The organism is Hymenobacter negativus (assembly GCF_016056375.1).
In the GTDB taxonomy this organism is placed as follows: domain Bacteria; phylum Bacteroidota; class Bacteroidia; order Cytophagales; family Hymenobacteraceae; genus Hymenobacter; species Hymenobacter negativus_A.
Map to the genome: position 1 here is coordinate 1 of NZ_JAEDAE010000005.1, position 57,671 is coordinate 57,671.

At 61.0% G+C, this 57,671-nt stretch carries 42 protein-coding genes (1 of these 42 running past the window's edge); 22 read left to right on the forward strand and 20 right to left on the reverse strand.

Annotation, left to right across the window (positions count from 1 at the left end; translation table 11 throughout):
- From I7X13_RS21755 to I7X13_RS12350, 4 genes are all read left to right on the forward strand, one after another.
- Positions 1-3,870 (forward strand): T9SS type B sorting domain-containing protein (locus I7X13_RS21755; protein ID WP_198075722.1); only part of this gene is annotated, 3,870 nt, incomplete at its 5' end.
- Positions 3,871-4,062: 192 nt separating this feature from the next.
- Entirely contained in the window at positions 4,063-5,490 is a 1,428-nt protein-coding gene (rlmD, locus tag I7X13_RS12340) for a 23S rRNA (uracil(1939)-C(5))-methyltransferase RlmD (protein ID WP_198075723.1), read from the forward strand.
- A gap of 9 nt (positions 5,491-5,499) precedes the next feature.
- On the forward strand, positions 5,500-6,027 hold the full coding sequence (locus tag I7X13_RS12345; RefSeq protein WP_198075724.1) for a hypothetical protein: 528 nt from the start codon (positions 5,500-5,502) through the stop codon (positions 6,025-6,027).
- Positions 6,028-6,031: 4 nt separating this feature from the next.
- Entirely contained in the window at positions 6,032-6,406 is a 375-nt protein-coding gene (locus I7X13_RS12350) for a hypothetical protein (RefSeq protein WP_198067283.1), read from the forward strand.
- Positions 6,407-6,484: 78 nt separating this feature from the next.
- Here the strand turns inward: I7X13_RS12350 and I7X13_RS12355 are convergent, their stop codons facing one another.
- The 4 genes from I7X13_RS12355 to I7X13_RS12370 form a co-directional block, all read right to left on the reverse strand.
- Positions 6,485-6,940 carry a YybH family protein gene (locus I7X13_RS12355; protein ID WP_198075725.1) on the reverse strand — a complete coding sequence of 152 codons (456 nt, stop codon included), beginning with the start codon at positions 6,938-6,940 and terminating at the stop codon, positions 6,485-6,487.
- 122 nt (positions 6,941-7,062) lie between these two features.
- Positions 7,063-7,587: a hypothetical protein gene (locus I7X13_RS12360; RefSeq protein ID WP_198066346.1), complete on the reverse strand. Its 525-nt coding sequence runs from the start codon at positions 7,585-7,587 to the stop codon at positions 7,063-7,065.
- Between the two features lie 141 nt (positions 7,588-7,728).
- A complete protein-coding gene (thiL, locus tag I7X13_RS12365; RefSeq protein WP_198075726.1) occupies positions 7,729-8,757 on the reverse strand; it encodes a thiamine-phosphate kinase in 1,029 nt (342 codons plus the stop codon).
- Positions 8,758-8,911: 154 nt separating this feature from the next.
- Positions 8,912-10,066 carry a T9SS type A sorting domain-containing protein gene (locus I7X13_RS12370; RefSeq protein WP_198075727.1) on the reverse strand — a complete coding sequence of 385 codons (1,155 nt, stop codon included), beginning with the start codon at positions 10,064-10,066 and terminating at the stop codon, positions 8,912-8,914.
- Between the two features lie 285 nt (positions 10,067-10,351).
- On the opposite strand from I7X13_RS12370, the gene I7X13_RS12375 reads away from it, so the two are divergent.
- A complete protein-coding gene (locus I7X13_RS12375; RefSeq protein ID WP_198066349.1) occupies positions 10,352-10,972 on the forward strand; it encodes a hypothetical protein in 621 nt (206 codons plus the stop codon).
- Positions 10,973-11,076: 104 nt separating this feature from the next.
- Positions 11,077-11,244 (forward strand): hypothetical protein, encoded by a 168-nt coding sequence (locus I7X13_RS12380; RefSeq protein ID WP_198075728.1) that lies wholly within the window; start codon positions 11,077-11,079, stop codon positions 11,242-11,244.
- Positions 11,245-11,322: 78 nt separating this feature from the next.
- On the opposite strand, the gene I7X13_RS12385 is transcribed toward I7X13_RS12380, so the two are convergent.
- Positions 11,323-13,065 carry a M3 family oligoendopeptidase gene (locus tag I7X13_RS12385; RefSeq protein ID WP_233454777.1) on the reverse strand — a complete coding sequence of 581 codons (1,743 nt, stop codon included), beginning with the start codon at positions 13,063-13,065 and terminating at the stop codon, positions 11,323-11,325.
- A 143-nt stretch (positions 13,066-13,208) separates the two neighbouring features.
- On the reverse strand, positions 13,209-14,309 hold the full coding sequence (locus I7X13_RS12390; RefSeq protein WP_198066351.1) for a ferredoxin--NADP reductase: 1,101 nt from the start codon (positions 14,307-14,309) through the stop codon (positions 13,209-13,211).
- A 197-nt stretch (positions 14,310-14,506) separates the two neighbouring features.
- Between I7X13_RS12390 and I7X13_RS12395 the strand changes: the two genes are divergently transcribed.
- Positions 14,507-15,193 carry a peptidoglycan DD-metalloendopeptidase family protein gene (locus I7X13_RS12395; protein ID WP_198075729.1) on the forward strand — a complete coding sequence of 229 codons (687 nt, stop codon included), beginning with the start codon at positions 14,507-14,509 and terminating at the stop codon, positions 15,191-15,193.
- A gap of 184 nt (positions 15,194-15,377) precedes the next feature.
- Here the strand turns inward: I7X13_RS12395 and I7X13_RS12400 are convergent, their stop codons facing one another.
- Positions 15,378-16,601, reverse strand: a complete 1,224-nt coding sequence (locus I7X13_RS12400) for an ABC transporter permease (protein ID WP_198075730.1) — start codon at positions 16,599-16,601, stop codon at positions 15,378-15,380.
- 109 nt (positions 16,602-16,710) lie between these two features.
- Here I7X13_RS12400 and I7X13_RS12405 point away from each other — a divergent pair, with 109 nt between their 5' ends.
- From I7X13_RS12405 to I7X13_RS12415, 3 genes are all read left to right on the forward strand, one after another.
- On the forward strand, positions 16,711-17,934 hold the full coding sequence (locus tag I7X13_RS12405) for an exo-beta-N-acetylmuramidase NamZ family protein (protein ID WP_198075731.1): 1,224 nt from the start codon (positions 16,711-16,713) through the stop codon (positions 17,932-17,934).
- A gap of 108 nt (positions 17,935-18,042) precedes the next feature.
- Positions 18,043-18,978 (forward strand): methionyl-tRNA formyltransferase, encoded by a 936-nt coding sequence (gene fmt, locus I7X13_RS12410; protein ID WP_198075732.1) that lies wholly within the window; start codon positions 18,043-18,045, stop codon positions 18,976-18,978.
- A 184-nt stretch (positions 18,979-19,162) separates the two neighbouring features.
- Positions 19,163-19,651 carry a dihydrofolate reductase gene (locus I7X13_RS12415; protein WP_198075733.1) on the forward strand — a complete coding sequence of 163 codons (489 nt, stop codon included), beginning with the start codon at positions 19,163-19,165 and terminating at the stop codon, positions 19,649-19,651.
- A 173-nt stretch (positions 19,652-19,824) separates the two neighbouring features.
- Here the strand turns inward: I7X13_RS12415 and porU2 are convergent, their stop codons facing one another.
- Positions 19,825-25,017: a putative type IX secretion system sortase PorU2 gene (porU2, locus tag I7X13_RS12420; RefSeq protein ID WP_198075734.1), complete on the reverse strand. Its 5,193-nt coding sequence runs from the start codon at positions 25,015-25,017 to the stop codon at positions 19,825-19,827.
- Positions 25,018-25,111: 94 nt separating this feature from the next.
- On the reverse strand, positions 25,112-26,227 hold the full coding sequence (locus I7X13_RS12425; protein WP_198066358.1) for a putative type IX sorting system protein PorV2: 1,116 nt from the start codon (positions 26,225-26,227) through the stop codon (positions 25,112-25,114).
- 388 nt (positions 26,228-26,615) lie between these two features.
- Between I7X13_RS12425 and I7X13_RS12430 the strand changes: the two genes are divergently transcribed.
- Positions 26,616-26,963 carry a PadR family transcriptional regulator gene (locus I7X13_RS12430; protein WP_198066359.1) on the forward strand — a complete coding sequence of 116 codons (348 nt, stop codon included), beginning with the start codon at positions 26,616-26,618 and terminating at the stop codon, positions 26,961-26,963.
- Between the two features lie 61 nt (positions 26,964-27,024).
- Positions 27,025-29,694: a PspC domain-containing protein gene (locus I7X13_RS12435; RefSeq protein WP_198075735.1), complete on the forward strand. Its 2,670-nt coding sequence runs from the start codon at positions 27,025-27,027 to the stop codon at positions 29,692-29,694.
- 97 nt (positions 29,695-29,791) lie between these two features.
- Here the strand turns inward: I7X13_RS12435 and I7X13_RS12440 are convergent, their stop codons facing one another.
- From I7X13_RS12440 to mce, 3 genes are all read right to left on the reverse strand, one after another.
- Positions 29,792-31,231, reverse strand: a complete 1,440-nt coding sequence (locus I7X13_RS12440) for a CCA tRNA nucleotidyltransferase (protein ID WP_198075736.1) — start codon at positions 31,229-31,231, stop codon at positions 29,792-29,794.
- Between the two features lie 40 nt (positions 31,232-31,271).
- On the reverse strand, positions 31,272-31,844 hold the full coding sequence (locus I7X13_RS12445; RefSeq protein ID WP_198066362.1) for an L-threonylcarbamoyladenylate synthase: 573 nt from the start codon (positions 31,842-31,844) through the stop codon (positions 31,272-31,274).
- 87 nt (positions 31,845-31,931) lie between these two features.
- Positions 31,932-32,336, reverse strand: coding sequence for a methylmalonyl-CoA epimerase (mce, locus tag I7X13_RS12450; protein WP_198075737.1), 405 nt, complete (start codon positions 32,334-32,336; stop codon positions 31,932-31,934).
- A gap of 210 nt (positions 32,337-32,546) precedes the next feature.
- Here mce and I7X13_RS12455 point away from each other — a divergent pair, with 210 nt between their 5' ends.
- The 4 genes from I7X13_RS12455 (at position 32,547) to I7X13_RS12470 (ending at position 35,217) form a co-directional block, all read left to right on the forward strand.
- On the forward strand, positions 32,547-33,761 hold the full coding sequence (locus tag I7X13_RS12455) for an IscS subfamily cysteine desulfurase (RefSeq protein ID WP_317191571.1): 1,215 nt from the start codon (positions 32,547-32,549) through the stop codon (positions 33,759-33,761).
- A gap of 104 nt (positions 33,762-33,865) precedes the next feature.
- Positions 33,866-34,276, forward strand: coding sequence for a Fe-S cluster assembly scaffold IscU (gene iscU, locus I7X13_RS12460; protein ID WP_190923982.1), 411 nt, complete (start codon positions 33,866-33,868; stop codon positions 34,274-34,276).
- A 98-nt stretch (positions 34,277-34,374) separates the two neighbouring features.
- On the forward strand, positions 34,375-34,767 hold the full coding sequence (locus I7X13_RS12465; protein WP_198066364.1) for a hypothetical protein: 393 nt from the start codon (positions 34,375-34,377) through the stop codon (positions 34,765-34,767).
- Between the two features lie 123 nt (positions 34,768-34,890).
- The gene (locus I7X13_RS12470; RefSeq protein ID WP_198066365.1) at positions 34,891-35,217 is read left to right on the forward strand and encodes a HesB/IscA family protein; all 327 of its coding nucleotides are present in this window, start codon (positions 34,891-34,893) and stop codon (positions 35,215-35,217) included.
- A 201-nt stretch (positions 35,218-35,418) separates the two neighbouring features.
- Here I7X13_RS12470 and I7X13_RS12475 read toward each other — a convergent pair whose 3' ends face one another.
- From I7X13_RS12475 to I7X13_RS12490, 4 genes are all read right to left on the reverse strand, one after another.
- Entirely contained in the window at positions 35,419-40,062 is a 4,644-nt protein-coding gene (locus I7X13_RS12475; RefSeq protein WP_198075738.1) for a T9SS type A sorting domain-containing protein, read from the reverse strand.
- Between the two features lie 1,501 nt (positions 40,063-41,563).
- Positions 41,564-42,826: a glycosyltransferase family 4 protein gene (locus I7X13_RS12480; protein WP_198075739.1), complete on the reverse strand. Its 1,263-nt coding sequence runs from the start codon at positions 42,824-42,826 to the stop codon at positions 41,564-41,566.
- 136 nt (positions 42,827-42,962) lie between these two features.
- On the reverse strand, positions 42,963-43,700 hold the full coding sequence (locus I7X13_RS12485) for a LytR/AlgR family response regulator transcription factor (protein WP_198066369.1): 738 nt from the start codon (positions 43,698-43,700) through the stop codon (positions 42,963-42,965).
- Between the two features lie 63 nt (positions 43,701-43,763).
- Positions 43,764-44,867, reverse strand: a complete 1,104-nt coding sequence (locus I7X13_RS12490) for a sensor histidine kinase (protein WP_198066370.1) — start codon at positions 44,865-44,867, stop codon at positions 43,764-43,766.
- Between the two features lie 367 nt (positions 44,868-45,234).
- On the opposite strand from I7X13_RS12490, the gene pulA reads away from it, so the two are divergent.
- The 5 genes from pulA (at position 45,235) to I7X13_RS12515 (ending at position 52,587) form a co-directional block, all read left to right on the forward strand.
- On the forward strand, positions 45,235-47,226 hold the full coding sequence (pulA, locus tag I7X13_RS12495; protein ID WP_198075740.1) for a type I pullulanase: 1,992 nt from the start codon (positions 45,235-45,237) through the stop codon (positions 47,224-47,226).
- 327 nt (positions 47,227-47,553) lie between these two features.
- Positions 47,554-48,543, forward strand: a complete 990-nt coding sequence (locus I7X13_RS12500) for a hypothetical protein (protein ID WP_198075741.1) — start codon at positions 47,554-47,556, stop codon at positions 48,541-48,543.
- Between the two features lie 264 nt (positions 48,544-48,807).
- A complete protein-coding gene (locus I7X13_RS12505; RefSeq protein ID WP_198075742.1) occupies positions 48,808-50,586 on the forward strand; it encodes an OmpA family protein in 1,779 nt (592 codons plus the stop codon).
- 196 nt (positions 50,587-50,782) lie between these two features.
- Complete coding sequence (locus I7X13_RS12510) at positions 50,783-51,559, forward strand: ABC transporter permease (protein WP_198066374.1); 777 nt, start codon at positions 50,783-50,785, stop codon at positions 51,557-51,559.
- Between the two features lie 197 nt (positions 51,560-51,756).
- Positions 51,757-52,587: an ATP-binding cassette domain-containing protein gene (locus I7X13_RS12515; RefSeq protein WP_198075743.1), complete on the forward strand. Its 831-nt coding sequence runs from the start codon at positions 51,757-51,759 to the stop codon at positions 52,585-52,587.
- Here the strand turns inward: I7X13_RS12515 and I7X13_RS12520 are convergent.
- Both I7X13_RS12520 and I7X13_RS12525 read right to left on the reverse strand, forming a co-directional pair.
- The gene (locus I7X13_RS12520; protein WP_198075744.1) at positions 52,584-52,994 is read right to left on the reverse strand and encodes a hypothetical protein; all 411 of its coding nucleotides are present in this window, start codon (positions 52,992-52,994) and stop codon (positions 52,584-52,586) included. The two genes, I7X13_RS12515 and I7X13_RS12520, sit on opposite strands and share 4 nt — an antisense overlap.
- Before the next feature lie 74 nt (positions 52,995-53,068).
- The gene (locus I7X13_RS12525) at positions 53,069-53,365 is read right to left on the reverse strand and encodes a hypothetical protein (protein ID WP_198075745.1); all 297 of its coding nucleotides are present in this window, start codon (positions 53,363-53,365) and stop codon (positions 53,069-53,071) included.
- An 82-nt stretch (positions 53,366-53,447) separates the two neighbouring features.
- Here I7X13_RS12525 and I7X13_RS12530 point away from each other — a divergent pair, with 82 nt between their 5' ends.
- Complete coding sequence (locus I7X13_RS12530; RefSeq protein WP_198075746.1) at positions 53,448-54,806, forward strand: sigma-54-dependent transcriptional regulator; 1,359 nt, start codon at positions 53,448-53,450, stop codon at positions 54,804-54,806.
- A 74-nt stretch (positions 54,807-54,880) separates the two neighbouring features.
- Here I7X13_RS12530 and I7X13_RS12535 read toward each other — a convergent pair whose 3' ends face one another.
- Together I7X13_RS12535 and I7X13_RS12540 are read right to left on the reverse strand one after the other, a co-directional pair.
- Positions 54,881-56,209 (reverse strand): hypothetical protein, encoded by a 1,329-nt coding sequence (locus tag I7X13_RS12535; protein ID WP_198075747.1) that lies wholly within the window; start codon positions 56,207-56,209, stop codon positions 54,881-54,883.
- Positions 56,210-56,364: 155 nt separating this feature from the next.
- Positions 56,365-57,671, reverse strand: the final stretch of a protein-coding gene (locus tag I7X13_RS12540) for a PAS domain S-box protein (RefSeq protein WP_198075748.1). It continues 2,233 nt past the right edge of the window; only the last 1,307 of its 3,540 coding nucleotides appear in the window; its start codon lies off the right edge, out of view — the gene reads right to left on this strand; the stop codon is at positions 56,365-56,367.

Sequence of the window (57,671 nt, forward strand, 5' to 3'; positions counted from 1 at the left end):
CTGAGCAGCGCCAGCGTGGCCCAGCCCACCGTGACGCTGCCCAACACCACCGGCGCCCCCATCACCCAGACCTACACCGTGACGGCGACTAGCGCCGCTGGCTGTACCGCGACGTCGACGGTTATTGTGACCATCAACCCCGCGGCCGTGGCCACGCCCGGCCCGGCCATCAGCTTCTGCTCGGGCACGGTATCGGCCCCGCTGGGCGGCACCGCTACGCCCGTAGCAGGCACCACGTATAGCTGGACGCCTACCACCGGCCTCAGCAACCCGAACATCCTCAACCCCACGGTGACTGGCACCAATACCACCGGCGCGCCCATCACCACCACTTACACGCTGACCACCACCACGGCTCAGGGCTGCGTGGCCACCGCTACCGTGGCCGTGACTATCAACCCGGCCGCCGTGGCCGATGCCGGCCCGGCCCGTAGCACCTGCTCCAACGTGCCCGTGGCCATTGGCAACGGCACCGCGGTAGCCGGCACCACCTACGCCTGGAGCCCGGCCACCGGCCTCAACAGCACCTCGGTGCTGAACCCGACCGTGACCCTGCCTAACCTCGGCACCACCAACATCACCCAGACCTACACCCTGACCGCTACTACTGCCAACGGCTGCGTAAGCACCGGCACGGTCGTGGTGACCATCTTCCCGGCCGCGGTGGCGCAGGCTGGTCCGGCCGTGGCCTTCTGCTCGGGCGAAACCCGGACGCTGGGCGTGGGCACCGCCGTAACCGGCACCACCTATGCCTGGAGCCCAGCCACCGGCCTGAGCGACCCCACTGCGCTGAACCCGACCGTGACGCTGACCAACACGACCGGCGCCCCCATCACCACCACCTACACGCTGACCGCCACTACCGGCAACGGCTGCTCGGCCACCAGCACCGTGGCCGTGACCGTGAACCCGGCCGCCGTGGCGCAGGCCGGGCCGGCCAAGGCTACCTGCTCGAATGTGGGCGTAGTTATCGGAACCGGCACGGCCGTGGCCGGCACCACTTACGCCTGGACGCCCACCACCGGCCTGAGCAGCGCCACCGCCCTCACCCCCACCCTGACGCTGCCCAACCTGACAGCCGCGCCCATCGTGGTGACTTACACGCTGACCGCCACCACGGCCCAGGGCTGCACCGCCACCAGCACCGTAGCCGTGACCATTAACCCGGCCGCCGTGGCCGATGCCGGCCCGGCCCGTAGCACCTGCTCCAACGTGCCCGTGGCCATTGGCAACGGCACCGCCGTGGCCGGCACCACCTACGCCTGGAGCCCGGCCACCGGCCTCAGCAGCACCTCGGTGCTGAACCCGACCGTGACCCTGCCTAACCTGACCGGCGCGCCCATCACCCAGACCTATACGCTGACGGCCACCACCGCCAACGGCTGTACTGCTACCAATACGGTGGTGGTAACCATCAACCCGGCCGCAGTGGCCGTGGCGGGTGCCAACCAAGCCGTGTGCTCGGGCTCGACCATTACGCTGGGCGCGGCCCCGGTAACGGGTTACACCTACGCCTGGAGCCCGGCCACCGGCCTGAGCAGCACCACCGTGGCTAACCCCACCTTTACGCTGACCAACACCACGAACACGCCGAACCCCATCGTCTTCACGCTGACGGCCACCACCGCCAATGGCTGCGTAGCCACCAGCACCGTGACCGTAACCGTGAACCCTGCTGCCGTGGCCGATGCCGGCCCCGACGCCGCCGTGTGCGACCTCAAGAACATCACCTTGGGCACTCCGGCCCGCGCCGGCTACACCTATAGCTGGGCTCCGGCCACGGGCTTAAGCAGCGCCACCGCCGCGCAGCCCGTGTTCACCGCCTCCAACACTACGGCCGCGCCCATCACCCGCACCTACACCGTGACGGCTACCACCGCCAACGGCTGCGTGAGCACCGATGCCGTGGTCATCACCATCAACCCGCGCCCGGCGGCAGCGGCCATTGTGGGGCCGGCTTCGGTGTGCCCCACGGTTACGGGGGTTGCCTACTCGGTGCCCACGGGCACGGGCACGGCTTTCCCGCCCGGCACGCCCTTCACCTGGCAGATTAACGGCGGCACCATTGCCAGCGGCCAGGGTACTCCGGCCATTACCGTAGATTGGGGCGTGGCCAGCACCGGCGGCTACCTCAAGGTTTTCAGCCTGAACGCGCAGGGCTGCTCGTCCGACACCACCACCCTGCCCATCATCATCAACCAGCGCCTGCAAACCGTGCGACCCACCGGCCCCGGCGATGTGCTGGCCGTGGCCCCGCTGCCGCGCTCGGTGTGCCAGGCCGATGGCCCTTACCGCTACGCGACCGGCGCTTACGCCAACGGCTCCAGCTACGCCTGGACCATCATCGGCGGCACGCAGGTGAGCACCTTCCAGAATACGGTGACCGTGAACTGGGCCCCCGTGGCGGTGCCCACCATTGGCAAAATTGTGGTAACGGAAACCAGCAATCCCGCCAGCGGCGTGCGCTGCCTGGGCACTTCGGATACCATGCGAGTGCTCATCAACCCCTCGCCGCGCACCACGCTGGCCATCACCGCCCCGGTGCGCGTGTGCCAGACCAACGGCCCCGTGACTTTTGGCCTGCCCGGCGGCTTCACCGGTTCGTCCTACGTGTTCCAGCTGAATGGCGCCACCCTGGCCGGTACCGGCAACACCCGCGTGTTGAGCCCCCTGCCCGCTCCCGGCACCTACACCCTCACGGTGCAGGAAACCACCTCGGCCGGCTGCACCGGCCCGCTCTACACCACGCCTTTCACGGTGGCTCCTACGCCAACGGCCCCTACCATCTCGGGCTCGGGCTTCGTGTGTAACGTAGCTACGCCGCAGCAATACGCCATAGCCAACCCCACTACCGGGGCCAGCTACCAGTGGACCGTGGTGGGCGGCACCATCACGACGGGCGGCACCGGCAGCCAGATTACGGTGCGCTTCAATGCCACCGGCCCCTACACCGTGAGTGCCGCCGAAATCAGCGCGGCCCCCGCTTCGTGCGCCGGCCCGGCCACTACGCGCACCATCCTCTTCGATAGCCCCACGGTGGTGCTAACCAACGCCTCGGTAGATGCTACCAGCAACAACCGCGTCATCATCAGCCTGAGCGTACCCAACAGCGGCAACACCCCCAACCCGGTGCAAGTGCTGCGCCGTGTGGCGGGCTCTGGCATCTTCGCAGCGGTGGGCACGGTAGCGGCTACGGCCACCACCTTCACCGACAACAGCGCGGTGGATGCCAACGCCAACTCCTACGAGTACCAGCTCAGCCTCACCAACGGCTGCGGCACGGCCAACACCACCGGCGTGGCCCAGACCATCCGTCTGCAAGCCACCACTACCACCACCGCCGGCGGCCGCGACCAGGGCAGCACGGCTCTCACTTGGAACGCCTTCGTGGGCTTCCCGGTGAAGGAGTACCGCATCTACCGCCGCTCCGATGCCGGTGCCCCGGTGCTCATTGCCACGGTGAACGCAGGCACGCTGCAATACACCGCCTCCAACAACGACCCGAACGCCACTGCTACCGGCGTGGGCTTCAGCCAGAATTTCCGGGTAGTGGCTGCCAGCACCGATGCCACCCCGCTGCTCTCGAACTCGAACGAAACCAGCGTGAGCTTCGCCAACGCCGTGAAGACCTATAACGTCATCACCCCGAACCGCGACGGCCTCAACGATGTGCTCGTCATCGACAACATCTCGCTCTACCCCGGCAACACCTTCACCGTCTTCAACCGCTGGGGCCGCGAGGTGTACAAAACCACTAACTACCAGAACAACTGGGGTGGCGACGACAGTACGCCCGCCGGCAACTACTTCTACATCCTGACCCTGCCCAACGGCACCAGCGTGAAGAACTGGTTCGAGATAATCAAGTAGACCACTTGCTGTACTGAGAAAAGGCCTTCCGGTTTCGGGAGGCCTTTTTTGTTAGGTGAGTGGTGTGACACCACTCCAGGGCGGTGCGGAACCGGTCCAGGGTGGTGGGACCGGTGCGGAACCACTTGGGATGCATAGCAGAGGCCCCGCTGCCCGCGTACCTTTGCCAACTATTACCGCTTCGCTCCCATTATGTCCCGCAAAATCCAGAAAGCCTCTAAAAACTTACCCGCCGACGCCCTTCACAACATCCTGATTCAGGACATGGTGGCCGAAGGCAAATGCATGGTGCGCCTCGACAACCTGGTCATCTTCGTGTCGCAGGTGGCACCCGGCGATGTGGTGGACCTGCGCATCACCCGCGCCAAAAAGAACTTTCTGGAGGCCGTACCCACGCACTTTCACAAATACTCCGAGTTGCGCACCACGCCGTTTTGCCAGCACTTTGGCGTGTGCGGCGGCTGTAAGTGGCAGCACCTGGGCTACGACACCCAGCTGCGCTTCAAGCAGCAGCAGGTGGTCGACCAGCTCACCCGTATTGGCAAAGTGGCCCTGCCCGAGATTCCGTTCATCCTCTCCTCGCCCGAGCGCACCTACTACCGCAACAAGCTGGAGTACACCTTCTCGGACAACGGCTGGCTCACCACCGAGCAAATCAACGACAACACCCAGACTTTCGACCGCAACGTACTGGGCTTCCACACCCCCGCCCGTTTCGATAAGATTATCGACGTGCAGCACTGCCACCTCCAGGCCGAGCCCAGCAACGAAATCCGCCTCTTCGTGCGCGACTACGGCCGCGAGCACGGCCTCGAATTCGGCAATATGGTGCGCCAGACCGGCAACCTGCGCAACCTCATTATCCGCACGGCTCAGAGCACCGGCGAAATCATGGTGATTCTGCAGTGCTACCGCCCCCATGAGTCCATCGAGCCCCTGCTCGATGCCCTGCTAGCCAAGTTTCCCGGCATCACCTCGCTCAACTACGTGCTCAACAACAAGGGCAACGAAACCTTTCACGACCTCGACGTGGTGTGCTACCACGGCAAGCCCTACATCGAGGAAGAGATGGAAGGCCTGCGCTTCCGCATCGGCCCCAAGTCCTTCTACCAAACCAACTCCGAAGGCGCCCACCAGCTCTACAAAGTGGCCCGCGAGTTCGCCGACCTCAAAGGCGATGAGCTGGTGTACGACCTCTACACCGGGGCCGGCACCATCGCCAGCTTCGTGGCCCACCAGGCCCGCAAAGTCATCGGCGTCGAGTACGTGGAGCAAGCCGTGGCCGACGCCCACGTCAACGCCGAAATAAACAACATCACCAACACCGAGTTCTACGCCGGCGACATGAAGGACATCCTCACGGCCGACTTCACCGCCCACCACGGCCGCCCGGACGTCCTCATCACCGACCCGCCCCGCGCCGGCATGCACCCCGACGTGGTGGCCCGCCTCCTAGAGCTACGCGCCCCCCGCATCGTCTACATCAGCTGCAACCCCGCCACCCAGGCCCGCGACCTGGAGCTGCTGGATGCTGCCTATAAAGTCACCCGCGTGCAGCCGGTGGATATGTTCCCGCACACCCACCACGTGGAGAACGTGGTGGCGCTGGAGCTGAAGTAGAATTTACAAATGACCAAGCAGGAAGTTAACGCAGCAATTCATCTGGGCAAGTTACCTGCCACGCATGAATGGTATGGAGGGTTTCTCGTACTATTTTACTGCCTATGCTTTTCTGTAATTGGTATAGTATTCATTTTCGACAAACCATTAAATCCTTTTGCTCCCGCTGGCTTATTGTTGTGGGTCAGTTTATCACTTTATACACTGTATTGTTTGCTAACTGAACGAAAATTGACGGCTGTCAAAACGTATTTAAGTGCAGGTGATAATCAGCAATTAATAATCAGTGTATTCAATGCGTTGAACTGGCAAGTTTCATTACCATTTCAGCATAGTATCATTGCTACGAGGGGTTCTAATTGGTTTGGAATCCCAGTGTATGCCACCGCCTTGCTAGAGGAAGGTATAGTTTACTTGAACCTAATGAATGGTGGTGGGAACATCAAGGGTCGAATTCCTTTTTCATTTGGCCAAAACGAACAGAAGCTTCGTCTGCTCATTGATGAAATAAATAAAAGCAGGCAATTAGCTAAATAAAACAATGGACTACTTCAACGACCCCGAACTCAACGGCAAATACCTCGGCACCATCACTAAGGATTTCGTGAAGGTGTGCGATACGCTGGCCGAAGCCTCGTCCCAGATTCGCAAGGGCGACTTCAGCCAATACCCCATTTTCGTCTTTGCCAAGCAGGAAGTGCCCCTCGGCGGCCTCCTCGTCAACGCCGACGAACTGAACCTGGACTGGCACGTCTTCGCCAGCTACCTAGAGCTGTTCGTGCAGCAAGGCATCGTCAGCGCCGACGGCGTCGAGGCGTTTCAATCGACCTATAAAGACCCGGACGAGTTCTGCTGCCTCTTCGTGCTCGATGAGGAGTTCACAAATTTCGTATTTGTGCCGTATCCGGAGGATTAAAGCCGATTCGGTTTAAAAACAAACAGCGCCCCGACTTTGAGTCGGGGCGCTGTTTGTTGTATGGGGCAAGGTTGTGCCCTAATTCCGGCGCTGCACCGGCAAATCTTCCAGCTGCGCGTAGCTCAGCTTCCAGGTATTATCGGTGGCTTTTTTCCAGAGGAAAATATAATTACCCTCACCGAAGCCGGCGGGCTGGCCGGGGCCGGCCGGCTGCACATCCACCGAAAACGTGCCGGCCTCGTAAGCCGTGTTGGCATCGGTGCCCGAACTGCTCACGCTGGTTTTGAGGTTGCTGATGGTGGCAATGGTGGCGCTCACCCACTTCTGGCCCACTTCGTCTTTGCCCTTCCAGTGGGCGTTGCCTTGCACAAAGGCCACGTCGTCGGCCATCATGCCGGTAATTTTACCCGAATCGCGGCTATTCCAGGCGTTGATAAAGTCCTGGTCCAGGGTCTGAACATTGACGGCCTCACCGGCTTTCGAACACGAGGAAAGCGTCACGGCCACAAGTAAACTGCAAAAAAGGGATTTCATAAATCCAGAAGGTTGGTGAAAGAAAAGGTGGCGGGCAGCTTTCCCGCCGCTGCAAAACCGGCTAAAACAACCAAACCCCAGGCCAACGGCCCGGGGTTTGGTGTACGCACTCTTACGGGCAATTACCAGCTTTTGCGACGAATCTGCTCCGTCGAATACGGCTTCGAGGCGTCGCCGTACGAATCGTTGGGCAGGTAGGCCCCGTTCGTCAACTCAGGCTGCGCCCCCTGCATAGCGGCGGCCGAGGCCGTGAAGCTATTAGCCGGCACCAGCGCGGTTTGGGTGGTGCGGGTGGTCGTCACGGTCTGGCGGTTGCGGGCCAGGGCCAGTTCGCGGCGGTAATTGGCTTCGCGGGCGGCTACGGCCGCACGCTCAGCAGCGGCAGCGGCGCGCTGTTTGCGCTTGTTGTCAATGTGCTTGCCCACACCGTAGCCAATGGCACCACCGGCCACGCCGCCTACTACGCCACCTACCACGCGGTTACGCTTGTTGATGAGGGCACCAGCCGCGGCACCGCCCAGGCCGCCGATGGCGGTACCTTTAGCCTGCGGGCTCCAGCTTTTAAGGATTTGGGCCTGGGCCGAACGAGTGCCGAAAGACGTGCTCAACAGCACCAGCAAAGCGAAAAGATAAGGAAGCTTTTTCATGGCTTAAAGATTTATGGAGACAAGAAATCCGCCCGGATAATGGGTAGGAAGACAATTAGCGTGCCATTCCCGCCGCCGGCCGAATTCCCCCTCCCTAACGGCAGCGCTTACAGAAGGTTGGAATCCTATATAGAATTCGGGCTAAAAGCTCGTCCAGCCCTGCGCCTGCAGCGGCACGGCCTGGCCGGCTTTGGTCACCAGATTCGCCCCGTCGGCCTTGTCCGTGAGGTGGCCGATGATGGTGATATCGGGGTGATTTTTAATCTTTTCGTGGTCCGCTACCGGCACCGTAAACAGCAGCTCGTAGTCCTCGCCGCCGTTGAGGGCACAGGTGAGCGGGTCGAGGCTGAACTCGGCCGCCGCTTCCAGCGTGGGGTTGGCCATGGGAATGAATTCCGTGAAAACCCGGGCGCCCGTGCCGCTGGCCGCGCACAGGTGCAGCACCTCCGAGGCCAGTCCGTCCGACACGTCAATCATGCTGGTGGGCCGGATGCCGCGCTCGCGCAGCTCGTGCACAATGTCGAGCCGGGCTTCGGGACGCAACTGGCGCTGCACCACATACTCGTAATTAGCCAGCTCGGGCTGGGTTTCGGGGTCGGCCAGGTAGGCTTGTTTTTCGCGCTCCAGCACCTGCAGGCCCAGAAAAGCACCGCCCAGGTCACCGGTCACGCAGAGCAAATCAGTGGGCTGGCCGCCGCTGCGGCGCACAGCCTTGCCGGCCGGCACTTCGCCCAGCACCGTAATGGCCAGCGTGAGGCCGCCGCGGCTGGCGGTGGTGTCACCGCCCACTAGGTCCACGTTGTAGGCCTCGCAGGCCAGGCGCATGCCGGCATACAGTTCCTCAATGGCCTCCACGGTGAAGCGCGGGCCGGCCGACAGCGCCACCACCAGCTGCTTGGGCAGGGAATTCATGGCGGCTACGTCCGACACGTTCACGGCCACCGCCTTGTAGCCCAGGTGCCGCAGCGGGCAAAACGAGAGGTCGAAGTGAATGCCCTCGACCAACAAGTCGGTGGTCATCACGGTATCGGTGCCGGCCGTGGGCCGGATGATGGCCGCATCATCGCCAATGCCGAGCACGGTGCCGGGCTGGCGCGCGGTGATGTTGGCCTGCAAGCGGCGGATAAGGGCAAATTCGCCAATGGCGGAGAGGGGCGTGAGTTCGGACATGGTTAGTCAGAGTAGTCAATAGTTGGTAATCAGTGGCAGCCACCCGCCAATTCAATCAGTACCATTGGCACTGCCCGGCGGGATGGCAAAAGTACGCCCATAAAAAAAGGAGGGAATTGCTTCCCTCCTTTTTCGATTTCAGACAATGAGCTGCTTATTCAACGGTCAGCTCTTTGTAGATTTTGGTCTGGCCGTCGGCGCTCCAAATCTGCACGAAGTACAGGCCGGGCTTCAGGGACGAGATGTTGAGCTGGAGCTTTTCCTGGCCCTGGCCTTTGGCTTCGGCGCTGATGCGCTGGCCCAGGTTGTTCAGGACGGTAACGCTGCCCACTTTGGCATCTTTGATTTCAACCGTAGCCGTGCCGTGGGCCGGGTTCGGATACACGCTGATGTTGCTGTCGAACTTGCCCAGCGTGCTCAGCACGGCCTGGTAGGTACCGTACGGGCCGGTGTAGTCGTTGTGGTTGCCCAGCTGGTCGTAGAGCTGGCCAGCGGGGTTCGAAGCTCCACCGGGCCCGTTGAAGGCTGTGGAGTACATGTACCACTCGTCGGCAATGTTGTAGCCACCGGCGGCACGCACGGGCGGGCACGAGCCGGGCACGTTCTGCTTGGGCGGGTTAACCGTGATGCCGCGCGATACCGAAGCGCGACGGATAATCGTCTGGTTAGCCGAGGCTACGTAAACCGCGTTGGTGCCGGTACCATCCAGGGGGTTGGTGCCGCTCCAATTGCCGCCGGCCGCGCACGACTGCAATACGGGGCCTTCGCCAATCACGCCGATAAGGTCCACAATCACGCCGTTGCCCACACCGGCCGTGCCGCTGGGGTAGCGCACCAGGGCCATGGCGTCGTCGCCGCTGAAGTAGATAGGGCCACCGCCCACAATTACCGAGTTATTGGCGGCAGGAGCCAGCGCGTAATCGGCGCAGAACTGGTTGGCCGAGTTCACAATGGCCGGCAAGGTGGCTTGTCCGCAGGCAATGACGAAGGTCGTGCGCGGGTTCATGCTGTTCGTGCCTACGGCCACGTGGGCAGCATTGCTACGGAACACCTTCTCTTCCTGGAAGATGGGGGTGTTGCCGTTGGAGTAGCGCCGTACCGAGTACGGGTTCAGGTTGACGGTATTATTGGTCGGGTTGAAAATCTCCAGGGCGCGCTCGTTACCGGTCGAGTTGGTGGTGCCGCCGTAAGGCTGGCCCGATTGGTGGGCTCCTTCGGCGTATTCCGAGAAAAACAGCTCCGTGCCTTGGGCATGGGCGGCTCCGGCCAGCAGCAGCGCTGCCGAGAGCATCAAGTAGTTCTTTTTCATATTTTTTGGAACGTGTATTGTCAGTGCAAAGGCAAAGATACGCGCTTTTTGTGGCTAGGTTCATTACGATTATAAGTACTCTTAAAAGCCTTTTTCTCTAGATAAGCTTCCGGAACAGGCCAAGAGGCGCTGCCGGATATACCGGACAGCCTTATTCGGGCGTTGTAGCCCACATTGTAGTGCCGAGCAGGGGCCGCCCCTGCCCGGCCAGTTCGCACATTTTTTTTCGCCGGGCCCCGTAGCTTTGCTATGCCGGGGCTTTCTTCTTCGGCTACTTCTCAATCTATGCGCCCTATTTTTTCTTCTCCGGTCAAAACTGCTGTGCTCTCGTTGCTGATTTTCGCGGGTTGCGCAGCGTCCTGCAAGCGCGACGGTTCCAGGACGGCCGCCTCCGACCCGGCTTCGGCCGCAGCAGCCAAAGCGCAGTTCGACGTGCTGCGCGATTCTGTCGACATCAAGTGGCGCAACATGACGGAGAGCGACGACCAGAAAATTGGCATCACCCGCCTGCTGCTGCGCGAGCTTAAGGGCCAGCCCGGCATCGATGCCACCCAGCTACAGGGCCTGGACCGCGCCAACACCCGCCTCAAAACCCGCCGCTACACCCAGCAAACCATGGCCAGCTCGGACCTGATTGACCAGTACGACGCCGCCCAGGACTCGCTGCTGAAAGCCGTGTACCCCGTGGCCGCGCCCAACGGCAACGCCCCCACCGAAAATGCCCGCGATTTCGTGGAAGGCATCCAGCAGCTCGATGCCAGCGTGGTGGCTTTTCGGGTGCAATACGACCGTGCCGTGCACCAGTACAACGACTACCTCAAGCTGCACCGCGCCGAGCTGGAATCGCTCGGCGGCAAGTACGCCACGCTCCAGCCGCTGTCGTTTTTCACGATTGGGGATAAGTAGGCGAGTGCTCGATAGCCCCTGTGGGGTATATATCGATGTTGAGCAGCATTTGCTTATATTTAAGCCTCAGCTAATCAATATCATTCACCAAACGCCCCACGCATATGCACACCGCTACTTTTTTCCGTCGGCTGTTGCCGGCTATGCTCCTCACCAGCCTCGCGCTGGCCTCGTGTGAGTGTCGCAAAGACCATGACCCGCGCCCCAATAAAGGCAAATGCGGGTCGACGGCTCCCTCTACCACCACGCCGCCTCCCGGCGGCAATTCGTAAGCACCGCTTGTGGCTCTGCAACAGAAAAGGCCGGCAAATTTGCCGGCCTTTTCTGCATTTAAACGGAATAATGACTACTTACAGCGCGGCCATTTCCTCGCGCACGAAATCGGCCAGGGTGCGCAGGTACTCGGTGCTGAAATCGAAGCGAATGCCCGCGGCGGCATAAATCTGGCCGATGGGCGCGGTGTAGCCCAGCGCCAGAGCACGCTTGTAAGCGGCCAGGCCTTCGGTAGGGTTCTGGCGGAAATTGCGCCACACGGCAATGGCCCCGAGCTGCGCCATGGCGTACTCGATGTAGTAGAACGGCACTTCGTAGAGGTGCAGCTGCTTCTGCCAGAGGTAGGGCTTAAAGGTTTCCAGGCCGTTCCAGTCCACGGTGCGCTGGTTGAATTCATCGAAAATCTCGACCCAACGGCTGTGGCGCTCCTCCTGGGTGTGCGTGGGGTGCTCGTACACCCAGTGCTGAAACTTGTCGATGGTGGCCACCCACGGGAAGGTTTCGAGCACGCTTTCGAGGTGGGTTTTCTTGGCCCGGCGCAGGTCTTCGGGGTTGGGCAAGAAGACATGCCACTGGTCCATACTCATCAGCTCCATGCTCATGGAAGCCAACTCGGCCACTTCGGACGGTGGGTGCTTGTCGGCGCCCAGCGGCAGGCCGCGCGTGAGAAAGCTGTGCACGGCGTGGCCGCCTTCGTGCAGCATGGTTACCACGTCGCGCAGGCTGCTCGTGGCGTTCATGAAGATGAAGGGCACGCCGGTTTCGTCCAGTGGGTAGTTGTAGCCGCCGGGGGCTTTGCCCTTGCGGCTTTCCAGGTCGAGGTGGCCCATCTGTCGCATGGTGCGCAGGCAGTTGCCGAGGTAGCTGTCGAGGGTTTCGAAGACGGTGATGGTCTTTTCCAGCAGCTCTTCGCCGGTGCCGAAGGGGCGCAGCGGGGGCTGGCCACTGGGGTCCACGTCGAGGTCCCAAGGGCGCAGGGCGGGCAGGTTCAGGTCCTGGCGGCGCTCCAAGTCGAAGTCGTCAATCAACGGCACCACCGTTTCGCGGATGGCGGCGTGGAAGTTGAAGCAGTCCTGCGGCGTGTAGTCGAACCGACCTAGGGCGGCAAACATATAGTCGCGAAAATTGGCAAAGCCCGCGTTCAGTGCTACCTGGTGGCGCAGGGCCACCAGCTCGGTGAAGAGCTGGTCAAGCGGCTCGGCATCTTGCAGGCGGCGGGCCTGAATGGCGCGCCAGGCGGTTTCGCGCACGGTCCGGTCAGGGTTTTTGAGGCGGTCGGCAGCCTGAGGCAGGGTGAGGTCCTGGCCGTCGAGGGTCACGTTCATGGCCCCCACCGTGGCGGCGTACTGCTGCTGCTTGGTGCTGATGTCGGTTTTCAGCGGAATGTTCTCGGCCCGGTAGATTTCCGAGGCGCGGCGCACCGAGCGCAGGAACACGCCGTAACGCTTTTCATCCAGCCCGGCCAGGTGCGGCGAGGCCAGCATCTTTTCGTTGAGGGCGTGGTCGTGGGGAGCTACCTGCGGCTCCACTTCGTTCACAAAATACTGGAAAGCCTCGGAGCGCGCCGGGTCCTGCGTGTCACAGGTCATGTGAATGTAGCGCCATGCGAGGTCCTCGCTCAGCACCGATTCCAGTTCGGAGCGGTCGAGCAGCCAGCGTTCCAGCTCGGCGGGCGTGTTTATCAGCCGGGCCTGCAATTCCTGAAAAAAGGGCTCAATCGCGGCCCAATCGGTCACCAGAAAATCCTCGGGCAAATAGTGGCGGGGTGGCCGGCTGGTATCGGTGGCCGACTCGGCAGTAGGTTCAGCTAGAAGCATCATAGTACAAGTATAATCGAACGTAACCCGCAATGGCGGAAGTCGCCTCTCCTTACGAGCGCAAAGCCGGGGCAGACTATTTTTTAATTCTAATAAGCGCCTGTCATCCTGAGCACTGCGGAGGACAACAGGCGCAAAACCCATCCCTACCCTATTTCAATCACCACATCTTCCGTCATCGGGTGGCCGACGCAGGTGAGTACATAGCCTTGTTTCAGCTCCGAATCAGAAAGGCCTTCGCGCTCGTCGAGGTGGACTTTGCCGCTCAGGCACTTACCGCGGCAGGCGGTGCACAGGCCAGCCTGGCAGGAATACGGCAGGTCGATGTCCTGGTCGAGGGCGGTTTCGAGAATGGTTTTGCCGGCGGGTACTTCAATGAGGTATTCGCTGCCTTCGTACTGGATGGTGACGGTGCGGGTATCCTTTATTTTATCGTCGGGACTGGCCGATACGTCGCCGTGGCCGCTGGGCTGGGCGGCGGCCAGCTCGGCATTGTCGGCGCTGGCCACAAAGCTTTCGCGGCGAATGCGGGCCTCGGGCACGTTCAGCAGGCTGAGGGCGGCCTGGGCTTCGGCCATCAGGCCCTCGGGACCGCACATAAAATACTCGGCCTGCTCGGCCGGGAACTGGTGGCGCTGCTCCAGAATTCGCAGCAGCATGGTGCGGTTGAGGCGGCCGGTGTGACGGTGCGGGGCCATGGGCTGCAGGGGCTGACTATACACGTGCTCCACCTGCAGGTGGCCGTTGGAACGGGCTTCGAGGTCGGCAAGCTGCTGCTGAAAAATCACGGATTCCTCGTTGCGGTTGCCGTAAATCAGCAGCACGTAGCTCTGGGGCTCAGCCGCCACCACGGCCTTCAGCATGGCCATGAGCGGCGTGATGCCCGAGCCGGCCCCGATGAGCACCAGCGAGCGGGCCGCTTTGGGGCTGGGGCTCAGGGTGAAGTTGCCCAGCGGCTCCATCACTTCCATTTCCTGACCTACCCGCACCGTATCGAGCAAATAATTACTCACCAGGCCGCCTGGCACGCGCTTCACCGTCACGGACAGGCGCGGGGCCTCGGCCGGCGTGCTGCTGAGCGAGTAGGCGCGGCGCTCCTTTTTGCCGCCCGGCCCGCAGGGCACGATGAGCGTCAGAAACTGCCCGGGGCGGGCGGAGATGGGCGCGCGGTCCGGCCGCTCGAGGTGAATGGTGATGGAATCGGCGGTTTCCTGGGTGATGGCAACGACGGTGAGGGTATGGTACATTGAGCGGGGTATGCGGATGGGGGAACGAGGGGCCGGGACGGCGCGCTTGTTCGCGGTAAAGGCAGTAACGAAAAAGCGGGCCGAATGATGAAAAATATTCCCACCGGCCCGCTGGCAAAGGTAACTTGCCAGCCACATTACGGGGTTGCGGCCGGGCCGTTTTCCTTTGTCAACTCACGCTTTTACTTCTTTCGCGCTTGCTCTCCACCCTGCTCCAACGCCACCAGGCCAGCTTCGGCCCCGTGCTGCCCGTCGACCTCAACGGCCCTGCCGTCACCCGCCTCGACTTCACGGTCAACACCCCCCAGGTAGCCAGCGCCGACCTGCGCGACACCGCCGCCTTTGATGATTTAGTTAACAAGATGCTGGCCGAAAAAAACGCCAGCATTGGCATCGGCGGCTACCTCGAAAACCGGGTCATCTACCGCCGCAGCGCCCACTTTGGCCCCGGCGCGGTCGAGGAGCCACGCTCCCTGCACCTGGGCGTGGACGTGTGGCTGCCAGCCGGCACGCCGGTGCTGGCTCCGCTGCCCGCCGTGGTGCACAGCCTGGCCGACAACGACAATTTCGGCGACTACGGCCCCACCGTGGTGTTGCAGCACGAGCTGGAAGGCACGGTCTTCTACAGCCTCTACGGCCACCTCAGCCGCCAAGAGTGGCGGGCGCTGCGCGTGGGCCAGGTGCTAGAAAAGGGCGAGGCGTTTGCCACCGTCGGCCCATTTCCGGAGAATGGCGACTGGCCGGCCCACCTGCACTTTCAGCTCATGGCCGATATGCAGGGCCGGGTAGGAGACTTCCCCGGCGTGGCCCGACCCAGCGAGCGAGAAACGTGGGCAGCGCTGTGCCCCAACCCGAATCTGGTGCTGCGCAGCCGGTATATCTGAACCACGGATTCCTCCGGATTTTTCGGATTGCACGGATTTGTGAACGGCACAGGTTTAAAGCAACTAGCTAGGAAATGCACTAAAAAAGCCATCCCATTGGATGGCCTTTTTTAGTGCAGACGTTGAATAATCGTCCACAAAATCCGTGCAATCCGAAAAATCCGGAGGAATCCGTGGTTCAGACTTAGTCGAACTTGATGGCCACCACCGGCTTGATGCGCGCAATCAGGTACGTGGGGATGAGCACGGCCAGCAGCGAGGCGGCGAAGGTGGCCACGTTCAGCAACAGCAGCATTTGGGGGTCCCAGGAAATCGGGACGCGGTCCATGTAGTAATTCTCGGGGTCGAGGGGAATGACTTTGAAATAATACTGGATAGCGCAAAAGCCTACGGCCACGATGTTGCCGATGAGCATGCCGCGCAGCGTGAGCGAAAGTCCCCGGAAAAAGAACATCCGCCGAATCTGGTTATCCGTCGCGCCCAACGCTTTGAGGATGCCAATCATATTGGTGCGCTCCAGAATCATGATGAAGATGGTGGCCACCATATTGAACGTAGCCACGAAAATGATTAGGAGCAGGAAGATGATGACGTTGCGGTTGAGCAGCTGCAGCCAATCGAACAGCTGGGCGTACTGCTCTGTGATTTTGTCGATTTTAAGGTCGTAGGGCAGCCGCTCGTAGAATTTGTCGGCAGTTTTGTCGAGGGTTTTGAAGTCCTTGAGTACCACTTCCATGCCGCCCACCAGCGAGTCGGGCCAGGCTGGCGAGTTCAGCTCCCGAATCTGGCGGATGTCGCCGATAACGTACACCTCATCAAACTCATCGAGGCCCGTGGAATAGATGCCGGAAACCCGAAACTGCCGGATGCGCGGCGGATTCTGGATGAAGTAGAACAATGCCTTCTCGCCCACAGCGAGGCGCAGTTTATCAGCCACTTTGCGCGAAATCAGCACGTCGTCGCTGGCCGAGGAATCGGGAAAGCTGATGAACTTGCCGGCCACCAGGTTCTGGCGCATGGGCGAGGGGCCACCGGTTTCGGCAATGCCTTTTAGCACCACGCCCAGCACCTCGTCCTTGGTTTTGATGATGGCCGTTTTGACGGCGTAGGGCTGCGTGGACTTTACCTCGGGAAACTCCTTGAGCTCCTGCACCAGCTTGGGGCCGGCGATGGGGGCTACTTCGAGCGAGTTGTTGGTGTCGTAGCGCGAAATCTGGAGGTGGGCGCCAAAGGAGAAAATTTTATTCTGAATCTCGTTGCGAAACCCTTGCAGGATGGCAAACGACACCACCATCACCGCCAATCCCATGGCAATGCTGATGATGGCTATTTTTGTGACCGACGAGGTGAAGGAGCCGGAATCGGCTCCCCCGTCAATCTTCTGCGAAATGTAGCGGGAGACATTCATTGTTCGGCCGTAAAGCTACGTTTTGAACCGCTACCGGCCACGCTCCCGGCCTTTGGGTGCGGCCAGGCGTGGCGCCGGGTGCTTTTTTCCGCCTTTTTTCTCACTGTCTATGGTTGGGTTGTTCGCTAAAATCGCCTTTTCAACGCTGCTGGCCGTGCCGGCTTGCGGCAGCTCCCGCCCGGCGGCCCCGGCCGCGCCACATACGTTGGCCACCCCGCCCCGCGTTGCCGCCCTCACCGTGGGGGCCGAGCGGCTCGATAAATACCTTCCCCAACTCAAGGGCAAGCGCGTGGGCCTGGTCATTAACCAGACTTCGCGCGTGGGCCGGGCCTACCTCGTGGACACGCTGCGGGCGAAGGGTGTGAATGTGACGGCCATTTTCGCGCCCGAGCACGGTTTCCGGGGCGAGGAGGCCGACGGCGCCACCATCACCGACGGCCGCGATGCCCGCAGCGGCGTACCCGTGCGCTCGGTGTACGGCAAAACCAAGAAGCCCACCCCCGAAATGCTGGCCGACGTGGACGTGCTCATTTTCGACATTCAGGATGTGGGGGCGCGCTTTTATACCTTCATTAGCACGCTGCACTACGTGATGGAGGCCGCGGCCGAGCAGGACAAAACGGTCATCGTCCTCGACCGCCCCAACCCCAACGGTGACCTCGTGGACGGCCCCATCCTGGAGCCGGCCCACAAATCCTTCGTCGGCCTCGACCCGCTGCCCATTGCCCACGGCCTCACGGTGGGCGAACTGGCTCAGATGATTAACGGCGAAAAGTGGCTGGCCGGGGGTAAGAAATGCGCCCTCACGGTGGTGCCGCTAGCAGCCGGCTACACCCACGCTACGGCCTACGCCCTGCCCATTGCGCCCTCGCCCAACCTGCCCACCGCCCACGCCGTGGCCCTCTACCCCAGTATCTGCCTGTTTGAGGGCACCAATGTGAGCGTGGGGCGTGGCACCAGCACGCCGTTTGAGGTCATTGGCAGTCCCGCGCAGCCGGCCACGCGGCCTTACACCTTCACCCCCGCGCCCAATGCCGGCTCGCCCAGCCCGCCGATGAAGGGCCAGGCCTGCCACGGCCTCAACCTGGCCGGTGTGCCCACCCGCGCCGCCTCGGGTGGCCTGGTGCTGAGCTACCTGCTCGATTTTTATCAGCAAAGCACCGATAAGGCGCACTTCTTCGGGAAATATTTTGAAGAGTTGTCGGGCACAAATACACTGCGCGAACAGATTATCGCGGGCAAGACGGAGGCCGAAATCCGCGCCTCCTGGGCTCCTGGTCTGACCAGGTTCAAAGCCCTGCGCAAGAAATACCTGCTCTACCCGGAGCGGTAGAAGCTTCCGGACTGCTTTTACTGCAGCGCGGACTTTGCAATCTGCGTCCCCATGCCATTCAGGGACGCAGATTACAGCGCTACGGCCGTTCGGCGTTTTCTTTGTCCCATGAATACTCCCCTGCGCCTGGTTTTCATGGGCACTCCCGATTTTGCCGTGCCCACCCTCGAAAGCCTACTGGCTTGGCCCGGCGGGCAGGTGGTGGCCGTTGTCACGGCTCCGGACCGGCCGGCAGGGCGCGGGCGGCAGCTTCAGGCCTCAGCCGTGAAGCAGGCCGCCGAAGCCCACGGCCTGCCCGTGCTACAGCCCACCAACCTGAAATCGCCCGAATTTCAGGCCGAGCTCAAAAGCTACGCCGCCGATTTGCAAGTGGTGGTGGCCTTCCGCATGCTGCCCGAGGCCGTGTGGAACATGCCCCGGCTGGGTTCCATCAACATCCACGGCTCGCTGCTGCCGCAGTATCGCGGCGCGGCCCCCATCAACTGGGCCCTGATGCATGGCGACACGGAAACCGGCGTCACCTCCTTTTTCCTGCGCCACGAGATTGACACCGGCGACCTCATTTTCCAAGACAAAATTGCCATCGCCCCGGAAGACGATTTCGGTAGCGTGTACGACAAATTGAAACTGGTGGGCGCGGCCCTCGCCCGCCGCTCGGTGGAGGCCATTGCGGCCGGCACTGCCCCCAGCACCCCCCAGGAGCAGCGGGCCGACCTGCGCCCCGCCCCCAAGCTCCAGAAGGAAACCGGCCGCCTCGATTTTGCCCGCCCCGCCGCCGAGCTGGTGAACTGGGTGCGCGGCCTCTCTCCCATTCCCACCGCCTTTGCCGCCTTGCCCGATGGGCGCATCATCAAGATTTTCCGCGCCGCCGCCCTGCCTTTTGAGGGCGAAGCTGCTTCGGCCGGCACCTGGGCTTCAGATGGCAAGAAGTACTTGCGGGTGGCCGCCGCCGATGCCTGGCTCGATTTGCTGGATGTGCAGCTCGAAGGCAAAAAGCGAATGCCGGTGCAGGAGCTGCTGCGCGGGTTCCGGCTGCCGGCCTAGCAGTGCATCATGCCAGGCAAGCGTCGCCCGTCATCCTGAGCTTGCGAAGGACCTTATCTTGTCCGCTTTGTTGTAATTGCTGCAAACTGTTTGCACGTAATAAGGTCCTTCGCAAGCTCAGGATGACAGACGTTAGAAATCTGCATTACCAAACAATTACACGATTCTCTCTAATCCAAACCCAATGGTTTCCTTCGTCGTGGCCGTAGCCGAAAACAATGCCATCGGCAAAGATGGCGAGCTGCCCTGGGGCCACCTGCCCGATGACCTGCAGCATTTCAAGCGTCTCACCCTGGGCCACCCCGTGGTGATGGGACGCCGCACCTACGACAGCCTCGGTCGGGCCTTACCTAAGCGCCCCAACATCGTAATTACGCGTCAGCCCGGCTGGGCCGCTCCCGGCTGCGAAACCGCCGCCTCGGTGCCCGCCGCTCTGGCCCGCGCCCGCGAGCTCGACGAGGAAGTATGTGTAATCGGGGGCGGCGAAATCTACCGCGAAGCCCTGCCCGCCGCCGATGTCATTTACCTCACCGAAGTGCACCATTCTTTTGAGGGCGATGCCTTCTTCCCTACCCTCAGCCCCAGCGAGTGGCGCGAAGAAACCCGCGAGCGCCACGAAGCCGACGAGCGCCACGCCTACGCTTTCAGCTTCGTAACACTGCGGCGACGGTAGCGGGCTCTGTCATTGCGAGGCGCAGCCGAAGCAATCCGCCCTCTCAAAACTAGACACGCTCTTTTATCAGAAAGCCCCGACACTGCATAGTGCCGGGGCTTTTCACATCTCAGGGCTTGTCACATTGTACAGGACGGATTGCTTCGGTTGCGCCTCGCAATGACAGGCGAAGACTAGCGCATGAGCACCAGCTTGCCCCAGTCGTTTTTGAAGGCCTTGTCGCCGCCTGTGGCGCGGTGGCCGAACTGGGCACCGGGGTCATCGAGGGCCACGCGATAGAGGTAGGTGCCGTTGGCGAGGCGGTCGCCGTAGGTGTCGGTGCCGTCCCAGGCAAAATCGGTGATGTTGTTGCCGATGTGCAACGGGCCGAGCTCGTTCATGAAAATCTCGCGCACCACCTTGCCGGTGAGGGTCACAATCTGGATTTTCATGTTGCGGGGCAGTTCCTGGCCCGTGAGGGTGAACACAAAGCGGGCCTTGCTCACCACCGGGTTCGGGTACGGGTACACATTGGAGATTTGCGAGGCGTTCACCACTTCAAATTTCACCTGGAAGTTTTGGGCACCGGCGCTGGAGTTGCTGGGGTCGCGGCCCTGCACTTCCAGCGTGTACATACCATCCGGGAGCGGGCCGGTTTTGCCGGGCTCGTAGACCAGCTTGGCCACGCTGCCGTTGGTCTGGTCTACACTGAAATGGAAGTTGTTGCTGTTCACGTCCATCACGGTCGGCACGGTCTGGCCGGGGCGTTGCAGCAGCACGGTGAAGAACGAAGCGTCGGTGATGTGGCGGAATTTGTCCTCGTCGTTGAGCTGGATATTGATGACGGGCATGGCCGATACCAGCTCGCCGTTGAGGATGTGCCGGCCATCAAAAGCCACGTCAAGGGTCGGGGGCACGTTGCGGTCAATTACCGTGAATTGGGGCAGCGACAGCTCGTTGTTGGCGTAGTTCTGCTCGCGCTGCAGGCGGGGGTTCACCACCACTTCCACCACGAAAGTGCCGAACTTACCAATCATGCTGAATTTGACCGGGATGGTCAGTGTATTGCCCGGCAGCAGCACCGTGTTGGTGCTTACATCGGCCGTGGCCACAATCGCTTGGCCCCCTGTGGTCGAGCGCAGGTTTACCCGGGTTATCAGGGGAGCCGCAAAAGGTGCATCTGAAATATTTTGAAATTTCACCGGGAAGGTGATGTAAGCGGAGTCGGCGGCCTGACGCGCAAATTTGGCCGGGTCGTAATCCGCAGTAGTGGCTAGGTCGCGCCGCACCACGCCTTCGGGCACGCCCTGCGAGGTCACGAGCCATTGTTCCAGCTGCGGCGGAATGCGCGTCACGTTGTCAGACAAGGCCAGCTCCAAGCGCAGGTACGGGTAGGTTTTGGCCGAAACTACCGACGTCAGCGGCTCCACCGCACGCGTCACATTGGGCAGCACCACCGTTTCGTGGCCCAGCGAGTCGATGCCCACCACACTCAGCGTGTGCTGGCCATTGGGCGTGAGGGTGCGAATGGTGCTGTACAAATTGGTCCACTGTTTGGATGGGCCAATGCGCGTCGAGACAATGCGGCCGGAAGGATTGGACTGCTGCAAAGTGTCGCGCAGCACGATGGTCTGGATATTTTTGGCGATGGTGCTGCTGGCATCCGGTCCGGTCTCGTGCATGAGGCGGCCGGTGGTAGCCGTGAGTTTCTGGCCCAGCAGCGCCAGTGGCTCGCCATCGGCCAGTTGGGTGATAAGGCGGGAGCCCAATAGGGCCTGCAGGCGGGTTTTGAGGGCCGTGGGCAGCAGTGAGTAGCGCAGACGGTTGGCCGATACCACGGCCACGTAGGAGCCGGCCGGAATAGCTGTCAGGAAGTCGTTCAGCTGTTGTTGCCGGGTGGCGCTATAGTTCAGGTTATCGAGGGTGTCAACCGCAGTAGCCGTACTGGCTGGGTCGGTCACTGAGAAGTAATAAAAATTATCCGGAGCCTGCCCGCATTGCTGGTAGCTGGCCGGCATGGCCACCGGCAGCAGCGAAGCTCCGCTGTACACGGCAATCAGCAGGTTGGGCGAGCGCACCCCACACCCGCTTACGGAGGGCTGCCCCGCTGCTGTGCGAATGTAAATACCTGCCCCACTCAACGCGGCAAAGTTGGCCGGGCTGCGGGGTGGGCCGCCCCCGCGCGTGCGCAGCACCAGCGGCACCCGCGTGGCAGCAAATTCCCAGCGGCCGGTGGGAGCATTCACTTCCACGCCGGTGCGCGTATCCTGCTTGAACTGCGTGTAATGGCTCTGCGACCAGCCGCCGGGGCTGCCCGGAATCACCCGCAGCGAAGAGGTGGTCCAATCGCCACTTTCGCCAGCAGCCGGGGTATGGAAACGCGCGCGCCAGTACCACACCAGGCTGTCGCGCTGGCCCAGGCTGGCCGGCAGCGTGGGCGTCCACTCCGCCAGCAGGCCGGCCGTGATGGTGGTGCGCTGCACGGCCCCGTTAAAGGTTGCCACGGTGTCAATCTCAAAATCGTAGTCGCGCTGCGTGCCAATCAGGTTGTTTGATTGCACCACCAGCCGGGGTCGGTTCGAGCCGACAATTGCAAATTCGGTGGGGTTCAGCACCGAAACGCCCCCGCTCAAAAAGGTATAGTCGATTTGGGCAGAGTTGTTGGTTTCGCTCACCTCCGTAATTCGGTTGTTCGGGTCCAGCATGACCACAAACGTGCTGCTGCCGCTTGCGCCTACGCTGTTGCGCATGGGCAAGGTGTAGGTAGTATCAGGGCCCCACGCGGCGCGCACGGTGAAGGAGTACACCGAGTCGGCCCGGGTAGGCGTCGGAGGGAACTTCCGCGTCACCCGAATTTCTAAGGGCTCGGTGGGAATTTTGCCTGGATTAGATACGCCCACGTTTAGCACAAAGTCACGCGAGTCGGCACGCACTGTAGTCTGGCCAGCGGCGGGTACGATGGAAAGTTTAGCAGAACTGGCAATGAAATCGGGCAGCGGCGGCGCGTACAGGCTCAGAGTGGGGTCGCCCTGCCAGCCGGTGCACAGCAGTTGCTCCATTTCGTAGTCTTGCGTGAAGGTGCTTTGCAGGCGGCGCACCACCTCGTCGTGTACCACCGTGATGGGCCTGCCATACCAGGCCGGGTCGTTGAACAATAGCTTGTAAAGCGTATCCTGGGCAATACTCAAAGGAGTCGCATAGCTAAAACCTGATTCCGCCAGCGAGCCCAGCGCGCCCTTTCGGTCGGCAAACAGCCAGTCTTCCACCACAGTAGCGGCCCTGGTAAAAGTGGAGTTAGCTGAGCAGCCACTCAAAAACAGAAACGGATACTTCCGATAATTTGCAAACGCCGGCATGTTAGAAGGCATGCCGAAGTTGAAGGTGAAGGCGGTGGGCGCCGCGTGGCCGAAATAGGAAATCAGCGAAAGCCCGGCATTGAGTTGGGCCGAAATATCGACGTTGACCGGCAGCGGCGTATTCCGAACCTCCGTTTCGACGTGTCCCCCAAACAACGGACGCTCGACACGGGCCTTCGCGGCATCCATATACGACTTGTATTCAATGGCTTCGTTAGCATCCTTGGCCCCAACCAGGTGCAACACGTTTTTGCGCCAGGGCTGGGTACCCAGCGGCTCCAGATTCTGCAGGTCCTGGTCGATTACCTTGTTCAGGTAATTCACTACTTGCTGAGGGGTGGTGACGGTGAGGCGGCCGGTGTGCAGCCGGGCCACGAAGTTGTTGTTGGCATAGTCCGCCGTCAGTAGATTGTCCGACACGGAGCGGGAACTGGTGGGCACCAGGTCGAGACCCAATTCTCCGTTGCGGGCAAAATAAGCCCCTCCCACCGGCTCGCTGGGCACAATTCCCTTGCCCAACAGCAGCAGGTAGCGGTTGGTGGCGTTGGGTGTAGCCGCTGCCAGCCACCGCGTGAAGTGGCGCAGCGCCAGCCACGACTTTTCGCCGTAAAAAAACTGGTCGTACAGCTGCTGCGAGGTTACCATCAGCGTGTCGTAGTGGCCCCCGGCCGTTGAGGCCCGGTAGTTGGCGTAGGCGCGGGCCGCGTTGGGCACGGTGCCTACAGCCCCCATCAGTTGCGGATGCGTGATGATGGTGAACGTAGGCACTGCCGGATTGATGGTCCGGAACCGTACCCGGCGAGCCGGCAACGGCTTGGGCAGCGTGGCTTCATCAGCCAGCATGAGGCGGTGCGTGGCTGCCGCCGTAGCCCCCGGAAACACAAAGCGCTTCAGCCCAGCAGTGGCGCCGGACGTTGCCACCACCCGCTGCACATTGTACAAATCGTTGATATCGAAGCCAGCCACCGTAGCGGGCACGTTCGCCAGCTCGTAGGTAGCGGGGCCGCTTAGCAGCGAGTCGTTCTGAAAAAGAAGCCGGTTGCGGCTAGCCAACCAAGTTGGGGCCTGCGGGGCAATGGTGCGCAGATAGTGCGACACAAAATAATCATCCGCTGCTACCGGAGCCACGCTTTTCAGCTTAATCACGACCGTGCCGGTACTGCTGATGTCGGAGGCTTGCAGCGCAAATGTTTGTCGGGCCCGCACCAGTCCCACATAGTTCATTACCCCCAGCACCCGCTCGGTTCCACCAGGCGGTATCACTATCACCTGCGTATGATGAGCGATACCCGTACCGCCGGCCCGCTGAGAAAAGTCCTGCCCACCAAACAAGAGCACCTCTACCCGAGGCAACGGCCCGGCACTCGCTGGATTAACAGAAACGGAATCAAGGGTGTACGTCAATTCCTTGTTCGCATTATTGCTGCCATTCATGTAGAAGCCCTCGCCAGCCTGCATCCAGGGCAGATACGTATTCAACGTCTCCGGATAGTCGACGAAGCCCTCAATACGGAGGGTGAGCCGCTCGCGCAGGGTGTGCGGGTGTACAGTGCCGCCGGCCGCCGCCGGCTCCTGCATGTGGCGGCCAGCAGTGCCAGCGCGCCAGGTGAGGAAATAGCTGGCCGTATCGGTGTAAAGGCTAAAGTATTGATGCGGTTGGTCGGCGGCATTTTTGTAGAGCTCCGCATCGAGCCGGCCGTCGTTGTGCACGGCGTAAAACTCGATAAATGAGGTGGCATCCAGCGTGGTGCGGCTGCCGCCCACGTAGGTGGCAATTTCCCGGCCGCGCCGCCAGATTTGGAGTTCGTTGGGCACTACACCGGTAATGCCGGCCTGGGTCAGGTACTGATAATCAATTTTATATAGTCCATCGCGCACTATTTTCATTTTATAGTACGTCTGGCCGGGCACAATCCATTCGTTGCCTACCGGCCCGGACTGGGCGTGGGCGGCGGCACTGGTCAGCCACAACCCCAGCCACATTAGCAGCACTGCCCATCGCTGCTTCGATTGTGTGTAATATTTATTCATCCTATTTCAAATTTCATTTATCCACTACTAATCAATCATCTACGCAGCTTGCGGCCAATCTGTCTGCCAGCTCCACCGAGAGTACCCTGCGCTGCTATTTGAAGCCGTAACCCAGCGATACAATCAGCGAGTTGGTCTGCGACGCACTGCCCAGCTTCTCCACCGCCAGGCGCGACAGGGCCAGGTCGATGCGCAGACTGCTCACCGCCACGCCGGCCCCGAGGCTGTACTGGCCCTTCCACTGCATGGATTTATCCACCACGCTGCTGATTTTCTGAAAGTTGCCGACTCCGCCCCGCAGGAATACCAGGTTTTTGTAGCCCAGCTCCACGCCCAGGCGCGGGTCCACGCTCACGGCTTTGCTGGATACCAGGGTGTTGCGCTGGCCGTCAGTGGTTGCCTCCAGGTCGACGGCGACGAGGGCAGCGAACTGCTTCGGCAAATCGAAGCGGCGGCCCACGCCCAGCACGAAGCGCGGCAGCGTGATTTCGGTGCTGTTTTTCGGAATGGAATCCGACTTAATTGCGGTGTTGCTGTTCAGTCCCTTCACGTACTCGGCCGAGTTGATGTTCCAGGAATTGAACGTGGTGGTGATGTCGCGGGCCATCAGAGCCACGTTCCAGCCCTTGCGGTTGTACTGCACGCCGGCATCGATGCCGAAGCCGTAGCCGTGGGCAAACTTGCCGATGTTGCGGTAGATGATTTTGCCGCTGCCGCCCACGCTCAGGCCTTCCACGCCCAGCTTGCGGGCGTAGGAGAGCAACAGTGCGTAATCGGCCACCGAGAAGTATTCAATCTTGCTGTAGTCGACGTAGCCATACTCGTTCACCAGGGCACGGGTATCGGCAATATTATCAACACCCAGACGCAACACACTTACGCCCAGCGCACTTTTATCATCCAGCGGCATGGAGAAGGCGGCGTAATCGTTTTTCACCACGCCCGAGAACAACTCGGAGTGCATCAGCACGCCGTCGTATTTGTGGGTTTGGTTGGTGAGACCGGCGGGGTTCCAGTAGCCGGCAGTGGCATCGTTGGCCAGGCTCACCTGCACCTTGCCCATGCCCAGGGCACGCGCCCCCACGCCGATGTTCAGAAATTCGTTGCTGTACTTGGGCGTTTTGGTAGACTGCGCGGCGGCCGGTAGGGCCAGCGCGGCGGTGGCTCCCACGAGGACCAGCCCACGGGCAACAGAGGAAAATTGGGACATAGAAAGGCGACTGGTAAAGTTTGCGCAGACGGAACGCAAGTTACTCCATTATAGTGCGTCCGGCCCCGCGAATTTCGGGCCAGAACCCCACGTACGGGCGGCCACTGCGGGAGCGGGAGCGGGAGTGTCCGGCTTTCGGCGGGGTGCAGGGCTGAGGTTCATGCCAAATGCGGGCTGCTCCCCTACCCGTCGGCCAACGAATAGCACGACCGGTGGCCGGTGAATTGACAAAACACGGCTGGATTTAACAAAAATTTTATCCCTGATAATCAATCGATAACAAGTTATTTTGATTGATTCGATTGAATTATTCATCCAGTACCTTGCGTTACAAAGTACCTACCATACATTTGTACTGTTCGTCACCCACTAGTCAACCAACTCGCCCATGAAACTCGAGAACACCCAGGTTCAGATGCGCAAGGGAATCCTTGAGTTCTGCATCCTGGAAATCATCGCCCGCGGCGAAGCCTACGCCTCCGACATGCTGGAGGAGCTGACTTCAGCCCGCATGATAGTGGTGGAGGGCACGCTCTACCCGCTGCTCACCCGCCTCAAGAATGCCGCCCTGCTCGACTACGTCTGGAAGGAAAGCACCAGCGGCCCACCCCGCAAGTACTACACCCTCACCGACCCCGGCCGCCAGTTTCTGGAGGAACTGCGCGAAACCTGGGAGGAGATGGCTACCTCGGTGGGCATCATTCGGCACAGCCGGCCGCCCGGCGACAGCCGCTAATTCTACCTCTTTTTCTGCTTCACTCACCAGCATCCAATTGGCCCGTTCGGCCTTCTTTCACATGAAAAAGAACATCAGTATCAACTTGCAAGGCATCATCTTCCACATCGAGGAAGACGGTTTCGACGTCCTTAGCCGTTATCTGGCCGAGGTGAAAGCCCACTTTGCCAACTACCGCGGCCACGAGGACATTGTGGCCGACATCGAGGGCCGCATCGCCGAGCTGTTCTCGGCCCGCCTCTCGCCCATGCAGCAGGTCATCAGCCTGGACGACGTGAACGCCATGACGGCCAAAATGGGCCGTGTGAGCGACTTCGCCGACGAGGCCGATGAGGACGACGAAGTAACTGCCGCCGAAGCTGCTTCAGCTTCAGCTAACTACGGCCGCACCGCCGACTCCTACACCACCGCTTCGGCGGCTGCAACGGCGGCCACCGCCACCGACGAGCCCAAGCGCTTGTACCGCGACATGGCCAACCGCAAAGTAGCGGGCGTGGCCGCCGGCATCGCCCAATACTTTGCCGTAAACCCGCTCTGGATTCGCCTGGCCTTGATATTCGGCACCGTCTTTTCGCCGGCTATCAACATCTGGTCGCGTCACAGCATGCGGGTGGATTTTGGCGGCTGGCTGGTGCTGGCCTACATCATCCTCTGGATTTTGCTGCCCAAGCGCTACGACGCCCCCGCCCACCCCGAGGCGCTGCTGAACTCGGGGCCGCTGGCCGGCCGCCGCTTGTTCCGCGACACGGGCACCGGCAAAATCGCCGGGGTAGCGGCCGGTCTGGCCGCCTACTTTAACATCGATGTGACGCTGGTGCGCGTGATTATGCTGGCCGGTTTGTTTGCCGGGGGCTTCACCTTCCTGCTCTACATCATTCTCTGGATAGTATTGCCCGAGGCCAAAACGGTCTCGGACAAGCTCCGTATGCGCGGCGACGCCATCACGCTGGAAAGCTTTGACAGCAGCGCCCGCAACAACGCCTTCGCCGATGGTCCGGTGACGACCAACCGCCCCGTGGGTGCATTCGTGGAAGACGCCGCCCGGGCCCTGCGCCCCGCCGTTGACTTTGTGGGCTCGGCTATTCGGGTGGTAGCAGGCATCCTGCTGACGATGACCGGATTTGGCCTGCTCCTGGCGCTGGCCATTGGCCTGGGCGCCAGCATTGGCCTGTTTCCCAATGCTGAGAACATGATTTTCACCCACGTGCTGCTCAACGGTGTGCCCACCTGGGGCCTGCTGGCCGGCTTCCTGGCCATGGGCATTCCGGCCCTGGCCCTGCTGCTGAGCGGCCTGAACCTGCTCTTCCGCCGCTCGCTGATGCCCCGCACTGTGGCCCTGTCGCTGCTCGGGATTTGGTTGCTGAGCATTGTGGGCGTGACAGTGGCTGCCGTACGCCAAAACCGCAACTTCCAGTACGATGCTGAAGTGGAGCAGCTGGAACAGTTTTCGAAGCTGACCACGCCCGTAGTTATGTTCGATTCGCGCCACGTAGACCGCGACTGGGACCAGCACGTGGACGTGAACCTAGCTGCCGCCGATAGCGGCAAAGTGGTGGAAGTGTTGCGCACCCTGAGCGCCAAAGGCGTAAACGAAGCCGAAGCCCGCCGCACGGCCCTCACCACCATCGACTACACGGTGCGGCCCAGCGGCGACTCCTCGCTCGTGTTCGACGACCATTTCTCTTTCCTGCCCAACTCGGCCTTCCGCAAGCAGGAGCTGAGCCTCACCATCCGTCTGCCCCGTGACCGCACCTTCCGCATGAGCCGCGACTTCGCCTATAACATTCTGGACGACGACGACTTCGTGGGCAACCGCCGCCCCGAAGATCCCGAGCAGCACCAGTACCGCCTGCGCGGCAACAAGTTGGAGTGCATTGGCTGTACTGAAGAGCAGCTCGGCCGCAACGAGGAGGATAACGACAATGATGGCAAAATGCACATCAACATCGACAGCGACGACAACAACGACAACGCCGACAATAACGACGATGACAGCGACAGCGGCGACGACGAGGCTTCCAACAGCGGCACCACCATCAACTACGGCGGCGCGCCTACCTTCGACACCGATATGAACAGCTACGGCAGCGCCCGCCGCACCTTTCAGGAGTCTGGCTTCAGCCGGGTGAGCGTGGCCGGTGGTTACCGCGTGGTGGTGCGCCACGGCGACAGCTTCAAGATTGAGGCTGGCGGCAACGACAAAGCGCTGAGCGAGATGCGCGTAGAGCTGAAAGGCGACGAGCTGCAAATTCGCCCCCGTAACAGCGGCAGCTTATTCGGCGGCAACTGGGGCAACAACCAGAGCAAGGTGCTCATCCGCATCGAGCTGCCCAGCATCGAGCGTTTGGAACTGGCCGGGGCCGTGCACGCCGACTTCGGCGGCTTCGAGCGCCAGGAGGAGCTGCGCGTGGAGCAGGCCGGCGCCAGCCACCTGCGCCTGAATGGCAGCTTCGGCACCCTGAAATTAGAGCAGGCCGGCGCCTGCCGCACCACCGCCACCGGCCAGGCCGACAACCTCGACCTCGACGCCGCCGGCGCCTGCGAGTTGGCCGGAGCCAACCTCAAGACCATCGACACCAAGGTTTCCATTGCCGGCGTGTGCAAGGCCCGCCTCAACGTGACCGGCAGCCTGGAAGGCGACGCCGTGGGCGCCAGCGAAGTAGCATACAGCGGCAAGCCCTCCCGGGTGAAAATGGACGCTACCGGCCCCTCCAGCATCAAGCATCTGTAAATGCCGGAATTTCTTTGTTACCAAATAAATCCACAGGCAACCTTCGCCGTATAGCTGCATCTATCCCCCCGAAAAAAGAAAGAAAAAGAAGCCAGGCTTAGTTTGGTGAGTGAACGAAGCCTCCTTCCGGAGCCAGTCCTTTGGCCGCCCCCTGCTGCAACAGGAAGGCCATGGCTGGCTCCATTTCGTTTGTAATAACGCCGTCGAGAATGGCTTCCATCACGGCTTCCTTCAGCTCGCCCACGGCGCGCGAAGGCTTCAGCCCAAAGGTTTCCATGATGATTTCGCCGGTGATGACCGGGCGGAAGCTGCGCAGGTGGTCCTTCTCCTCCACTTCTTTCAGCTTCTGCTCCACCTCCGCGAAGTTGCGCAGGTACCGTTCCTTGCGGGTGTGGTCCTTGCTCGTGATGTCGGCCCGGCACAGCAGCATCAGCCGGTCAATGTCCTCGCCGGCCTCGAATAGCAGGCGGCGCACGGCCGAATCGGTCACGGTTTCCTTCACCAGCGCAATGGGGCGCAGGTGCAGTCGCACCAGCTTCTGCACCATGCGCATTTCCTCGCCCAGCGGCAGTTTCAGGTCGGTGAAGATGCCGGGCACCCAGCGGGCGCCTTTATCCTCGTGGCCGTGGAAGGTCCAGCCTACTTTGGGGAAGTAGCGCTTGGTGGCGGGCTTGGCGATGTCGTGCAGCACGGCGGCCCAGCGCAGCCACAGGTCGCCGCCGGCATTGGCCACGTTGTCCAGCACCTGCAGCGTGTGGTAGAAATTGTCTTTGTGGGCGTGCGTGCCCACTTTTTCCACGCCGTGTAGCAGCGCCATCTTCGGAAAGATGAGCTGCAGTAGCCCCGTTTGGAACAGCAGCTTGAACCCGTAGCTCGGCGTGGGCGACTCGATAATCTTGTTTAGCTCGACGGTAATGCGCTCCTGCGACACAATCTTTATCCGGTCCTTATTCCGAATAATGGCGTCGAACGTATCGGGCTCAATATCAAAGTTCAGTTGCGAGGCGAAGCGCACGGCGCGCATCATCCGCAGCGGGTCATCGGAAAACGTCACATCCGGCCCCAGCGGCGTGCGGATGGTTTTGCTGGCCAGGTCCTTCATGCCTTCGTAGCGGTCTACCAGCTCGCCGAAATTTTCCGGGTTCAGGCTGATGCCGAGGGCGTTGATGGTGAAGTCGCGGCGGGCCAAGTCCTCCTCCAGCGTGCCGGCCTGCACTTCAGGCTTGCGGCTTTCGGCGCGGTAGCTTTCCTTGCGGGCCCCCACAAATTCAATATCGCCGGCCTCTTTGGTGGGCAGCATAGCCGTGCCGAAGTTCTTGAACACCTGCACGCGGCCCCGGCCTTTTAGCTTGTTGCCCACGGCCTGCGCCAGCGCAATGCCGTCGCCCACCGTCACCACGTCAATATCCTTGCTGTCGCGGCCCAGCGCCAAATCCCTCACATAGCCGCCAATAACATAAGCCGGCTGATTTAACTCAGCTGCCGCTTCGGCGATGGTACGGAAAATGGGTAGCTCGGGCAGTTTTGGCGTATTCATGGGCGCAAAGTTCGGCACTGGCCGCATAATGCCCCCGCTTCTACTCCCGCACCACTTCCAGCTTCCCGCCCTCGCCCAGCCGCACCACCCGCGAGGGCGCGGTGCGCGTGGCATCATCCTGCCGCCAGTCCACCACATGGTCGGCGCCGCGCACAATGGCCGGGTCTACTTCTGCGTACACTGCCGGCGTGGGCTCGCCCGCTTTGTTAGCCGAGGTTGAAACCAGCCCGTGGCCCAGCCGCCGCACCACTTTGTGGCAGAATTCGTCTTTCGGCAGGCGCAGGCCCACCGTGCCGTCGGGCCCCACCAAATCGGGCGCGAGGGCGCGGCTGGCGGGCAAGATGTAAGTGGTGGGGCGAGTGTCGGCGGCCAGCATGGCCTCCAGCTCATCGGGCACGTTGGTGGTGTAGCGTTTCAGCATGGCCCAATCGGCCACCAGCACGATGCTGGGCTTGCCGGCTTCGCGGCCCTTCAGCTTGTAGAGCTGCTTCACCGCAGGCGGTGCTTCGGCATCGCAGCCCAGGCCCCATACGGTATCAGTCGGATAAAGAACAACTTGCTGCAACAACAGCGCATCGACGGCAGCTTCTACTTCTTGTTGGAAACGGTTCATGAGGGCGTGTAGCGCAGACTCTGCGAGTCCGCATCTGATTTGAGTTAAATACAAACTTCGTGTAAACGCGGACTCGCAGAGTCCGCGCTACTTGATTGTCTGGCACAGTTCCACCAATACGCCGGCCGCGCTTTTCGGGTGCACGAAGCACACCAGCTTGTTATCGGCCCCACGCTTGGGTTCCTCGTTCAGCAGCACGAAGCCTTCCCCTTTCAGCCGCGCCATCTCAGCCCGGATATCGTCCACCTCGAAGGCCACATGGTGAATGCCTTCGGGCTTCCTGGCCAGGAATTTCGTGATGGCGCTATCCGGCGAAGTCCCCGCCAGCAACTCGATTTTCGAGCCGCCAACCTGAAAAAAGACCGTATCCACGGCTTCGCTGGCCACGTGCTCTTTCTTATAGGGCGCCGCGCCAAGCAGCGTGGTGTAGAGTGCGGTGGCAGCTTCGAGGTCGTTTACAGCTAAGCCGAGGTGTTCGAGGTTGGTAATCATGGATGCGAATTTTGGGAGAGTGGGCCGCTGGCCGGGCTAAAAAGCGGGGTTTACCGCGCATTTCGCGCCGTTGCCGCAAGTTGGCGCATTTCCTTATTTAGATTGTGTCTACTTTTGTGGGACCAAAGAAAACTGATTGCCCTCGAACCGTGTTCTAAAGGCCGACCAGGCTTTCATTGGTTTATACTTTTTGCCATACCGCTGCGCGCAATGCTGAAGCTCCCCATTTACCTCGACAACAACGCCACCACGCCGCTCGACCCGCGCGTGCTGGAGGCCATGATGCCTTATCTGACCGATGTATTCGGCAACGCGGCTTCCCGCAACCACCCCTTCGGCTGGGCCGCCGAGGAAGGCGTGGACTACGCCCGCGAGCAAATCGCCAAGCTCATCAACTGCGACCCCAAGGAAATCATCTTCACCTCGGGCGCTACTGAGTCGGACAACTTGGGCATCAAGGGCGTGTTTGAGATGTATAGCCAGAAGGGCAACCACGTTATCACCGCCACCACCGAGCACAAAGCCGTGCTCGATACCTGCAAGCACATCGAGAAGCTCGGCGGCAAGGTAACCTACCTGCCCGTCGACGAAAAAGGCCTCATCAGCCTCGCCGAACTCGAAGCCGCCATGACGCCCGAGACCATTCTCGTGACCATCATGTACGGCAACAACGAGACGGGCACCATTCAGCCCATCCGCGAAATCGCCAAAATTGCCCACGCCCACGGCGCGCTCTTCATGACCGACGCCACCCAGGCCGTTGGCAAAATCCCGGTTGACGTCATTGCCGACGGCATCGACCTGATGGCTTTTTCGGGCCACAAAATCTATGGCCCCAAGGGCGTGGGTGCCCTCTACGTGCGCCGCAAGAACCCCCGGGTGAAAGTAACCGCCCAGATGGACGGCGGCGGCCATGAGCGCGGCATGCGCTCGGGTACCCTCAACGTGCCCGGCATCGTGGGCCTGGGCAAGGCCTGCGAAGTGGCCCGCCTCGACATGGAAGCCGACACCGCCCGCCTGAGCGCCATGCGTGACCGCCTCGAAAAGGAGCTCACCACGCTGGAAGAAAGCTACGTGAACGGCTCAGTGGAGCACCGCCTGCCGCACGTGACCAACATCAGCTTCAAGTACGTGGAAGGCGAAGGCCTGATGATGGGCGTGAAAGACCTGGCCGTGTCGTCGGGCTCGGCCTGCACCTCGGCTTCGCTGGAGCCCAGTTACGTACTCAAAGCCCTGGGCTTGAGCGATGACCTGGCCCACAGCAGCCTGCGCTTCGGCCTGAGCCGCTTCACCACCGACGAGCAAATCGACTACGCCATCGGCCACGTAAAAGAAGCCGTGACCAAGCTCCGCGAAATGTCGCCACTGTGGGAGATGTTCAAGGAAGGCGTCGATTTGAGCAAAATCGAGTGGGCGGAACACTAGAATAGTTATGAGTTAAAAGTTATGAGTTATGAGTTTTCAATTTGTCCTCATGGCTCAACTTTTCAACTCCTAACTCATAACTTTTAACTCATAACTTAAAAATCATGGCTTACTCCGATAAGGTAATCGACCACTACAGCAACCCCCGCAACGTGGGTACGCTGGACAAAAGCAAGAAAAACGTAGGTACCGGCCTCGTGGGCGCACCCGAGTGCGGCGACGTGATGCGCCTGCAAATTGAGGTGGACGAAGCCACCAACACCATTACCGATGCCAAATTCAAGACGTTTGGCTGCGGCTCGGCCATTGCCTCGTCGTCGCTGGCGACGGAATGGCTGAAAGGCAAAACCGTGGACGAGGCCCTGGCCATCGACAACATGGAGATTGTGGAGGAGCTGGCCCTGCCGCCCGTGAAAATCCACTGCTCGGTACTGGCCGAGGATGCCATCAAGTCGGCCATCTCGGACTACCGCGTGAAAAACGGCCTGCCCGCGTTGGAGCTGTCGCACCACTAATCAATGGTTGAATAAGTGAATGGGTGAATGAGCGAATGACTCTTGGTCGTTTGCTCATTCACCCATTCGCTCATTCAACCATTCACTCATTGCCACAAATGGACGAATTTGACATTGCCCGGCTGGAGCGCGAGATTCGGCAGTACCTGGGCCTGGAGCCCGCGCAGTTGCGGTTCGAGTTTCGGGAGTTGGAAGGCCAGACCCGGCTCGATTTGATAACGGTGAACCCGCGCCACGAGCAGAGCTTTCTGTTTCGCTACGAAACCGGCCGCGACCAGGTGGATTGCCTGGAAAAGATGTTGGCCTACGTGAAGCGCTTCCGCGACACCGAAAGCTCCTACACGGTGCAGTGGCGCACCCGCGACGATAAAGAGCTGCACACCTCCTACTTCCGGGCGCACAACGTATATGAGGCGCTGGATAAACTCTATTTTGGCCGCGACCTGAACACAATTACCGTGTTTAGCGTGGTGCTAAATCCGAGCTCGTAAGCGTCCGAATGAATTATTTGATGAGCCGGCGAACAAAGAAATTCTTCGGCTTGTTTATAATGTGTCTAAATTGCGGCTCCATTTGGTTTGCTTTTAAACCTCAGTGGTCCTGCTCCTACTGCCATGATTACCGTATCGGATAAAGCCAAAGAAAAAGTATCGCGCCTGATGAGCGATGCGCACCTTGATGACACCTATCGCCTGCGTGCCTCGGTGGCGGGCGGTGGCTGCTCGGGCCTGAGCTACAAGCTGGACTTCGACAACGAAGTGCGGCCTATGGACCAGGAATTTGAGGACAAGGGCATCCGCGTGGTGGTCGACATGAAAAGCTTCCTCTACCTGGCCGGCACCGAGCTGGATTTCTCCGATGGCCTCAATGGCAAAGGCTTCCAGTTCAACAACCCCAACGCCTCGCGCGAGTGCGGCTGCGGCGAGAGCTTTTCGGTCTGAACCGCAGATGATGCGGATTTAATGGATTTCGCAGATTCCACTAATCTGTTGGCTGGTGTTGGATTGAACTAGCATTTGACTTTCAGAGAGAGCAAAGGATAACAAAAAAGGCCACCCGATTGGGTGGCCTTTTTTGTGGCGCGAAACGAGGCGCATTTGAATCTGCGAAATCTGTTGAATTCGCATCATCTGCGGTTCAGGCTATTCCTTCTCGAACTTCTGCACGGTGCGGCCAGTGGCCGTTTGCAGTTCCAAGAGGTAGAGGCCGGCGGGCAGGGTTTCAATGCCAATGCTGGCGGTGCCGGCTTCGGTGGTGCCGCGCAGCAGGGCCTGGCCCAGCTGATTGAGCACGCGGTAGGGCGTGGCCGCCTCGGCGATGAAGCTGATGCGGCTGTGGGCCGGGTTGGGGTAAAGCTCCACCTTGGCGATTTCGCCTGAACCGGCGACCGTAACCACGGGCGAGAAGGCCGTGGTGCCATCCAGGTCTACCTGCCGCAGGCGGTAATAGAGCTTGGCAACGGGGGCAGCTTTGTCGAAGGCGGTGTAGGTCGTGGGGCTCATGCTATTGCCCTGAGCAGCTACTGTGGCTACCGTGGCAAACTCGCGGCCATCGAGGCTGCGCTGTGCCTCGAAGCGGGCGCTGTTTTTCTCGGTGGCCGTGGCCCATTTCACCGCTACCGTTTTATCGGCCTGGCGCTGGGCGCTGAAGGCGGTGAGCTGCACGGGCAGCGGCACCGTGCCGGCGGCGAGCGGATTGATGTTAGGCACCGCGTTGGTGGTAGCCAGAGCGAAATCGGAGAAGGAAGTGAAGCTGCCCGATACCAGCAGGCCGGCTACCGACGAGCCGCCCGCACCATTGCCGGCGCCAGAACCATTGGAAGTGCCGCTGCCGCCGATGTTAACCCAGTCGGAGCTGGCATTCGGACGCTTGGCTACTACCAGCTCGGCGGGCACGTTGGCGTAGTCATCGACACCAAACGGAATGGTGAGCGTGCCATTGAAGGCAGTGGGCTGAGCATCGGGGCTGATGGTGAAGTAGCGCACGCCGGACACCCGGCTGAGGCCGCTGGCTCCGAGCGACGACGTAGGCGGCGCGGTTTCGAACTGCTCGGCGGTGTAGGTGGTGGTGCCGGTCTGAGCGCTGATGTTGAGCGTGAGCGGACGGTAAGCCGCGCCTTTGCCAATGGGGAATACGAAGGACGCCGGGCTGCTCACGGTCGCAATGCGGCGTAGGAAAGGCCCTTTCACGTAGCTGCTGCCGCCCGTGCCATTGAAGGCCGGCGCGGTGAGCGTGCCGGTGGTGGCCAGGCCCAGCACGTTGGTGCTGCTGGTGGTGATGATGCCGCTGGTGAGCGTGAGCGCCCCATCAACGGTGAGGGGCGAACCCAGGGTGAGGGTGCCGGTGCCAGTGCGGTTCAGGGTGAAGTTGTTTACTTCGGCCAGGCCCGAGGCAAAAATCAGGGTGCCCAGTGCCCCGGTGCCTCCTACTACCAAGTTGGTAATGGCTGAGCCGGCAATGTCGCCGGAACCGGCATTAACCACGGTGCCATTGAGGGTGAGGGTGGCCGGCGTGACGCCATCGCCCACCACCAGGTCGCCGTTGGCCAGGGTGAGTACTCCGTTTACGGTGAGGTCAGATGGTACGGTGAGGTAGTCGTTGACTGCCTGCAGGCGCAAGTCTTTCACAGTGGTTGCGCCGGGGGTCAGGCGCAGGGTGCCAATGGAATAGTTACTGGTTGTTTCCAGGCTGATGGTGGATGTCGGCGAAACGGTAATAGTACCCCGACCATTGCTGCTGGTGTTGCCGGTATATATTACGGCCTTGCCACCCGAGTAGAAGCGCAACGTGTTCGAGTTCAGGGCCAGCGTGGTGCCGGTTTCGAGGTAGTAGCCACCGGCGGCGGTATTGCCCAACTCAAGGGTAGTGGTACCGCCCGCATCGGAAAGGATGGCTCCGCCGCCAGGGGTGTACGTATATAATGCGAACAGCAGGATGTTGTTGCCGTTGCCGGTAAGGGTCTGAGGCGTGGCGCCGAACAGGTTCAGCGTGATTCGGCTACTGGACGAGGTGTTGAAAGTGGCCCCGTTCTGCAGGGTCAGGTTGCCGGAGAGGTCGATGGACGAGAAGGGCGAAGACCCGTTGCCGCCCAGCACCGTGTTGTCGAGGGTGAGGTTGCCGGGCACCACGGTGCTGGTAATCGGAGAGGTGATGGTACCGGTGTTGCGGGTCAGCGTCTTGGTGCCGTTCGTCAGCTTCAGGTTCTGGTAGGCGAAAACGCTGGATGCGGGCACCGTGAAGGAACCGGTTTGAGCGAAGTCGATGGTGCTGCTGGCATCCTGCACGCCTTGGTTGATGGAGGTGTAAGCCGCCGTCGCCGTATTCTGAATGATAAGCGTGCTGTTGGCCAGCTGGTCAAGCTTACCGGTGAAGGTGAAGGTGGCCGGAATCACCAGCGAAGCGTTGGCATTGAGCACCACTTTCGAGTTCGTGCCCGACACCGTCCAGTTGGCGCTGATGGTACGGTTGGCGCCCGACACGTTATAGGTGATACCGGCTGCCGTGAAGTCGCCGGGCGAGCCGCCCGAGCCGTCGCTGTTGGCCGCGAAGGTGCTGGCCATGTTCAGGTCGCCGGTGGCTTTGGCGTAGAACACGCTAGGCGGCGCGGTGGTGGTGAAGCTGGCCGTGCCGGGAGCAGTGGTCAGGTAGTTTTCCAGACCGGGCGTGGCGTTGTCGCTGTAGGCGTAGGTTTCGAGGGTGTAGCTGGTGGTGGCCGACAGGCCCGTAACCGTGAAGGTGTTGGGGCCAGTGCCGGTGGGGCCTGCATACACCACGTAGTTGCCGGTGCCCGTGGTGGCCCCGCTGCCAAAGGCGGTGCTGGCGGCGTAGGTGTTGCCATCAACCGGAGCCACGGCCGCAGCCGAAGTGGCGTGTATCACCACCAGCTGCTTGCTGCCGTCGCCACCATTCACCGTCACATCGGCTTGCGAGAATACCACGTTGGCCGTGCTCAGGGTGGGCTGCGAAGTGGGCTCGGTGGCCAGCGTGGGAGCCGAACCGCAGGTTACGGCTACGTCTTCGAGGTAAATTTGAGCTGTGGTGGATTCCGAGCTGCGCAGGAAACGCAATAGCACGCTGGGCCGCGTCTGGTAGGCCGACAAGTCGATGGTTTTGCGTACTAGGGTCGTAGTCAGGTCGGCAATGGCGTAAGTTGCAAGCGTGGAGTAGTTGCTTCCTCCATCAATCGAAACCTGCACCTGCAGCGAACGAGTCGTAGTGGTGCTGCTGCGGGAAACAAAGAAGTCGAGGCTGTTGGGGTAGCTGAGGGCGCTGGCGCTGGTGAGCGAATGGTTGGCTCCGCTGAATGCCGCCGAGCCGCCGGAAGTGCCGCTGCGGTTGGTGGTGCTTTGGGTTACGCCGTTCACCGTCCATTTGGTGAGCGGGAAAGTATCGAAGTTGTCCGCCAGGCAAGGAGCCGTCGTGACCGCAAACGCGCCGGATGGCGTGCCGTTCACGGCCGGGTTGCTGGCATTCACCCGAATGGCATAGGCCGAGCCAATGGCTGTGCCACCCGGAATGGTTACTGTGAGCGAACCAGCAGCGCTGGCCGTGGTAGTGAGCACCGTGCCGGGGAAAGTACCGGTAGCCGACGAGAGCTCGGCCGTAAAGGCGTTGCCCGGGCCGAAAGTACCGGTGGTGGCGTAAGGCACCGTGACGCTACCGCCCTGCGTGGCCGGGTTGGGCGTGACCGTGCCAGTGGTGATGGTGGGAAGGGCCGTTACCGAACCGCTTACTGTAACAGTGATAGCGCTGGCCGTGCCGCCACCCGTGATGCTTACGGTTTCGCTGGCGTAGCTGGCGGCCGCCAAGCCAGCCTTGAGGCGCACGTAAACCGGGGTGCTGGCAAGCGTGCCGCCGGCTGCGTTGGTAATGGCTGCCATCGCGCCGAAGGTGGAGTTATCGGTCGATACTTCGTAATCGGTGCCGGTAGCATCGATGCTGATGGCACTGCCGGCCGTGAGGTTGCTGCCGGTCAAGCTGAAGGATTGCGAAGCCGACGGCCCGGCCCCTACATAATAACTGAAGCCGGTGAGCGCCGTGGGCGTGGCGATGAGCAACGGCGTAGTGGGCGCAGCATCCGTGGTGAACGACTCGACGGTGCCATAACCAGTGCCAGCTGAGTTGGACGCGTAGGCGCGGTAGTAGTAGGTAGTGCTGGCTGTGAGGCTGGTCAGGCCGGTGCTGTAGGCGCCGGTGGCGGCGCCCGTAGTGCCCACCTGGGCGGTGGTTACGCCCCCGCCGCCCAACACCAGCGTGGCGGCAGTGCTGGCAGTGGTGCTATACACAAAGCCATACGAGGTACTGGCCGTAGGCGTGCCCAAGCTGCTGATGTTGCCGGCAATGGTGGCAGCGGTAGTAGTAATGCCCGTGGCCGGAGCCGTAGTGGTGACGGTGGGCGGCACTGTGACCGTGCCCATCACGGTGATGCTGCGGGTGGCGGCCCCGGTGCTGGCGTTGTCAATGGTGCCGTTGTAGGTGCCGGCCGTAGTGGCCGCAGCCAGCCGTACCGAAACCGTGGTGCTCGCAACCGTGCCGCTGCTGGGCGTAAGGCTGAGCGAAGCCGCTCCCGCTGTGGCAAAACCATCGGTAGAGAATTCGTAGCCAGCCAGCGGCCCCACGGTCAGGTTGGCCGTGAGGTTGCTGCCGCTCAGGGTATAAGTTTTGGCGGCCGAGGCCGTGCCCTGTACGGTGCTGAAGCTGCCGGCCGGGGTGAGGGAACCCGCAGTGATGGAAGGCGTGGGAGTGGCTGAACTATTGGCAGTTATGGAAAAATCGTCAATAGCCAAGCCATCGTCGGTTCCTGAGATGTTAACGTCGGACCATCGAATGTAGAAAGTTGCACCGGCTGCAATGTTCAACCCAGTAATCGTTCCAGTAATGGCAGTTCGGTTCGCAGCCAAGCTCCCGTCTTTAGCACCAACCGGAGCCGTAATATTGGGCGAGTTGAAGTCTAATGCTGCCACATCGGTATAAGCACTGGCGGTGTTAATTGCCGTAGCGGTTGTGCTATAAGCAAACTGAAGTTTATCAGTTGTACCCCGAGTAGCGTCACCAAGGCGCCATTCCTCGCCTGTGTAACTGATATCGAGTTGAGTAATTACAGACCCAGTGTTATTTTTAAACGACGCGCCAAACACAGAAACCAAGCTGCTACTAGCGATAGAACCTAATGCCCGGTCAGTTTTGGTGGCGGCTGCAGTACTGCCATAGCTATAAGTGTCGCCGGCCGTTCCGTTACCGTCATTCACAGTATAGTTTGCGTCTTTATTGGTGCCCGTTTCAAGAAATACCCAGCCCGCAGGCATGGTGCTACTGGTAACGGTTGAAGGAGCAGCCAGTGTGTTGAAGTCCTGCGTTACAGGTGTCCCTGATGTAGCAATGGAAACCTGCCCCCATCCAAGCAGGGGTAACATTAACATCATCAGCAGCGCCAGGCTGCGGCTGATACCGGCGGAAAAACGGGGTAATGGTTTTTGCATAAAAAGCAAGCTGTTAGTGGGGTTACCAAATTACCATGGGGTGGACACGTTGAGTGTAAAGGTATTTGGGAAGACTTGAATTCAGGGCATGATGCCGTTATCAAATCTTTATATCCGGCCCATAACCTATCCAGCAGTGCCTAATCGGCTTTTTTATTTCCACAACCCCTCTTTGGGCATCCATTCCGGATTGGGCGATACTGCCAGCCAGGAGCAAACAGCTGACGATAAGCCCACTGTGCCAATATTATGAGGAGGCTATATACGACGACCTGCTACTCCGTCAAACATAAAAAAAGCCTTTGCAAATGCAAAGGCTTTTTGAGGCATCAGGCACCGGCTGACTGGTTGCGAAAACGGCAGCGCAACGGTAGGCCGATTGGTAATGGTGCCTGCCATTCCGGGACGGGGGCATTTGCTGGGCGCTGCTGCCGGCGGGGGCAAACCCGCCGGGTGGGTGGCCACGCGCAGCACGCCGGGCCGCTTAGGAATGACAGGACTTATGGGGTAGCGCGGCCCCGGCAGCAGCGGGCGCAGGCCGCGGGGCACGCAGTTCAGGTCGTGGAGGGCCGAAGGAGGGGCAGTCGTGCTGGCCCAGCACGGCGGCCGGCACGGCCAGTTTCAACAGCAGCCCACTCAAAAAACGGAGTTTGACGACGGAGCTCATAGTTCAGCGAAATAGGCCAACCCGGAGGCCCGGGCTGGTTGGATTTGATGCCGTGAAGCTACTGGACCGGGGCGGCTGGCCGGCACCGATATCGGCCAAATCCGGCACTGTATCGACCGAACGGACTTTTCCGGGGCCGCGCTATTGGGCCACGGCGTGGGCAAAGGCGGCATTCACGGACAGGCGCCGCACCCGGGCCGGGCCAGCCGGAGCCACCGGCGCAGTGGCCACGGCCCGAATCACGTCTTCGGTGAGGGCACATTGGCGGTGGTGCGAGTAGTGCCAGCGGGCCAGGCGGGCGCGTTCCACCCGCTCATGGGTGGCGGCGGGCTCGGCAAACGTGCGGCGGAAGGCGCGGGCGCAGGCGGCCACGTCGCCGGGCAGGTAGAGCAGGCCGGTCTGGCCGTGCTCCACCAGCTCGGTGGTGCCGCCGGCGGCTGCGCCCACTACGGGCACGCCCGCGGCGAGGGCTTCGAGGGTCACCATGCCGTAGGTTTCATTTTCCGAAGCCATCACAAACACGTCGATGGCGTGGTAGAACACGGCCGGATTGGCCCGGAAGCCCCGGAAATGCACCTGATTTTGCAGGCCCAGCCGCGCCACCTGCCGCTGAAGCTGGCGTAGGTAGCCGTCGCCCTCATTGCGGGTAGGCTCGCCCATGATGACGAGGTGGGCATCGTAGCCGTACTGCTGGCGCAGGTGGTGCAAGGCATTGATAACGAAATCCTGCCCCTTGCCGGCATCCAGCCGGCCCAGAATGCCCAGCAGGCGCACATCCTGGGGCAGGCCCAGCTCCTGGCGGGCCTCGAAGGGGGTGTGGGTGGGCGGTGCAAACTGCTCAAGTGGCAGGCCCAGGGGCACAAGGTGCAGCTTGGCCATGTCGAAGCGGGTGAGGTGGGCCACCTCGCGGGCCAGGCCGGGCAGCGGCGTCAGCCAGGCATCGACCAGGCCGAAGCGCAGGGTGTGCACGGGGCTGCGCTTGGGCCGGCCCAGCTGCATGTGCTGCTGGTAAATAATGCGCAGACGGCCGCCCAGCAGGGTTTTAACCAGCGTGGCTACGGGCAGGTCTTTGTTCTGCGTCACCACCAGCACGTCGATGTTGAGGCGTTCGAGCTGTTCTTTCAGGGCCCAGGCCATGAGGGGCATGGCCAGCCCCCGGCGCACGGCCAAGGTTTCGAGGGGCACAAACCAGTCTTCGGCCCACATGGCCAGCGGCGTGGCAGGCGGCGCGAAAAACGTGACGCGCCACCCGCGCTCCTGCATCCAGCCCGCGAATTTGAGGCTGTTCAGCTCCAGCCCGCCCAGGCTACTCGAGAGGCAGAGCACCGCCAGCTGCGGGGCCGCCTCCCGCGCACGGGAGGCCAGGCCGGAAGCGGGGCTCCCGGAAAAGGTGAATGGGTACATAGCTCAGAAAGACAGGGAGTGTGTGGGGCATCGGAGGGGTGGTAGAAGGCGGAAGAAAGTAGTGGGGAAGTCGTTGAATGAAACTCTATCATCCTTCGCTGCGCGCAGGATGACAGAGTTTCATTCAATTAATGTCTCAACTCCAGCGGCTGAGGAATTGCAGGAAGGTGTCTTTGTACTGGTCGCCCACGGGGATGGTGACGGCCCCGATCTGGACGGTGAGGCGGCGCACGGCCTCAATCTTATCGAGCGCCACGATGAACGAGCGGTGGATGCGCATGAAGCGCCGGGTGGGCAGCTTTTCCTCCATCGCCTTGAGGCTCATGAGGCTCAGCAGGGCGCGGGGCGTGCTTTTGAGGTGCACTTTCACGTAGTCTTTCAGGCCCTCCACGTAGAGGATGTCGCTGAGGGCCACGCGCACCAGCTGGTACTCGGCTTTAAGGAAAAGGTATTCTTCCTCCTCGGGGCCGGTGGAAACCGGGGCGGTGGCGTGCTGCGAGGTGAGCTCGGCGTAGGCACGGGCCTTGCCGGCGGCGCGCAGGAACTCCTCGTAATTGAAGGGCTTCACCAGGTAGTCCAGCGCATCGACGCGGTAGCCATCGAGGGCGTACTGGCTGAAGGCAGTGGTGAAGATGACGCGCGGGCCGGTGGGGCCCAGCACGCGGGCCAACTCCAGGCCGTTGAGTTCCTGCATCTGGATATCGAGGAAGGCCAAATCGACGGTACCGGGGTGCTCGTGCAGGTACTTGAGGGCCTCCACGGCGTTGCCAAACTTGCCCACCAGCTCCAGAAACGGTGTTTTCTGGACGAAAGACGCAACCAGGCCCAGGGCCAGGGGCTCGTCGTCAACGGCAATGGTTTTGAGAGGCGTCATGGGTTGGGGTGTGGGGATAGGTGGGTGTGAGGGGATGAGTGGTGAGGGTGCAGGAACTAACTCCTATCCCCCTACCCTCATACCCTCTTGCCCAACTTTTAGCGTCAAATGCACCCGGAATTCGTTGGCGGGCGTGTGGTCATCCACCAGCAGGTTGAACCGGCCGGGGTACAGAAGGTCGAGGCGGCGGCGCGTATTGGCCAAGCCAATGCCGTTGCTGCCGGCCAGGTCGGTGCTGGGCAGCGCGAGCAGGGTGTTGCGCACTTCCAGCTCCAGCACATCGGGCGAGGGCTGGGCGAGGCCGATGTAGATTTTGCTGCTCTGGGTGGCGGCCACGCCGTGCTTGAAGGCGTTTTCGAGGAAGGGCAGCAGCAGCATGGGGGCCACGGGCACGTCGCGCACGGGCTCGGGGCGGTCGAAGGTGACGGTCACGCGCTCATCGAGCCGCAGCTGCATGAGGGTGATGTAGTCCTGCACGAAGGCGATTTCCTGGCTTAGTAAGGTCATGCCGCCGGCCGTGTCGTAGAGCACGTAGCGCATCATGCGCGAGAGCCGGTGGATGGCCACGCGGGCCTGCTCGCCGTCGAGCAGCGTGAGGGCGTAGATATTATTAAGCGTATTGAAAAAGAAGTGCGGGTTAATCTGGGCCTTGAGCACCGACAGCTCGGAGCTGACGCGCTGCTGCTCCAGCGTCTGCCGGATGCGGGCGTCGTTTTGCCACTTCTGCACCACCGTGATGCTCGTGCTGATGCCCAGCACAAACATGGTGGTGAGCAGCCCCATGGTATCAATGCGGAAGCTGCCCCGCGGGGTAAGCCGGGGCCGCCCGGCCGCCGCCATAAAGGCCTTGTCCATGAGTTCGGGCAGGTTCAGTGACATCTCCAGAAACTTGCTGAAGCTGAGCACCACCCCCGTGGTGGCTATCAGGGCCAGAATAAACCACTCGGTGCGGCCGTTCAGCAACAGGCGCGGCACCGTGACCCGGGACGTGAAATAGAACGTGGCAATCCAGACGGCAAACATCAGCCCCTGCTTCAGCCAGAACTGCGGCGGCATGGTGAGCCGCCCGGTGAGCGGCTGAAACAACAGAAACGTGAGCCCGAACAGCCCCCACACCAGCACATGAATGAGCGGCGTGAGGTAGCGACGAGGCGTGAGGACGGCCATAGACGACGGAGGAGAAATCGAAACAAACATAGCCGGTCCTCTATCCCAAACCCGGGCCAAACCGACCACACCCCGTAATTGTATCGACGGCGGGCAGCGTTTTACCGTTGGGGAAGGCCGGGATTTAGAACCAGACTCCCCTCCTTAGTAAGGAAGGGATGTTCAAGCCAACGGCTCGAACGGTGGTGGTTGCGGGCGTTGAAGGACGTCTGGATGGTCCGACACCACCCGGGACTGGTTCCGCCCCACCCGGACGTTCTCCAACGCCCGCAACCACCCCAGCTGAGGCTGCGCGTCAGCGTTCCCTCCTTACCTAAGGAGGGAGTTTTCGTGCGACACTTCCGGCCATAGTCCCGACCTTTGCCCCATGATTCGCCCGCTACTGCTGCTGCTTGTGCTGCTCTCCCCTGCTCCGGCGCCAGCCGCCCCGCCGCTTCCCGATTATTCTACCTACCCCACCTACCTCGGCCCCGACCTGGGCCTGACCTGGCGCGGCGGCCAGGCCACTCTGCGTGTGTGGGCGCCTACCGCGTCGGCCCTGCACCTGCGCCTCTACGCCGCCGGCACCGGCGGGCCGGCCAAGACCGACTTTAATATGACGAAGGCCGAAGGCGGCACCTGGACCTATACCCTACCCGCCGGCACCACCGGTTTCTACACCGTGCAGGCCACCATCGGGGGCAAGCAAATGGCCGAAGTGGCCGACCCCTACGCCCACGCCGTGGGCGTGAACGGCCTGCGCGGGGCCGTCTTCAACCCCATCATTGCCGAGCCGCCGGGCTGGAAGGACGACCTACGCCCCGCTCTCAAGCAAACCACCGACATTGTCATCGGCGAGGTGCACGTCCGCGACCTTACCATGCACCCGCAGTCGGGCGTGCGGCACAAGGGCAAGTTTCTGGGCGCGGCGCAAACCGGCACGCGCGGGCCGGATGGCGTGAGCACCGGCCTCGACCACCTGGTTGAACTGGGCCTGACCCACGTGCACCTGCTGCCCACCAACGACTTCGCCAGCATAGACGAAGCCGCGCCCGCCAGCGCCAACCGATACAACTGGGGCTACGACCCGCAGAACTACACCGTGCCCGAAGGCACCTACTCCACCGACGCCACCAACCCAGCGGCCCGCATCCGCGAATTCAAGCAGCTGGTGGAGAATCTGCACGGGGCCGGCCTGCGTGTAGTGCTCGATGTGGTGTACAACCATACTGCCGACGCCCGCCGCAGCAATTTCGAGCAGCTGGTGCCTGGCTACTACTACCGCCACAACCCCGACGGCAGCCTGAGCAACGCCACCGCCTGCGGCAACGAAGTGGCCTCGGAGCGAACCATGGTGCGCAAGCTCATCGTGGAATCGGTGGCGTACTGGGCCCAGCACTACCACGCCGACGGCTTCCGCTTCGACCTCATGGGCGTGCTCGACATCGAAACCATGCGCGCCGTGCGCGTGGCGCTGGACCAGCAGGACCACAGCATTTTCATCTACGGCGAAGGCTGGACCGCCGGCCCCTCGCCCCTGCCCGACGCCAAGCGCGCCCTCAAAGGCAACATGATGAAGCTGGACCGCATTGCGGCCTTCGGCGACGAGCTGCGCGACGGCGTGAAGGGCCACTACGCCCACCAGACCGAGCCCGGCTTCGCCAGCGGCCAGCCCGGCCTGGAGGAAAGCGTGAAATTCGGCATCGTGGCGGCCACCCAGCACCCCCAGCTCGACTACGCCAAGGTCAACTACTCGAAAGCCCCGTGGGCCGGCGCCCCTTCGCAAGCCATCAATTACGTGGCCTGCCACGACGACAGGGTGCTTTGGGACAAGCTCCGCGCCTCGAACCCCAACACCTCGGAAGACACGCTGATTAAGATGGATTTGCTGAGCAACACCATCGTTTTTACCTCGCAGGGCGTGCCATTTTTGCCGGTCGGCGATGAGTTCCTGCGCACCAAGGGCGGCTCCTCCAATTCCTACAACCAGCCCGACAGCGTGAACCAGATTGACTGGGGCCGCAAAGCCAAATACGTGGGCGTGTATGAGTTCTACCGCAAGCTGCTGGCTCTGCGCCGCAACCACCCCGCCTTCCGCCTGCCCACCACCGAGCTCATCCAGCAGCACCTCGAATTCCTGCCGAACATGGTCCCCGGCATCATTGCCTACCAGCTGAAAGACCACGCCGGCGGCGACGCCTGGAACACCATCACCGTCATTTTCAACGGCAACCGCTCGGCCTGGAGCGTGCCCCTGCCCCGCGATACCTACAAAGTGGTGCTGCGCGGCAACCAAATCCAGGAAGAAGGCCTCGATGTGCTCGAAGTAACCAGCGGCGTGCAGGTACCGGGCAACTCCGCGCTGATTCTGGTGCGCTGAGGAAATCGTCTGTCATGCTGAACGCAGTGAAGCACCTTATCCCGTTCGAACGAATTGTTCACGCGTGATAAGGTGCTTCACTGCGTTCAGCATGACAGACGAGCCCCACCCGCCTTGCTGATTTGGAAAAATCCGCTTTCCATTCTGAAAAAATTCATCCCCGTCAGGCCCCGTGCCTGGCGGGGATTTTTTGTTATCACTCTGAAAATCAATAGTTAGATAAATTTTCTCAAAAGCATTCCCGAAACGGCATTGGTATTGGCATAAGGTGGAGGTAACCAACCAACGGCCGCAGGGCCACCACCCTACACCCCCAATACCAACGCCATGAACGCACTTCCCTCTTTCGATTCCACCCCCGGCCTCCCCAAGTGGCAGCAGCCGGAAAAAATTGCCGGCCGCGTGGTCCTGCTCGGACTGGTAGGCACGGCGGTGTATTTCTGGGGCAGCATCCTGCCCTTCCTCGTCGACATGGTGTTCGACACCGTGAAGCTCGGCATCGGGCTCGGCACGCTGTTCGTGCTGTTTCTGCTGGCCACCAACAAGCGGATTCACGCCGGGCTGTGGTACGCCGGGCAGCGCGTGCTGCGCTCGATGGCCGGCATCTTCGTCAACACCGACCCCATCGGCATCATGGAGGACTACATCTCGAATACCGAGAAGGAAGCCCGCAAGATGGACGCCGAGGTCACCAACATCGAAGGCGCACACGAGCTGGTGAAGCGCAAGCTCGCCGCCAACGCCGCCCAGATTAAGGAATACCTGGCCCTGGCCGACTCGGCTACCCGCCAGGGCGAGAAGGACGCCGCCGAATCGTACGCCATGCGCGCCGCCCAGGTGCAGGACTACAACCAGCGCCTGCAGCCGATGGCCACCACCACGGCCAACGTGAGCCTGGTGATGCGCCAGATTTTGAAAGCCGCCCTGCGTCAGATTGACGGCAGCAAGTTCAAAGTCAACCTCTTGAAGGATGAATATGCCCTGGTGAAACGCACCAGCTCGGGCATGCGCGCGGCCATGAACATCCTGCGCGGCGACCCCGATAAGAAGTACTTCTTCGACCTGGCCACCGACCGCGTGGCCGAGGACATGGCCCAGCAGCTGGGCCAGATTAAGCAGGCCATGCGCTACTCGCAGGAATTCGTCAAGGAGATGGACATCCAGAACGGGGTGATGAGCGAGAAGGGCCAGCGCCTGCTCGACCAGTACCAGAAAGGCGAATTCAACGCCGTGCTCAACGAAAAACCGCAAGCTCCTCAGTCACTTACCGCCACTAAAAAAGCCTCCGATGATGCCTATTCTAGCCTGCTTGATTAGCTTTTTGCTGGCCTGCGGCCTGGTGGGCCTGCTGGGAGAATCCACTGTAGAAGCACCTCATGCTGAGCGTAGCCGAAGCATGTCTACCTCGGCAGTAATTCAATCAGCCCAACGAAGCAGTAGAGGTGCTTCGGCTTCGCTCAGCATGACAGCCTGCCTAAAGTAGCCGCTAACGCTATAGCCAGCCGCTAATCAACCCCACCAAAACCGAGAAAACCCTAGCGCCCAAAACGGGCGCATCACCCCTCTTTTGCCCATACTAAAATGACTACCCGCGGTAAATTCATCATTGGCCTTCTCCTCGTGGGCCTTCTCTACTTCGGCATCAACAAGCTGGTTTCCAGCGGTGCCGTCTTTAAAAAAGCTGACACGCAGTCGGTGCTTTTGAACTCGATTGAGCTACCCGCCGCCACCGGCGGTAGCCGGGCCAACATTGTGGTGCCGCTGGCCCCCATGCCCGGCACCGCTCCGGCCGACAAGGGCACGCCCCTCACCTGGGAGGTGATGGCCTGGAACAGCCAGATGGCCGGCATGCTGGCCAACGGTGGCCCCCGCTCCACAATGGGTTCGGCGGCCGCCGCGAATGGCTTCGACATGCAGATTGTGCGCCAGGACGACGTGAGCAAGATGCAGGCCGACCTGGTGAAAAACGCCATGGACCTGCAAACCAACCCTGCCACGCCGGGCCTGATTGTGAGCATCATGGGCGACGGTCTGCCCGGCTTCTCGGCCGTGCAAACGGAACTCAAGAAGGCCGGCACGCAGCTGCAAATCATCCCCTACTCGGTGGGCAAATCCTTTGGCGAAGACAAGCTGATGGGTCCGAAAGAGTGGCTTGACAACCCCAAAACTGCCCTCGGCAAAACCATTGCCTGCTACCTGCGCGACGGCGACCAGAACATCGCCCTGAAATGGTGCGCCGACAACGGCCTGAAAGTGAACCCCGACGAAACCACCTACGACCCCGAAGCCGTGAACTTCATGGCCGCCTCCGACTTCCTCGTAGCCGCCGAAAAATACATCCTCGGCAAGCCCGAAGCCCGCACCAAAGTGGTGAACGGCAAGAACACCGGTGTAAAAGTGGATGTGGTGGCCGACGCCGTGGCCACCTGGACGCCCGGCGACGTGAACATTGCCAAGCAGCGTGGCGGCCTTGTCAACATCGTGAGCACCAAAGACTACTCCAACCAGATGCCCAACATCATGGTGACGACCAAACGCTGGTACGACGCCCACCCTAAGGAAGTGCTGGGCCTGATGACGGCCTTCGCCGTGGCCGGCGACCAGGTGAAATCGCACCCCGAAGCCCTGGCCCGCGCCGCCGACATCGCCGCCACCGTGTACGGCGACCAGGACAAGCCCGGTGCCTACTGGCTGAAGTATTACAAGGGCGTGAGCGAGGCCGACCGCAACGGCAACGTGGTGGAGCTGGGCGGCAGCAAGGCCTTCAATTTCAGCGATAACCTCAGCCTGTTCGGCCTCGACGAAGGCGGTACCAACATCTACGCGGCCGTGTACAAAACCTTCGGCGACGTGCAGAGCAAACTCTACCCCAAGGAGTTGCCCAGTTACGTGCCCTTGAATGAAATGCTGGACCTGACGCCCTTGAAAAACCTGCAGGCCCAATACAAAGGCAAAGCCGTGGCCCCGGCCGAAACCCAGCAGTTTGCTGCCGGCGATGAAATCCGCCAAAGCGTGAGCAAGCGCGCCTGGAACATCGAATTCAACAGCGGCCAGAGCAGCTTCACCCCCGCCGCCGAGCATGACCTCAACCAGCTCTTCAACGACCTCGTGGTGGCTGGCCGCCTGAAAGTGGCCGTGCACGGCCACACCGACAACTCCGGCGACCCCGGCCGCAACCAACAGCTCAGCGAGGACCGCGCCATGGCCGTGCAGCACTGGCTCGAAACCAAGAGCCACAGCGCCTTCCCCGACGGCCGCGTGCAGGTGTACGCCCACGGCGCCACCGAGCCTATAGCCAGCAACACCACGCCCGATGGCAAAGCCAAAAACCGCCGCGTGGAAGTAGTGCTGGGCAATTAATTCCCGCCTGTCATTGCGAGTGGAGCGAAGCGAAACGCGGCAATCCGTCCTCTCAAAACCAGACGCTTTTTTCTGCGACAAGCTCTCAATCATAGTGTAAGTAGGCTTCATCGCATCATAAAGCTCAGCGCTGAGAACAGGACGGATTGCTTCATCGTGCCTCCTCACAATGACAGGAGAAATACCTACCAACACCATGAAATCCCTTTTCGCCCCCAACGCCCAGCCGGCCCGCCTCGTGTTTACCACGATGGTCATCGGTCAGGCCGCTATACTGCTGCTGCTGTGGCTGTTTTACCCCATGCAGCTGTTCCCCAGTCTGGGCGAAGTCGTCCGCTCACTCGGCGACCTCATCACCTCGCAGGGCCTCATCCAAGAATTGTGGGCCAGCATGACCACAGCCCTGCAGGCACTGGCTGTAGCTACGGTGCTGGCGCTGCTCATCTCCTATCTCACGGCCCTACCCTTCTTCCGGCCCATTGCCTACGCGGCCTCCAAGATGCGCTACCTCACCCTCACCGGCCTCACCTTCTTCATGGCCCTGATGGTCAGCTCGGGCCACCAGGTGAAGCTTTCGGTGCTCATTTTTGGGGCCACCGTGTACCTGGTCACGGGCATGACCAGCGTGATTCTGACCACCACGCAGGAGGAAATGGACCACGCCCGTACCCTGGGCATGAGCGAGTGGCGCAGCTTCTACGAAGTGGTGGTGCTGGGCAAGCTGGATGAAATGCTCGAAGTCGTGCGCCAGAACTTCGCCATCATCTGGACCATGATTACGCTGGTCGAAACGCTCTACCAGTCCGAAGGCGGCATCGGCCTGCTGCTCTACAAGCAAAACCGCTACCTGCACCTCGATGGCGTGCTGGCCATTCAGCTAGTGATTCTGGCGACGGGCGCGGTGCAGGACTACGTGTTTGTGCTACTGCGGCGGGTGTTTTTTCCCTATTCGGCACTAGCTACCAGCCGATAAATCGTCTGTCATTGCGAGCGAAGCGCGGCAATCCGTCCGGTCCTCAGCGACCAGCTTTCTAATGTGACCCGCTCTCAATAGACACCATCTCATTTCAAAAAGGGCTTTATCACAACTCAAAGCCTGTCGCTTAGCGAGGACGGATTGCCGCGCTTCGCTCGCAATGACAGACGCCCCTTACCAACCCCAACCCCGCCATGACTGCCCACACCTACGCCTACAAAGGCCCCATCCTCACCCTGGAGAACGTCTCCATCGCCTTCAATGGCGAACCCATTCTGCGCGACATCAACGCCCAGGTCCTTGACGTGACGCGGCCCAACATGCAGCAGGGTCAGGTCGTGGGCTTCTACGGCCGCTCGGGAATCGGCAAGTCGGTGCTGTGCCGCATCATGGCGGGCCTCATCCGGCCCGGCAGCGGCACCGTGGAAGTGGGCCTCGCCCAGCAGCCCGTGGAGCCCGGCATGGTGGGCTTTGTGCAGCAGCGCTACCCCCTCTTCGACCACCGCACCCTGCACGACAACCTGCTGGTGGCCGCCCAGCGCAAGCACGCCCCCGTCGAGGCCCGACAGCACGTTGAAGCCTACCTCGAACGCTTCGGCCTGGCCCCGCACCGGCGCAAGTACCCGGCCCTGCTTTCGGGCGGGCAGCGCCAGCGGGCGGCCATCGCCCAGCAGCTGCTCTGCTCCGACCACCTCATCCTGCTCGATGAGCCCTTCTCCGGCCTCGACGTGGCCATGATTGACGAAGTGAAGCGCATCATCGTCGAAGTCACCACCATGGACGAGTTGAACACCGTCATCATCGTCTCGCACGACATCGTGACCACCACCGCCCTGGCCGACCGCCTCTGGCTGCTCGGCTACGAGCACGACGCGTCCGGTGCCCTCGTGCCGGGCGCCACCATCAGCCCCCAGCACCAATACAACCTAGCCGAAATGGGCCTCGCCTGGCACGAAAACGTCGAAGCCGAACCCGAATTCGCCCAATTCGTCGAGCACATCAAGCAGGAGATTCGCGGGAGTTAAATATGTCCTGTATGGCTTCTGTATGAACCTTGTCCTAAAGGCAAATTCAACGCTCCATTTCCGTCTTTATCAAGAGAAAAGCCTTCGATTTCAAATTTAAAGGCTTCTGATAAAGCCATAATTGTTGCAGCAGCGACAACTGAGCTTGAGCTATCAGCCAGCATGTCATTTACTCGCTTTATAGTAACAAGCATATTCACAGGTCTACCCGCAGAATACCGTTCAAAAAAATATTCTACTCCAAAATGAACCGCATAATTATACTTGTGTGGGAAGTCAAATTCTATAAATAATTCACCTGCTTCCCGTGGTAAAACTTCAATTGCTTCTGCTTCTAAAATCACAATAGCATATATCATCCGCCCATTGACTTGTTGAATAAGCCGGTAATTACTTTCTACTTTCATGACGGAGGCTGCTAATTATTTATGTGTAAATCGTGCTTGCATTTCAAGAAATCTACCTGGTTATCAATGCAAGTTCAACTCACCTTTCGACTCAGATTTAATTTCTTCATATCAAAGAAACAGACGTCGCAAACGAGTTTGATTCTTGCGAAGCTTTCAGATTCTTCGTTCCATTCGCCAACTTGCGTTAGCACTTCATCGCAGGCTTCACACCAAGCGTTGAGTTCGTCGTCCGCATAAATCACGCTTGGGTCAGAAGCGAAGGGCTCGTAAAAACCCACGGGCGTTTTCAGGTTCAGGTGCTGGCAAACATAGGCCGGGTATCGGTCGCCATGCGTGCTGCATTCTACGCGTTTGCTTTCTTCGCTCATCGAATGGGTGTTTGGGTAAACCGCTTCAAAAGTAGCTGCCCAAGCTGACCGTTCTTTGCGGCCGCAACTTTCTATTTCAAATATGCCCACCGGTACCCTCCTCATCATCGACGACGAAGCGCGCTTGCGCCAGCTGCTGGCCCAGGTGCTGGAGCTGGAAGGCTACACCGTGCTGCAAGCCCCCGACGCCCGCCGCGGCCTCGAGCTGCTCCAGCAACACGCCGACGTGCTGCTCGTGCTCTCCGACGTGAAGCTGCCCGACGGCAACGGCGTGGAGCTGCTGCCCCGCTATAAGGCCGCCGCCCCCGATGCCGAAGTGGTGCTGCTCACCGCCTTCGGCACCATCCCCGACGGCGTGAAGGCCATGAAGCTCGGCGCGTTCGACTACCTCACCAAGGGCGATTTTGAGCAGCAGCTGGTGGTGGTGGTGGAGCGCGCCGCCGAAAAAGCCCGCCTCCGTCAGCGCGTCACGGAGCTGGAGCGCCGCGTGGGCCAGCAGTACACATTCGAGGCCATGATTGGCGATTCGGCGGAGCTGCGGCGCGTGCAGCAGCTGGCCCGCCAGGTGGCGCCCACCGACAGCACCGTGCTGCTCGAGGGGCCCACCGGCAGCGGCAAGGAGCTGTTTGCCCAGGCCATCCACCAAGCCAGCGGGCGCAAGGGCAAGGCCTTTGTGGCCGTCAATTGCAGCGCCTTCCCCAAAGATTTGCTCGAATCGGAGTTGTTTGGCTACAAGAAAGGCGCCTTCACCGGCGCGCTGGCCGACAAGAAGGGCCTGCTGGAAGAAGCCAACAACGGCACCCTGTTTCTGGACGAAATCGGCGAGCTGGAACTCAACGTGCAGGCCAAATTTTTGCGCGTGCTCGAAAGCCAGAGCTTCACCAAGCTCGGCGACACCAAGCCTACCAAGGTCAACCTGCGCCTGGTAGCCGCCACCAACCGCAACCTCAAGCAGGAAGCCGCCGACGGCCGCTTCCGCCCCGATTTATACTACCGCCTCTCGGTGTTCACCATTCAGGTGCCGCCGCTCAAAAACCGACCCGCCGACGTGGCCCCGCTGGCCCAGTTTTTCCTGCAGCACTTCGCCGCCCGCCTCAGCAAGCGCCTGCCAGGCCTCGCGCCCGAGGCGTTGGCCATGCTGCAACACTACCCCTGGCCCGGTAATGTGCGCGAGCTGAAAAACGTGCTCGAACGCGCCGCTATCCTCGCCCCGAATGGTGAATTATTATCGGCTGATTATTTGCCCGATGAGTTTCACGCGCTGGGCCGGCCCGTGAAGCCGGGCGCCGATGCGGCCGACGAAAGCCTGCGGGCGCTGGAAGCCCGGCACATTGGCAAATTGATGGGCGAGCTGGAAGGCAATAAGCCGGACGTGGCGAAAAAGCTGGGAATCGGGCTAACCACGCTGTACCGCAAGCTGGAAGAATACGGGCTTGGATAATTGAGCATCTTAACCACTACCAGTAACTGAGCGACGGCTAGTTGTTAATTCTCTTTCAACCTCACAGCCTGTTCTTATTTAAAATACTCCACTACCATATCTGTAACGGGCGATGTACGGTCGTTTGTTGCCACCACCGAAATACTGCTAACTACTACAATTCCATTGGTGCCGTCGGCAAACAAACGGAAGGGGTAAGCTTTGGTAGTGATGGAACGGCTTAGTGTTTGGTTGGCAGCGTCGTACACATCCACTCGCTGCTTCCAACCCACACTTATAGTGGATGCGCCAGCGTAAATAAATCTCCCGGTTGGGTCGTATGCAAACGACGTATAATTGGCAGTGCCGCGCAATAATTTCCCTTGAAACTGTAGGTTTTCATTGTAGATATTACCCTCGCGGGAAGTGATGATGGTATTATTCGTCGGGCACACCTCGAAAATACCAGGAGTCATCAGCTGAGTACCGTCGAATGGAATGGCCGTATTAGCGGTGGGCAGGCCAGTTGATGAGAAGGTAAAGTACTGCAGGTCGTTCAGGCTCAGCCTCTGCACGGAGTCGTACCCATCTGAGATTCCCACTAGCTTGGTATTGGAGTTGGGCAGCATCTTAAGCCGGGTGATTTTCCTTCCACTGGCTGCACTCACCAACTGCTTGGTGGCCCGGCTGTATACTTTGAGCGGATGGCCCGCCGGGTCATCAACGGAAACAAAGAGCAGGCCCTGGTTGGCCACCACACTGCTGGCACTGGCCCCGACGTTGATTTCGTCAATTTTGTCCAGCGTCAACGCGTTGTACACCAAAACCCAGCCATCGGCGCGGGGCACATAAATTTCCGGCACCCCATTGTAGGTGGTCCGGTCACAATAGCCAATGGTGGCCGCGGTGTTTATCACCTTCGTGATTGCATTGGTTGTCAGGCTATATTGGGTAATAACGCCCTTTTTATCAAAGAAGTACAGCAGTCGGCGCTGCGCATCAAACTGCACATCGAAAGGCTCCGCATGAATGGTTTTAAGGTTGGGCCGCTCAAAAATCACTGTATTGCTGCCACCGGCTGATGAGCTATAGACTCCAAGAGAGTTTTGCCTGATACCAACCACTGTATAAGTAAGATAAGGACAGTAAGCAGCTGTATTATCTACATACCGATTGTCGTCGAGAAAGGGAATAGCACCATCGCCAACCAGCGTGAGGTCGAAAAAGCTGCCGATTGGTGCAGTACCACGCCTTATCTGATACCGCGTGTGGTCGGGATTTGCTGGCTTCGACCACGTTAGCACTATAGAATCGCCTTGCAGCACAGGCTGGTTCAGCACAATCTCGTCCTTAACAGGGTCGGGCTCTTTTTTGCACCCAACCGCGACGAACATTAACAACACAAAAGCGAACAACTGGCGCATCTCAAAAAAGCATAAAGGGTAGAACTATACTATTGGCGGCAAAGTACAGCCCCCCGCGGTAATCGAAGGTCAATATGCTCGTCATAGGCAGTTTATGCCGACAGAAAGCCTGATTATTGGGCTGGGCCTCCTATACTGTCACGTTAGGGTTACGTTCAGTTGGCGTTGGTCAAGTCCAGCAGGAGCTGGCAAAGAGCAGTTTCCTCGTAGGGCTTGGTGAGGCAGGCATTCATGCCGGCGGCCAGGTAGGCGGCGCGGTCGGCGGCGAAGGCATTGGCGGTGAGGGCGATGATGGGTAGGTTAGCGCGGGCTGCATCGGGGTGGCGGCGAATGGCCTGGGTGACCTCTACCCCGCTCAGGCCCGGCATCCGGATGTCGAGCAGGGCCGCGTCGAACGACTGGGCCTGCAGTGCGGCCAGGGCATCGAGGCCATTGCCCACGGCCTGCACCTGCACGCCCCAGTATTCGAGCACCACAATGGCAATGCGCTGGTTCACAAGGTTGTCTTCGGCCAGCAGCACGCGCAGGCCGCGCAGGGCTTCGTAGGAGGCATCGGACGGCGCGGGGGCCAGCAGCACGCCCGGCTCCGGAGCGCGGGGCAGCGCCAGCTGAAACGAGAACGTGGTGCCCGCATCAGGCGCGCTGCTCAGGCGCAGGGTGCCGCCCATCTGCTCCACCAGTTGCTGGCTGATGGCCAGCCCCAGCCCCGTACCGCCGAAACGCAGGCTGGTTTCGGCGCTGGCCTGGCTGAAGGCATCGAAGATGTGGGCCTGTTCCTCGGGAGCAATGCCGATGCCGGTATCTTCCACCCAGAAGCGCAGCACGAGCTCCTGCGGCGTGTCGCGCCGCACCTCGGCCCCCAGCCGGACGTGGCCCTGCTCGGTGAATTTGATGGCGTTCGACAGCAGGTTGAGCAGCACCTGATGCAGTCGGTAGGCATCGCCCACCACGCGGGGCACGGCGGTGCGGGGCGGCTCAACGTGCAGAGCGAGGCCTTTTTGCGCCGCCAGGGTAGCCACCATCTGGCCGGCCCCCTGCATGGCCACGGCCACATCGAAGGGGCCGTAGTTGAGCTCTAAGTGGTGAGTCGTGATTTTGGCCATGTCCAGCACATCGTTCACCAGCGCCAACAGGTGCTGCCCGGCCTCCTGCATGGCCCCCAGGTAGTCGAGCTGCGGCGCTGTGAGGGCGGTTTTGTGCAGCAGGGCCGCCATGCCCAGCATGCCATTGAGCGGCGTGCGGATTTCGTGGCTCATGCGGGCCAGAAAGGCCTCCTTGGCGCGGGCGTTTTCTTCGGCTTCCTGCTTGGCGTGCTCCAGGGCGCGCTGGGCCAGCACGCCGGGCGTCACGTCGTAGCCCGAGGCCACCACGTAGGGCGGGTAGCCTTCCTCGGTTACTTTATAGGTGTAGTAGTTGAGGTAGCGCCGCTCGCCAGCCCGGGTGCGGATGCTTATCACGCGGG

Excerpts from the sequence above, each read along its gene's own strand:
- rlmD (WP_198075723.1), top strand. The coding sequence starts at position 4,063 with ATGTCCCGCAAAATCCAGAAAGCCTCTAAAAACTTACCCGCCGACGCC.
- mce (WP_198075737.1), bottom strand. The coding sequence starts at position 32,336 with ATGATTACCAACCTCGAACACCTCGGCTTAGCTGTAAACGACCTCGAA.
- I7X13_RS12355 (WP_198075725.1), bottom strand. The coding sequence starts at position 6,940 with ATGAAATCCCTTTTTTGCAGTTTACTTGTGGCCGTGACGCTTTCCTCG.
- I7X13_RS12470 (WP_198066365.1), top strand. The coding sequence starts at position 34,891 with ATGATTACCGTATCGGATAAAGCCAAAGAAAAAGTATCGCGCCTGATG.
- porU2 (WP_198075734.1), bottom strand. The coding sequence starts at position 25,017 with ATGAATAAATATTACACACAATCGAAGCAGCGATGGGCAGTGCTGCTA.
- I7X13_RS12485 (WP_198066369.1), bottom strand. The coding sequence starts at position 43,700 with ATGACGCCTCTCAAAACCATTGCCGTTGACGACGAGCCCCTGGCCCTG.
- I7X13_RS12435 (WP_198075735.1), top strand. The coding sequence starts at position 27,025 with ATGAAAAAGAACATCAGTATCAACTTGCAAGGCATCATCTTCCACATC.
- iscU (WP_190923982.1), top strand. The coding sequence starts at position 33,866 with ATGGCTTACTCCGATAAGGTAATCGACCACTACAGCAACCCCCGCAAC.
- I7X13_RS12500 (WP_198075741.1), top strand. The coding sequence starts at position 47,554 with ATGAACGCACTTCCCTCTTTCGATTCCACCCCCGGCCTCCCCAAGTGG.
- fmt (WP_198075732.1), top strand. The coding sequence starts at position 18,043 with ATGAATACTCCCCTGCGCCTGGTTTTCATGGGCACTCCCGATTTTGCC.
- I7X13_RS12345 (WP_198075724.1), top strand. The coding sequence starts at position 5,500 with ATGACCAAGCAGGAAGTTAACGCAGCAATTCATCTGGGCAAGTTACCT.
- I7X13_RS12370 (WP_198075727.1), bottom strand. The coding sequence starts at position 10,066 with ATGAAAAAGAACTACTTGATGCTCTCGGCAGCGCTGCTGCTGGCCGGA.
- I7X13_RS12440 (WP_198075736.1), bottom strand. The coding sequence starts at position 31,231 with ATGAATACGCCAAAACTGCCCGAGCTACCCATTTTCCGTACCATCGCC.
- I7X13_RS12535 (WP_198075747.1), bottom strand. The coding sequence starts at position 56,209 with ATGCGCCAGTTGTTCGCTTTTGTGTTGTTAATGTTCGTCGCGGTTGGG.
- I7X13_RS12415 (WP_198075733.1), top strand. The coding sequence starts at position 19,163 with ATGGTTTCCTTCGTCGTGGCCGTAGCCGAAAACAATGCCATCGGCAAA.
- I7X13_RS12380 (WP_198075728.1), top strand. The coding sequence starts at position 11,077 with ATGCACACCGCTACTTTTTTCCGTCGGCTGTTGCCGGCTATGCTCCTC.
- I7X13_RS12400 (WP_198075730.1), bottom strand. The coding sequence starts at position 16,601 with ATGAATGTCTCCCGCTACATTTCGCAGAAGATTGACGGGGGAGCCGAT.
- I7X13_RS12385 (WP_233454777.1), bottom strand. The coding sequence starts at position 13,065 with ATGATGCTTCTAGCTGAACCTACTGCCGAGTCGGCCACCGATACCAGC.
- I7X13_RS12520 (WP_198075744.1), bottom strand. The coding sequence starts at position 52,994 with ATGAAAGTAGAAAGTAATTACCGGCTTATTCAACAAGTCAATGGGCGG.
- I7X13_RS12480 (WP_198075739.1), bottom strand. The coding sequence starts at position 42,826 with ATGTACCCATTCACCTTTTCCGGGAGCCCCGCTTCCGGCCTGGCCTCC.
- I7X13_RS12405 (WP_198075731.1), top strand. The coding sequence starts at position 16,711 with ATGGTTGGGTTGTTCGCTAAAATCGCCTTTTCAACGCTGCTGGCCGTG.
- thiL (WP_198075726.1), bottom strand. The coding sequence starts at position 8,757 with ATGTCCGAACTCACGCCCCTCTCCGCCATTGGCGAATTTGCCCTTATC.
- I7X13_RS12430 (WP_198066359.1), top strand. The coding sequence starts at position 26,616 with ATGAAACTCGAGAACACCCAGGTTCAGATGCGCAAGGGAATCCTTGAG.
- I7X13_RS12445 (WP_198066362.1), bottom strand. The coding sequence starts at position 31,844 with ATGAACCGTTTCCAACAAGAAGTAGAAGCTGCCGTCGATGCGCTGTTG.
- I7X13_RS12360 (WP_198066346.1), bottom strand. The coding sequence starts at position 7,587 with ATGAAAAAGCTTCCTTATCTTTTCGCTTTGCTGGTGCTGTTGAGCACG.
- I7X13_RS12390 (WP_198066351.1), bottom strand. The coding sequence starts at position 14,309 with ATGTACCATACCCTCACCGTCGTTGCCATCACCCAGGAAACCGCCGAT.
- I7X13_RS12510 (WP_198066374.1), top strand. The coding sequence starts at position 50,783 with ATGAAATCCCTTTTCGCCCCCAACGCCCAGCCGGCCCGCCTCGTGTTT.
- I7X13_RS12425 (WP_198066358.1), bottom strand. The coding sequence starts at position 26,227 with ATGTCCCAATTTTCCTCTGTTGCCCGTGGGCTGGTCCTCGTGGGAGCC.
- I7X13_RS12530 (WP_198075746.1), top strand. The coding sequence starts at position 53,448 with ATGCCCACCGGTACCCTCCTCATCATCGACGACGAAGCGCGCTTGCGC.
- I7X13_RS12465 (WP_198066364.1), top strand. The coding sequence starts at position 34,375 with ATGGACGAATTTGACATTGCCCGGCTGGAGCGCGAGATTCGGCAGTAC.
- I7X13_RS12525 (WP_198075745.1), bottom strand. The coding sequence starts at position 53,365 with ATGAGCGAAGAAAGCAAACGCGTAGAATGCAGCACGCATGGCGACCGA.
- pulA (WP_198075740.1), top strand. The coding sequence starts at position 45,235 with ATGATTCGCCCGCTACTGCTGCTGCTTGTGCTGCTCTCCCCTGCTCCG.
- I7X13_RS12515 (WP_198075743.1), top strand. The coding sequence starts at position 51,757 with ATGACTGCCCACACCTACGCCTACAAAGGCCCCATCCTCACCCTGGAG.
- I7X13_RS12350 (WP_198067283.1), top strand. The coding sequence starts at position 6,032 with ATGGACTACTTCAACGACCCCGAACTCAACGGCAAATACCTCGGCACC.
- I7X13_RS12455 (WP_317191571.1), top strand. The coding sequence starts at position 32,547 with ATGCTGAAGCTCCCCATTTACCTCGACAACAACGCCACCACGCCGCTC.
- I7X13_RS12505 (WP_198075742.1), top strand. The coding sequence starts at position 48,808 with ATGACTACCCGCGGTAAATTCATCATTGGCCTTCTCCTCGTGGGCCTT.
- I7X13_RS12490 (WP_198066370.1), bottom strand. The coding sequence starts at position 44,867 with ATGGCCGTCCTCACGCCTCGTCGCTACCTCACGCCGCTCATTCATGTG.
- I7X13_RS12375 (WP_198066349.1), top strand. The coding sequence starts at position 10,352 with ATGCGCCCTATTTTTTCTTCTCCGGTCAAAACTGCTGTGCTCTCGTTG.